Annotated in this window: 60 protein-coding genes (2 of these 60 running past the window's edge); 43 read left to right on the top strand and 17 right to left on the bottom strand. The window is 61.8% G+C overall.

What is annotated here, in order from left to right:
- The 6 genes from rpoC to tuf form a co-directional block, all read left to right on the top strand.
- Positions 1–784, top strand: partial view of a DNA-directed RNA polymerase subunit beta' gene (rpoC, locus tag AC72UB_RS15405; protein ID WP_463291473.1) — the 3' portion only. Its footprint begins 3458 nt before the window's first position; the window shows 784 of its 4242 coding nt (coding positions 3459–4242); its start codon lies off the left edge, out of view; it ends in the stop codon at positions 782–784.
- Positions 785–934: 150 nt separating this feature from the next.
- Positions 935–1870: a DMT family transporter gene (locus AC72UB_RS15400; protein ID WP_505190531.1), complete on the top strand. Its 936-nt coding sequence runs from the start codon at positions 935–937 to the stop codon at positions 1868–1870.
- Positions 1871–2139: 269 nt separating this feature from the next.
- A complete protein-coding gene (gene rpsL, locus AC72UB_RS15395; protein ID WP_430465984.1) occupies positions 2140–2511 on the top strand; it encodes a 30S ribosomal protein S12 in 372 nt (123 codons plus the stop codon).
- Positions 2512–2522: 11 nt separating this feature from the next.
- Positions 2523–2993 (top strand): 30S ribosomal protein S7, encoded by a 471-nt coding sequence (rpsG, locus tag AC72UB_RS15390; RefSeq protein WP_505190530.1) that lies wholly within the window; start codon positions 2523–2525, stop codon positions 2991–2993.
- 9 nt (positions 2994–3002) lie between these two features.
- Complete coding sequence (gene fusA / locus AC72UB_RS15385) at positions 3003–5129, top strand: elongation factor G (RefSeq protein ID WP_505190529.1); 2127 nt, start codon at positions 3003–3005, stop codon at positions 5127–5129.
- 83 nt (positions 5130–5212) lie between these two features.
- Complete coding sequence (gene tuf, locus AC72UB_RS15380; RefSeq protein WP_505190528.1) at positions 5213–6388, top strand: elongation factor Tu; 1176 nt, start codon at positions 5213–5215, stop codon at positions 6386–6388.
- Between the two features lie 112 nt (positions 6389–6500).
- Here the strand turns inward: tuf and AC72UB_RS15375 are convergent, their stop codons facing one another.
- Entirely contained in the window at positions 6501–8054 is a 1554-nt protein-coding gene (locus tag AC72UB_RS15375) for a cryptochrome/photolyase family protein (RefSeq protein WP_505190527.1), read from the bottom strand.
- Positions 8055–8306: 252 nt separating this feature from the next.
- Between AC72UB_RS15375 and rpsJ the strand changes: the two genes are divergently transcribed.
- The 9 genes from rpsJ (at position 8307) to rplP (ending at position 13055) form a co-directional block, all read left to right on the top strand.
- Positions 8307–8615 carry a 30S ribosomal protein S10 gene (gene rpsJ / locus AC72UB_RS15370; RefSeq protein WP_164626364.1) on the top strand — a complete coding sequence of 103 codons (309 nt, stop codon included), beginning with the start codon at positions 8307–8309 and terminating at the stop codon, positions 8613–8615.
- A 13-nt stretch (positions 8616–8628) separates the two neighbouring features.
- Positions 8629–9345 (top strand): 50S ribosomal protein L3, encoded by a 717-nt coding sequence (rplC, locus tag AC72UB_RS15365; RefSeq protein ID WP_505190526.1) that lies wholly within the window; start codon positions 8629–8631, stop codon positions 9343–9345.
- Entirely contained in the window at positions 9342–9962 is a 621-nt protein-coding gene (rplD, locus tag AC72UB_RS15360; protein ID WP_505190525.1) for a 50S ribosomal protein L4, read from the top strand. Before rplC ends, rplD begins: the two co-directional genes overlap by 4 nt.
- Complete coding sequence (locus AC72UB_RS15355; RefSeq protein WP_463289302.1) at positions 9959–10255, top strand: 50S ribosomal protein L23; 297 nt, start codon at positions 9959–9961, stop codon at positions 10253–10255. The genes rplD and AC72UB_RS15355 overlap by 4 nt, the downstream gene beginning before the upstream one ends.
- 152 nt (positions 10256–10407) lie before the next feature.
- Complete coding sequence (gene rplB / locus AC72UB_RS15350; protein WP_463289216.1) at positions 10408–11247, top strand: 50S ribosomal protein L2; 840 nt, start codon at positions 10408–10410, stop codon at positions 11245–11247.
- Between the two features lie 3 nt (positions 11248–11250).
- Positions 11251–11529, top strand: a complete 279-nt coding sequence (rpsS, locus tag AC72UB_RS15345) for a 30S ribosomal protein S19 (RefSeq protein WP_463289217.1) — start codon at positions 11251–11253, stop codon at positions 11527–11529.
- Positions 11530–11532: 3 nt separating this feature from the next.
- Positions 11533–11913, top strand: coding sequence for a 50S ribosomal protein L22 (gene rplV, locus AC72UB_RS15340; RefSeq protein WP_430465996.1), 381 nt, complete (start codon positions 11533–11535; stop codon positions 11911–11913).
- A complete protein-coding gene (gene rpsC / locus AC72UB_RS15335) occupies positions 11913–12629 on the top strand; it encodes a 30S ribosomal protein S3 (protein WP_463289218.1) in 717 nt (238 codons plus the stop codon). The genes rplV and rpsC overlap by 1 nt, the downstream gene beginning before the upstream one ends.
- Before the next feature lie 12 nt (positions 12630–12641).
- Positions 12642–13055: a 50S ribosomal protein L16 gene (gene rplP / locus AC72UB_RS15330; RefSeq protein ID WP_430465998.1), complete on the top strand. Its 414-nt coding sequence runs from the start codon at positions 12642–12644 to the stop codon at positions 13053–13055.
- A gap of 131 nt (positions 13056–13186) precedes the next feature.
- Here the strand turns inward: rplP and AC72UB_RS15325 are convergent, their stop codons facing one another.
- A complete protein-coding gene (locus AC72UB_RS15325) occupies positions 13187–14110 on the bottom strand; it encodes a DMT family transporter (protein WP_505190846.1) in 924 nt (307 codons plus the stop codon).
- A 100-nt stretch (positions 14111–14210) separates the two neighbouring features.
- On the opposite strand from AC72UB_RS15325, the gene ade reads away from it, so the two are divergent.
- A complete protein-coding gene (ade, locus tag AC72UB_RS15320) occupies positions 14211–15923 on the top strand; it encodes an adenine deaminase (RefSeq protein ID WP_505190524.1) in 1713 nt (570 codons plus the stop codon).
- On the opposite strand, the gene AC72UB_RS15315 is transcribed toward ade, so the two are convergent.
- On the bottom strand, positions 15920–16831 hold the full coding sequence (locus AC72UB_RS15315) for a DMT family transporter (RefSeq protein ID WP_505190523.1): 912 nt from the start codon (positions 16829–16831) through the stop codon (positions 15920–15922). The two genes, ade and AC72UB_RS15315, sit on opposite strands and share 4 nt — an antisense overlap.
- 3 nt (positions 16832–16834) lie before the next feature.
- A complete protein-coding gene (locus AC72UB_RS15310) occupies positions 16835–17410 on the bottom strand; it encodes a GNAT family N-acetyltransferase (protein ID WP_505190522.1) in 576 nt (191 codons plus the stop codon).
- A 110-nt stretch (positions 17411–17520) separates the two neighbouring features.
- Here AC72UB_RS15310 and AC72UB_RS15305 point away from each other — a divergent pair, with 110 nt between their 5' ends.
- From AC72UB_RS15305 to AC72UB_RS15280, 6 genes are all read left to right on the top strand, one after another.
- Positions 17521–17874: a cupin domain-containing protein gene (locus tag AC72UB_RS15305; protein ID WP_463289222.1), complete on the top strand. Its 354-nt coding sequence runs from the start codon at positions 17521–17523 to the stop codon at positions 17872–17874.
- A 139-nt stretch (positions 17875–18013) separates the two neighbouring features.
- Positions 18014–19264: a sarcosine oxidase subunit beta family protein gene (locus AC72UB_RS15300; RefSeq protein ID WP_505190521.1), complete on the top strand. Its 1251-nt coding sequence runs from the start codon at positions 18014–18016 to the stop codon at positions 19262–19264.
- A 9-nt stretch (positions 19265–19273) separates the two neighbouring features.
- Positions 19274–19558: a sarcosine oxidase subunit delta gene (locus AC72UB_RS15295; protein WP_505190520.1), complete on the top strand. Its 285-nt coding sequence runs from the start codon at positions 19274–19276 to the stop codon at positions 19556–19558.
- Positions 19555–22503: a sarcosine oxidase subunit alpha family protein gene (locus AC72UB_RS15290; RefSeq protein ID WP_505190519.1), complete on the top strand. Its 2949-nt coding sequence runs from the start codon at positions 19555–19557 to the stop codon at positions 22501–22503. Before AC72UB_RS15295 ends, AC72UB_RS15290 begins: the two co-directional genes overlap by 4 nt.
- Positions 22496–23059 (top strand): sarcosine oxidase subunit gamma, encoded by a 564-nt coding sequence (locus AC72UB_RS15285; RefSeq protein WP_463289226.1) that lies wholly within the window; start codon positions 22496–22498, stop codon positions 23057–23059. Before AC72UB_RS15290 ends, AC72UB_RS15285 begins: the two co-directional genes overlap by 8 nt.
- Before the next feature lie 161 nt (positions 23060–23220).
- The gene (locus AC72UB_RS15280) at positions 23221–23880 is read left to right on the top strand and encodes a helix-turn-helix domain-containing protein (protein WP_463289227.1); all 660 of its coding nucleotides are present in this window, start codon (positions 23221–23223) and stop codon (positions 23878–23880) included.
- Between the two features lie 186 nt (positions 23881–24066).
- On the opposite strand, the gene AC72UB_RS15275 is transcribed toward AC72UB_RS15280, so the two are convergent.
- The 6 genes from AC72UB_RS15275 to AC72UB_RS15250 are packed head-to-tail and all read right to left on the bottom strand — an operon-like array spanning position 24067 to position 27359.
- A complete protein-coding gene (locus tag AC72UB_RS15275) occupies positions 24067–24345 on the bottom strand; it encodes a hypothetical protein (protein ID WP_463289228.1) in 279 nt (92 codons plus the stop codon).
- On the bottom strand, positions 24342–25010 hold the full coding sequence (locus tag AC72UB_RS15270) for a hypothetical protein (protein ID WP_505190518.1): 669 nt from the start codon (positions 25008–25010) through the stop codon (positions 24342–24344). The genes AC72UB_RS15275 and AC72UB_RS15270 overlap by 4 nt, the downstream gene beginning before the upstream one ends.
- A 60-nt stretch (positions 25011–25070) precedes the next feature.
- Positions 25071–26507, bottom strand: a complete 1437-nt coding sequence (locus AC72UB_RS15265) for an APC family permease (RefSeq protein WP_463289230.1) — start codon at positions 26505–26507, stop codon at positions 25071–25073.
- Between the two features lie 7 nt (positions 26508–26514).
- Positions 26515–26685 (bottom strand): hypothetical protein, encoded by a 171-nt coding sequence (locus AC72UB_RS15260; protein ID WP_463289231.1) that lies wholly within the window; start codon positions 26683–26685, stop codon positions 26515–26517.
- A 9-nt stretch (positions 26686–26694) separates the two neighbouring features.
- On the bottom strand, positions 26695–27075 hold the full coding sequence (locus AC72UB_RS15255) for a hypothetical protein (protein WP_505190517.1): 381 nt from the start codon (positions 27073–27075) through the stop codon (positions 26695–26697).
- Positions 27076–27077: 2 nt separating this feature from the next.
- Entirely contained in the window at positions 27078–27359 is a 282-nt protein-coding gene (locus AC72UB_RS15250; protein WP_463289233.1) for a hypothetical protein, read from the bottom strand.
- A gap of 244 nt (positions 27360–27603) precedes the next feature.
- Here AC72UB_RS15250 and AC72UB_RS15245 point away from each other — a divergent pair, with 244 nt between their 5' ends.
- From AC72UB_RS15245 to glnT, 4 genes are read left to right on the top strand one after another with little or no spacing between them, the layout of a single operon-like run.
- Complete coding sequence (locus AC72UB_RS15245; protein WP_463289234.1) at positions 27604–28500, top strand: class II glutamine amidotransferase; 897 nt, start codon at positions 27604–27606, stop codon at positions 28498–28500.
- Between the two features lie 4 nt (positions 28501–28504).
- Positions 28505–29194, top strand: coding sequence for a GltB/FmdC/FwdC-like GXGXG domain-containing protein (locus AC72UB_RS15240; RefSeq protein WP_463289235.1), 690 nt, complete (start codon positions 28505–28507; stop codon positions 29192–29194).
- A gap of 9 nt (positions 29195–29203) precedes the next feature.
- Entirely contained in the window at positions 29204–30532 is a 1329-nt protein-coding gene (locus AC72UB_RS15235) for an FMN-binding glutamate synthase family protein (protein WP_505190516.1), read from the top strand.
- A gap of 45 nt (positions 30533–30577) precedes the next feature.
- Positions 30578–31885 (top strand): type III glutamate--ammonia ligase, encoded by a 1308-nt coding sequence (gene glnT / locus AC72UB_RS15230; protein ID WP_463289237.1) that lies wholly within the window; start codon positions 30578–30580, stop codon positions 31883–31885.
- A 63-nt stretch (positions 31886–31948) separates the two neighbouring features.
- Here glnT and AC72UB_RS15225 read toward each other — a convergent pair whose 3' ends face one another.
- The gene (locus tag AC72UB_RS15225; RefSeq protein WP_505190515.1) at positions 31949–32311 is read right to left on the bottom strand and encodes a cupin domain-containing protein; all 363 of its coding nucleotides are present in this window, start codon (positions 32309–32311) and stop codon (positions 31949–31951) included.
- 120 nt (positions 32312–32431) lie between these two features.
- Here AC72UB_RS15225 and AC72UB_RS15220 point away from each other — a divergent pair, with 120 nt between their 5' ends.
- The 8 genes from AC72UB_RS15220 (at position 32432) to AC72UB_RS15185 (ending at position 41522) form a co-directional block, all read left to right on the top strand.
- The gene (locus AC72UB_RS15220) at positions 32432–32845 is read left to right on the top strand and encodes a universal stress protein (RefSeq protein WP_463289239.1); all 414 of its coding nucleotides are present in this window, start codon (positions 32432–32434) and stop codon (positions 32843–32845) included.
- Positions 32846–33013: 168 nt separating this feature from the next.
- Complete coding sequence (locus AC72UB_RS15215; RefSeq protein ID WP_505190514.1) at positions 33014–34357, top strand: trimethylamine monooxygenase; 1344 nt, start codon at positions 33014–33016, stop codon at positions 34355–34357.
- Positions 34358–34702: 345 nt separating this feature from the next.
- Positions 34703–36466, top strand: a complete 1764-nt coding sequence (locus tag AC72UB_RS15210; RefSeq protein WP_505190513.1) for a trimethylamine N-oxide permease — start codon at positions 34703–34705, stop codon at positions 36464–36466.
- 159 nt (positions 36467–36625) lie between these two features.
- Complete coding sequence (locus tag AC72UB_RS15205) at positions 36626–37765, top strand: aminomethyl transferase family protein (protein WP_505190512.1); 1140 nt, start codon at positions 36626–36628, stop codon at positions 37763–37765.
- Positions 37766–37856: 91 nt separating this feature from the next.
- Positions 37857–38474, top strand: coding sequence for a dimethylamine monooxygenase subunit DmmA family protein (locus tag AC72UB_RS15200; RefSeq protein WP_463289243.1), 618 nt, complete (start codon positions 37857–37859; stop codon positions 38472–38474).
- Positions 38471–39433 (top strand): PDR/VanB family oxidoreductase, encoded by a 963-nt coding sequence (locus AC72UB_RS15195; protein ID WP_505190511.1) that lies wholly within the window; start codon positions 38471–38473, stop codon positions 39431–39433. Before AC72UB_RS15200 ends, AC72UB_RS15195 begins: the two co-directional genes overlap by 4 nt.
- A gap of 9 nt (positions 39434–39442) precedes the next feature.
- Positions 39443–40510 carry a heme-dependent oxidative N-demethylase family protein gene (locus tag AC72UB_RS15190; RefSeq protein WP_505190510.1) on the top strand — a complete coding sequence of 356 codons (1068 nt, stop codon included), beginning with the start codon at positions 39443–39445 and terminating at the stop codon, positions 40508–40510.
- Between the two features lie 49 nt (positions 40511–40559).
- Positions 40560–41522 carry a GlxA family transcriptional regulator gene (locus AC72UB_RS15185; protein WP_505190509.1) on the top strand — a complete coding sequence of 321 codons (963 nt, stop codon included), beginning with the start codon at positions 40560–40562 and terminating at the stop codon, positions 41520–41522.
- A gap of 23 nt (positions 41523–41545) precedes the next feature.
- Here the strand turns inward: AC72UB_RS15185 and AC72UB_RS15180 are convergent, their stop codons facing one another.
- Positions 41546–42403 carry an EamA family transporter gene (locus tag AC72UB_RS15180; protein ID WP_505190508.1) on the bottom strand — a complete coding sequence of 286 codons (858 nt, stop codon included), beginning with the start codon at positions 42401–42403 and terminating at the stop codon, positions 41546–41548.
- Between the two features lie 105 nt (positions 42404–42508).
- Between AC72UB_RS15180 and AC72UB_RS15175 the strand changes: the two genes are divergently transcribed.
- The 4 genes from AC72UB_RS15175 to AC72UB_RS15160 all read left to right on the top strand — a co-directional run bounded on the left by AC72UB_RS15175 (position 42509) and on the right by AC72UB_RS15160 (position 47522).
- Positions 42509–44887, top strand: coding sequence for a trimethylamine N-oxide demethylase (locus AC72UB_RS15175; RefSeq protein WP_505190507.1), 2379 nt, complete (start codon positions 42509–42511; stop codon positions 44885–44887).
- Between the two features lie 121 nt (positions 44888–45008).
- On the top strand, positions 45009–45392 hold the full coding sequence (locus tag AC72UB_RS15170; RefSeq protein ID WP_505190506.1) for a group II truncated hemoglobin: 384 nt from the start codon (positions 45009–45011) through the stop codon (positions 45390–45392).
- A 49-nt stretch (positions 45393–45441) separates the two neighbouring features.
- Complete coding sequence (locus AC72UB_RS15165) at positions 45442–46761, top strand: aspartate aminotransferase family protein (protein ID WP_505190505.1); 1320 nt, start codon at positions 45442–45444, stop codon at positions 46759–46761.
- Positions 46758–47522, top strand: coding sequence for a pyrroline-5-carboxylate reductase dimerization domain-containing protein (locus AC72UB_RS15160; protein ID WP_505190504.1), 765 nt, complete (start codon positions 46758–46760; stop codon positions 47520–47522). Before AC72UB_RS15165 ends, AC72UB_RS15160 begins: the two co-directional genes overlap by 4 nt.
- Here AC72UB_RS15160 and AC72UB_RS15155 read toward each other — a convergent pair.
- Genes AC72UB_RS15155 through AC72UB_RS15145 form a run of 3 tightly spaced genes read right to left on the bottom strand, consistent with a single transcriptional unit; the run spans position 47519 to position 49760 of the window.
- Entirely contained in the window at positions 47519–48832 is a 1314-nt protein-coding gene (locus AC72UB_RS15155) for an MATE family efflux transporter (RefSeq protein ID WP_505190503.1), read from the bottom strand. The two genes, AC72UB_RS15160 and AC72UB_RS15155, sit on opposite strands and share 4 nt — an antisense overlap.
- Complete coding sequence (locus tag AC72UB_RS15150) at positions 48829–49326, bottom strand: PaaI family thioesterase (protein ID WP_505190502.1); 498 nt, start codon at positions 49324–49326, stop codon at positions 48829–48831. The genes AC72UB_RS15155 and AC72UB_RS15150 overlap by 4 nt, the downstream gene beginning before the upstream one ends.
- The gene (locus tag AC72UB_RS15145; RefSeq protein WP_505190501.1) at positions 49323–49760 is read right to left on the bottom strand and encodes a PaaI family thioesterase; all 438 of its coding nucleotides are present in this window, start codon (positions 49758–49760) and stop codon (positions 49323–49325) included. The genes AC72UB_RS15150 and AC72UB_RS15145 overlap by 4 nt, the downstream gene beginning before the upstream one ends.
- 133 nt (positions 49761–49893) lie before the next feature.
- On the opposite strand from AC72UB_RS15145, the gene AC72UB_RS15140 reads away from it, so the two are divergent.
- Positions 49894–50268, top strand: a complete 375-nt coding sequence (locus tag AC72UB_RS15140) for a MerR family transcriptional regulator (protein WP_505190500.1) — start codon at positions 49894–49896, stop codon at positions 50266–50268.
- On the opposite strand, the gene AC72UB_RS15135 is transcribed toward AC72UB_RS15140, so the two are convergent.
- Both AC72UB_RS15135 and AC72UB_RS15130 read right to left on the bottom strand, forming a co-directional pair.
- A complete protein-coding gene (locus AC72UB_RS15135; RefSeq protein ID WP_505190499.1) occupies positions 50265–51683 on the bottom strand; it encodes a sensor histidine kinase in 1419 nt (472 codons plus the stop codon). The two genes, AC72UB_RS15140 and AC72UB_RS15135, sit on opposite strands and share 4 nt — an antisense overlap.
- Positions 51680–52357: a response regulator gene (locus tag AC72UB_RS15130; protein WP_505190498.1), complete on the bottom strand. Its 678-nt coding sequence runs from the start codon at positions 52355–52357 to the stop codon at positions 51680–51682. The genes AC72UB_RS15135 and AC72UB_RS15130 overlap by 4 nt, the downstream gene beginning before the upstream one ends.
- Positions 52358–52436: 79 nt before the next feature.
- On the opposite strand from AC72UB_RS15130, the gene AC72UB_RS15125 reads away from it, so the two are divergent.
- From AC72UB_RS15125 to AC72UB_RS15110, 4 genes are all read left to right on the top strand, one after another.
- Positions 52437–53501, top strand: a complete 1065-nt coding sequence (locus AC72UB_RS15125) for an ABC transporter substrate-binding protein (protein WP_505190497.1) — start codon at positions 52437–52439, stop codon at positions 53499–53501.
- Positions 53502–53624: 123 nt separating this feature from the next.
- Positions 53625–54569 carry a Bug family tripartite tricarboxylate transporter substrate binding protein gene (locus AC72UB_RS15120; protein WP_505190496.1) on the top strand — a complete coding sequence of 315 codons (945 nt, stop codon included), beginning with the start codon at positions 53625–53627 and terminating at the stop codon, positions 54567–54569.
- The gene (locus tag AC72UB_RS15115) at positions 54566–55057 is read left to right on the top strand and encodes a tripartite tricarboxylate transporter TctB family protein (RefSeq protein ID WP_505190495.1); all 492 of its coding nucleotides are present in this window, start codon (positions 54566–54568) and stop codon (positions 55055–55057) included. Before AC72UB_RS15120 ends, AC72UB_RS15115 begins: the two co-directional genes overlap by 4 nt.
- Before the next feature lies 1 nt (position 55058).
- Positions 55059–55200, top strand: the 5' end (the start) of a protein-coding gene (locus AC72UB_RS15110; protein WP_505190494.1) for a tripartite tricarboxylate transporter permease. It continues 1376 nt past the right edge of the window; the window shows 142 of its 1518 coding nt (coding positions 1–142); its start codon is at positions 55059–55061; the stop codon falls past the right edge of the window.

Raw genomic sequence — 55200 nt, 5'->3', positions numbered from 1 at the left:
AGCGGACGGTTACGTGCGCTTTGGCAAGGACTACAAGAACAAGCGCCGCATCACTGTGGAGCCGGTTGATGAAACCTTGCAGCCGCAGGAATACATGATCCCGAAGGGCAAGCACATTCCGGTTCAGGAAGGTGACTTCGTCCAGAAGGGCGATTACATCATGGACGGCAACCCGGCACCGCATGACATCCTGCGTATTTTGGGTGTCGAGGCGCTGGCCAACTACATGATCGACGAAGTGCAGGACGTCTATCGCCTGCAGGGCGTGAAGATCAACGACAAGCACATCGAAGTGATCGTGCGCCAGATGCTGCAGAAGTTCGAGATTCTGGACTCTGGCGAGACGACGCTGTTGAAGGGCGAAAACGTCGACAAGTTTGAACTGGACGAGGCCAACGCCAAAGCCCATGCCCATGGCATGCGCGAAGCGACCGCCGAGCCGATCCTTCTGGGGATCACCAAGGCAAGCTTGCAGACCCGGTCGTTCATCTCGGCGGCGTCGTTCCAAGAAACCACCCGCGTGCTCACCGAAGCTTCGGTTCAGGGCAAGCGCGACAAGCTGGTGGGCCTGAAGGAAAACGTCATCGTTGGCCGTCTGATCCCCGCCGGTACCGGTGGTGCGACAAGCCGCGTCAAGAAGATCGCCGCCGACCGCGACGATCTGGTGATCGAGGCCCGTCGGTCCGAGGCGGAAACCGCCGCGGCGCTTGTGGCACCGATGGATGTGGTGGACACCGAAAGTGACAGCGGTCTGGTCGATACGATTGAAAGCCGCGATCTGTAAGATCGGCTGACAAATGCAAAGGCCCCTCGGGAAACCGGGGGGCCTTTTGCATTGCGCTCGTCGAGCACTCCGTGCACTCCTCGCGGCAAGACAGGCCGCCGCATGCACGGACGTGCTCAAGGAGGCCGCAATAACAAAGGGCGGGGCCAGATGGCGATCTCGGACAATCTGCGCGGCGTGGCCTATATGTGCCTGTCGATGCTGGCCTTCACGGTCAACGACAGCTTTATGAAGGCTGTCACGACTGAGGTGCCGCTCTTTCAGACCGTGTTTTTGCGCGGATTGATCGCGATTGCCGGGCTTGTGGTGATGGGCAGCCTGACCGGTGCCTTTCGTCAAAAGCTGCAAGGGGCCGATTGGCGGCTGATCACCCTGCGCTCGGTGGCCGAGATCTTTGCCACCATCACCTTCCTGACCGCGCTTTTGCATATGCCCTTGGCCAACCTGTCGGCCATCATGCAGGTCTTGCCGTTGGCCGTGACGCTGACGGCGGCGCTGGTCTTTGGCGACCGCATCGGCTGGCGGCGGCTTTTGGCCATTCTTGTCGGGTTCGTGGGCGTGATGATCATCATCCGACCGGGAACCGAGGCTTTTGACATTTGGTCTTTGATGGGCGTGGCGTCGGTTCTATGCGTGGTGGTGCGAGACCTTGCGGTGCGCCGGATGGGCAGCCATGTGCCTTCGATCATTGTGGCGCTGGGGGCGGCGGTCATGGTCGCGGTCATGGGCCTGGGTCTGTCTCTTGTGCCGACCGCTGGGATGGGGGCGAATTTCGACGGGCTGACCGGCTGGATCGCGATGGATATGGCCCAACTGGCGCAGGTTGGCGCGGCAGGGGCCTTTTTGATTGTGGGCTATCTGTGCGCCGTAACCGCGATGCGCTGGGGCGATATCGGGGTGGTGGCCCCCTTCCGCTATACCTCGCTTTTGTGGGCGATTGTCCTTGGCTTCGCCGCCTTTGGCGAGCTGCCCGACGGCTGGACGCTGGTCGGATCGGCCATTGTGGTGGCCTCGGGCATCTACACGCTTTTGCGCGAACGGCAGAAGCGGCGGATGGCCGCTGTGGCCGCCCGCGCCGAAGGTTGACAACCCCAGCGACTCCCCTTATCAGCCGCGCATCCCACCTGCCCGGATTCTCCGGCGGGCGGGTTCTGATTGCTTGATGTGGCCATGATCCGGGCCTAGGCCCCGATCCTCTGAAATTCTCCGCATCGCCCCCTTCAACTGGGGCATATGCGGGTCTTGGTGTTTTGCGGTAGGCGCAAGGCACCCGTCGAGAAGCAGCGCCCCAAGGTTCGGGGCGAGTATTGACACCGCCCCCCGGAGTGACCGGAAGGGCAACACGAGGAAGTTTGATGCCGACAATCCAACAGCTTATCCGGAAGCCCCGGGAAGCCATCGTGCGGAAGTCCAAGTCGCAGCACCTGGAATCCTGCCCGCAAAAGCGTGGGGTTTGCACCCGCGTTTACACCACCACCCCGAAAAAGCCGAACTCCGCTATGCGGAAAGTCGCCAAGGTCCGTCTGACCAATGGCTTCGAGGTGATTTCGTACATCCCCGGTGAAAAGCACAACCTGCAAGAGCACTCGGTTGTTCTGATCCGTGGCGGCCGTGTGAAAGACCTTCCCGGCGTCCGTTACCACATCCTTCGCGGCGTGCTGGATACCCAGGGCGTCAAAGAACGTCGTCAGCGCCGTTCGAAGTATGGCGCTAAGCGTCCGAAGTGAGGAGATAACAGATGTCCCGTCGTCACGCCGCTGAAAAGCGCGATATTCTGCCTGACGCCAAGTATGGCGATAAGGTTCTGACCAAGTTCATGAACAACCTGATGCTGGACGGCAAAAAGTCCGTTGCAGAAACGATTGTTTATGGCGCCCTTGAGCGTGTTCAGTCCAAACTGAAGCGCGCGCCCATCGAAGCCTTCCATGAGGCGCTGGAAAACGTGAAGCCCTCCGTCGAAGTGCGTTCGCGCCGCGTCGGTGGTGCGACCTATCAGGTCCCAGTCGAAGTCCGCACCGAGCGCCGCGAAGCGCTTGCGATCCGCTGGCTGATCACCGCTGCGCGCAAGCGCAACGAAAACACCATGGAAGAGCGTCTGGCTGCCGAGCTGTCGGATGCCGTGAACAACCGTGGCACCGCCGTCAAAAAGCGGGAAGACACCCACAAGATGGCCGACGCAAACAAAGCGTTCAGCCACTACCGCTGGTAAGGGGTCATCATGGCACGCGACTATCCGCTTGAGCGTTACCGTAACTTTGGGATCATTGCGCACATCGACGCAGGGAAAACCACGACCTCGGAGCGTATCCTTTACTACACCGGCAAGTCCCACAAGATCGGCGAAGTCCATGACGGCGCCGCGACGATGGACTGGATGGAACAGGAACAAGAGCGCGGCATCACCATCACTTCGGCTGCCACGACCACGTTCTGGAACCGCCAGGTTGACTCGAATGCAGGTCTTGGTGACAAGGCCACGAAGTTCCGCTTCAACATCATCGACACCCCCGGCCACGTCGACTTCACCATTGAAGTTGAACGTTCGCTGGCTGTGCTTGACGGCGCTGTGGTTCTTCTGGACGGCAACGCTGGTGTGGAACCGCAGACTGAAACCGTTTGGCGTCAGGCTGACCGCTACAAGGTTCCGCGCATCGTGTTCGTCAACAAGATGGACAAGACCGGCGCTGACTTCTTCAAATGCGTTCGCATGATCAAGGACCGTACCGGCGCCAATGCTGTTCCGGTGGCTTTGCCGATCGGCGCAGAAGACAAGCTGGAAGGCATCATCGACCTCGTGACCATGGAAGAATGGGTTTATGAGGGCGAAGATCTGGGCGCATCCTGGGTTCGCCAGCCGATCCGCGCTTCGTTGCAAGACGAAGCCGCTGAGTGGCGCATGAACCTTGTGGAAACCGCTGTCGGCCAAGATGACGCCGCAATGGAAGCCTACCTTGAGGGCAATGAGCCGGACGCAGAGACCCTGCGCACGCTGATCCGCAAGGGCACGCTTGCCATCGACTTCATCCCGGTTTTTGCGGGCTCGGCTTTCAAGAACAAGGGCGTGCAGCCCCTTCTGAACGCCGTGATCGACTATCTGCCCTCGCCTCTCGACGTGCCGCCCTACATGGGCTTTGCGCCGGGCGACGAGTCGGAAACCCGTAACATTGCCCGTTCGGCCGATGACGGTCAGCCCTTCTCGGCGCTGGCATTCAAGATCATGAACGACCCCTTCGTGGGTTCCTTGACCTTCACCCGCATCTATTCGGGCAAGCTGGCCAAGGGCGACGCGATGATGAACGCGACCAAAGAGCGCAAAGAGCGCGTTGGCCGCATGATGATGATGCACGCGATTGAGCGGGAAGAAATTTCCGAAGCTTTCGCAGGCGACATCATCGCGCTGGGCGGTCTGAAAGAGACCACCACCGGCGACACCCTGTGCGACCCGGCCAATCCGGTTGTTCTCGAAACCATGACCTTCCCGGTCCCGGTTATCGAAATCGCCGTGGAGCCGAAGACCAAGGCTGACCAGGAAAAGATGGGCATCGCTTTGGCCCGTCTGGCAGCTGAAGACCCGTCCTTCCGCGTAGAAACTGACCTTGAATCGGGTCAGACCATCATGAAAGGCATGGGCGAACTTCACCTCGACATCCTCGTTGACCGTATGCGTCGCGAGTTCAAGGTCGAGGCGAACATCGGTGCGCCGCAGGTGGCTTATCGTGAAACGATCTCGCGCGAGCATGAAATCGACTACACGCACAAGAAACAGACCGGTGGTACCGGCCAGTTCGCGCGCGTCAAGTTGGTGATCTCGCCGACCGAACCGGGCGAAGGCTATTCGTTCGAGTCGAAGATCGTGGGTGGTGCGGTTCCGAAGGAATACATCCCCGGCGTCGAAAAAGGCATCAAGTCCGTCATGGACTCGGGTCCCTTGGCAGGGTTCCCGGTCATCGACTTCAAGGTTGCGCTGATCGACGGCGCGTTCCACGACGTTGACTCCTCGGTTCTGGCTTTCGAAATTGCCTCGCGCGCTGCAATGCGTGACGGCCTGAAGAAAGCCGGCGCGAAACTGCTGGAACCGATCATGAAAGTCGAAGTCGTCACCCCGGAAGAATACACCGGCGGCGTCATCGGCGACCTGACCTCGCGTCGGGGCATGATCAACGGCCAGGACAGCCGCGGCAACGCGAACGTCATCGCCGCGATGGTGCCTTTGGCCAACATGTTCGGCTACATCAACCAGCTGCGGTCCATGACCTCGGGCCGTGCTGTGTTCTCGATGGAGTTTGACCATTACGACGCAGTTCCGGAAAACCTGAGCCAGGAAATCCAGAAGAAATACGCATAAGCGGGATGGGCGGACAGCCCATCCTACCATCCCGTAGGGTGGGGTTTTCCCCCACCTCCTCAACCGAATAAGGAGTTGCCACCATGGCAAAGGCAAAGTTTGAACGTAACAAGCCGCACGTAAACATTGGCACGATTGGCCACGTTGACCACGGCAAGACCACTCTGACGGCAGCGATCACCAAGTATTTTGGTGAATTCCGCGCCTATGACCAGATCGACGGTGCACCGGAAGAGCGTGCTCGTGGGATCACGATTTCGACCGCACACGTCGAATATGAAACCGCGAACCGTCACTACGCCCACGTCGACTGCCCCGGCCACGCTGACTATGTGAAGAACATGATCACCGGTGCGGCACAGATGGACGGCGCGATCTTGGTGTGCGCGGCCTCGGACGGCCCGATGCCCCAGACCCGCGAGCATATCCTGCTTGGTCGTCAGGTCGGCATTCCGTACATGGTTTGCTACATGAACAAGGTTGACCTTGTGGATGACGAAGAGCTGATCGAACTGGTGGAAATGGAACTGCGCGAGCTGTTCTCGTCCTACGAATACCCCGGCGACGACATTCCGATCGTCAAGGGTTCGGCCCACCAGGCCATGATCGGCGAGCGCCCGGACATCGGCGAGAACTCGATCCGCGCGCTGATGGCGGCTGTTGACAGCTACATCCCGACCCCGGCTCGCGCCGTGGATCAGCCGTTCCTGATGCCGATCGAAGACGTGTTCTCGATCTCGGGCCGTGGCACGGTTGTGACCGGTCGTATCGAGCGCGGCGTGATCAACGTCGGCGACGAAGTTGAAATCGTGGGCATCAAGGACACCAAGAAGTCGGTTTGCACCGGCGTCGAGATGTTCCGCAAGCTGTTGGACCGCGGTGAAGCTGGCGACAACGTCGGCGTGCTGTTGCGCGGTATCGACCGTGAAGGCGTGGAACGTGGCCAGGTGCTGTGCAAGCCGAAGTCGGTGAACCCGCACACCAAGTTCGAAGCCGAAGCCTACATCCTGACCAAGGAAGAAGGCGGCCGTCACACCCCGTTCTTCGCGAACTACCGCCCGCAGTTCTACTTCCGCACGACGGACGTGACCGGCACGGTTGAGCTTCCGGCTGGCACCGAGATGGTGATGCCGGGCGACAACCTGAAGTTCAACGTGACGCTGATCGCCCCGATCGCGATGGAAGAGAAGCTGCGCTTCGCCATCCGTGAAGGCGGCCGCACCGTCGGCGCAGGCGTCGTGTCGAAGATCATCGCGTAATCGACTGGTGGGGGATAACCCTGCCGGACGAAATCAAGAAGGCCGCCCAAACCGGGCGGCCTTTTTCCTTTGTGCGCGCCCGAACCTCGTCGAGCCCTCCGGGCACTCCTCGTTATCCCCGACGAGGCCACGCAGGGCCCGAGGAGGGTAGGCTGTCCAAAAACGCCGTCGCATCGGCCCGAATGGCCTCTCGACGGTTTGTCTCCATCGCGCGCAGGGTTCTGATGGGCATCGCCATACGGGGGTTGCGGGCAAAGCGCGCCTCGTGGCGGTCGATGAAATCCCAGTAGAGATAGTTGAAGGGGCAGGCCTTTGGCCCCAGCTTTTCGGCCACATCATAGGCGCAGCCGGCGCAATAATCCGACATCCGGTTGATATAAGCGCCCGAGGCGGCGTAGGGCTTTGACCCCAGCCGCCCGCCATCGGCGTGCAGCACCATGCCATGGGTGTTGGGCAGTTCAACCCACTCAAAAGCATCGACATAGACCGCCAGATACCACTCCTCCACCGCCGCCGGGGCAAGCCCGGCCAAAAGCGCAAAGTTGCCGGTGACAATCAGGCGCTGGATGTGGTGGGCATAGCCCGTGCGGCGGGTGGTCGAGACCGCCTCGGCCATACAGCGCATGGGGGTGTCGCCCGTCCAATAAAGGTCGGGCAGCAGGCGGTTGGCATTCAGCGCATTGCTTGCCGCATAGCCGGGCATCTCCACCCAGTAGATCCCGCGCACATATTCGCGCCAGCCCAGCACCTGGCGGATAAAGCCCTCGACCGCATTCAAAGGCGCGTGCCCAGCCGTGTAGGCCGCCTCAGCCGCCGCGCAGACCTCTTGCGGCAGCAACAGGCCGCAGTTCAGCGCAGGCGACAACAGGCTGTGATACAGGAAGTCCTCGCCCGCCTTCATGGCATCTTGCACATCGCCAAAGAGGGGCAGGGCGTCAGTGATAAAATGGTCCAGCGCTGCCAGCGCTTCGGCGCGGGTGACGGGCCAGCCAAAAGGCTCCAGATCGCCGAAGTGATCGGCAAACCTTTCCGCGACCATCTCCAGCACCTCGCGGGTGATCGCATCGGGCGCAAAGCGGCGGCGGGCGGGGGGCCGGGTGCCTTTGGGCAGGGGTTTGCGGTTGTCGCTGTCATAGTTCCACTGCCCGCCCACCGGCGCGCCCTGATCCATCAAAATGCCGGTCTTGCGGCGCATGTCGCGGTAGAAGTACTCCATCCGGCTGGTCTTTCCCGCCTTGGCCAAAGCGGCAAACTCCGCCCGTGAGCAAAAGAACCTGTCATCGGGGCGGATCGTCACGGGCAGGTTAAGGGCTCTCTGCCAGCCTTCGATCAACTGCAAAACCCGCCATTCGCCGGGTTCGGTCATGAGGATCTGGTCAGGACCATGGCGCTGCACTGCCCGCGCCACCTCTCCCGAAAAGCTGTGGGTGTTGGCCGGATCGTCGAGCCGCACATAATCCACCGTCACACCGCGGGCCCGCAGATCATCTGCGAAATGCCGCATCGCGGAGAGCAGAAGTGCAATCTTCTGCTTGTGGTGCGGCACATACTGCGCCTCTTCCGCGACCTCGGCCATCAGCACGATATCCGCCTGCGGATCAAGGTCCGCCAGCGCCGAGAGGCTGGAGGAGAGCTGATCGCCAAGGATCAGGATCAGCCTACGCATTGTGGTACAACCCCGGTTTGCCATCTGCCTATAGAACAGGGAAAGATGTGGCAGATCTGGCGTCTGGCAAGCCGGGTCGCCGCCCTGCCGCCGGGCCTCAGAAAGCCTGAGAATTCCCTTGCCGAACCGGGGAGCGCCCTATAGAGGAGCGCAGCGCGACTCCGTTTGGAGATTCGCGCTGATGACTATTCACAAAAGCGAACCTATGGGCCAGGCATCCCGCCTCGTGTCTACGTTCGGAAGGAAGAACTGATGCAAGGTCAAACCATTCGCATTCGGCTCAAGGCCTTCGATTACCGCGTGCTGGACGCCAGCACCCAGGAAATCGTCTCCACGGCCAAGCGCACCGGTGCCACCGTTCGCGGCCCGATCCCGCTGCCGAACAAAATCGAGAAATTCACGGTTCTGCGTGGTCCGCACATCGACAAGAAGTCGCGCGACCAGTGGGAAATCCGTACGCACAAGCGTCTCCTCGATATCGTTGATCCGACCCCCCAGACCGTGGACGCGCTGATGAAGCTCGACCTCGCCGCTGGCGTGGATGTCGAGATCAAAGTGTAAGGGGGCAGACAACATGCGCTCTGGCGTTATCGCAAAGAAGCTGGGCATGACCCGGCTGTTTCTGGAAAACGGCACTCAGGTGCCGGTGACCGTTCTGCAACTCGACAATCTTCAGGTCGTGGCGCAGCGCACCGCTGACAAGGATGGCTACACCGCCGTTCAGCTTGGCGCGGGCTCTGCCAAGGCCAAGAACACCACTGCCGCGCAGCGTGGCCATTTCGCCAAGGCGAACGTGGCTCCGAAGCGCAAGATCGCGGAATTCCGCGTGTCGTCCGAAAACCTGATCGATGTGGGCGCGGAAATCACCGCTGACCATTATCTGGCAGGTCAGTTCGTCGACATCGCCGGCACCTCGATCGGTAAAGGCTTTGCTGGTGCGATGAAGCGTCACAACTTCGGTGGTCTGCGTGCGTCGCACGGTGTGTCGGTCTCGCACCGTTCGCACGGTTCGACCGGCCAGTGCCAGGATCCGGGCAAGGTGTTCAAGGGCAAGAAGATGGCTGGCCATCTTGGTGCCGTTCGCACCACGACCCAGAACCTGCAGGTCGTTCGCACCGATGCTGACCGTGGTCTGATCTTGGTCAAGGGCGCTGTCCCCGGTTCCAAGGGTGGCTGGGTCACCGTCAAGGACGCCGTGAAGAAAGCCGCTCCGGCTGGTCTTCCGCTGCCCGCCGCTGTTCGCTCGGCCGCTGCCGCAGCGCCTGCTGCCGCTGAAGGGGGTGAAGCATGAAACTTGATGTGATCAAGCTGGACGGCGGCAAAGCCGGTTCCGTCGATCTGGACGAAGCGCTGTTCGGGCTGGACCCGCGCGCCGACATCCTGCACCGTGTGGTCCGTTGGCAGCGCGCCCGCGCGCAGGCTGGCACCCACTCGACGCTGACCCGTGGGGAAGTGTCCTACTCGACCAAGAAGATCTATCGCCAAAAAGGCACCGGTGGCGCACGCCACGGTTCCAAGAAAGCCCCGATCTTCCGTCACGGTGGCGTTGTAAAGGGCCCGACCCCGCGGTCGCACGCCCATGATCTGCCCAAGAAGTTCCGCGCACTGGGTCTGCGCCACGCCCTTTCGGCCAAGGCCAAAGCGGGCGAGCTGGTGATCCTGGATGCGGCGACCTTGGCTGATGCCAAAACCGGCCACTTGGCCAAGATGGTGTCGGAGCTGGGCTGGAAGCGCGTTCTCGTGATTGATGGTGCAAGCGTTGACGCGAATTTCGCGCTGGCTGCTCGTAACATCGAAGGCGTCGACGTGCTGCCGACCATTGGCGCAAACGTCTATGATATCCTGAAGCGTGATACTCTCGTCATCACCAAAGCAGGTATCGAAGCTCTGGAGGCTCGTCTGAAATGAGCGCGAAACCCGAACACTACGACCTGATCAAAAAGCCGATCATCACCGAAAAGGCCACCATGGTCTCCGAAGGTGGCGCGGTGGTTTTCCAGGTCGCCATGGATGCAACCAAACCCCAGATCAAAGAAGCTGTTGAGGCAGTTTTCGGCGTCAAGGTGAAGGCGGTCAACACCACCATCACCAAGGGCAAGGCCAAGAAGTTCCGTGGCCGCGCTGGTGAGCGCAGCGACAAGAAGAAAGCCTATGTCATGCTGGAAGCTGGAAACACCATCGACGTTTCCACCGGCCTCTGATACTGGCAGCGAATCTCGCGGCCCCGGTTCATCCGGGGCCGTGGAATTTTATCGAATCGGCCTTTGATTTCGCTTCAAAGCGCCAGAACCGGGGACCTTCGGGGCCCTTAACCCGGGTCGCAAGGCCCGATAGCTAACGGAAGACAGAGAACATGGCACTCAAGTCGTATAAGCCGACGACGCCAGGCCAGCGCGGGCTGGTTCTGATCGACCGTTCGGAGCTGTGGAAAGGCCGTCCGGTCAAAGCCCTTACTGAGGGTTTGACCAAAACGGGTGGCCGGAACAACACCGGACGTATCACGATGTGGCACAAGGGCGGCGGCGCAAAGCGTCTTTACCGCGTTGTGGACTTCAAACGCACCAAATTTGACATGGCAGCCGTGGTTGAGCGGATCGAATACGATCCCAACCGCACCGCCTTTATCGCCCTTGTCCGTTACACGGACGGCGAGCTTGCCTATATCCTTGCTCCGCAGCGTTTGGCTGTTGGCGACAGCGTCATCGCTGGTGCCAAGGTTGACGTGAAGCCGGGCAACGCCATGCCTTTCTCGGGCATGCCGATCGGTGCCATCGTGCACAACGTCGAGCTGAAGCCCGGCAAGGGCGGCCAGTTGGCCCGCGCTGCTGGCACCTACGCTCAGTTCGTTGGTCGCGACGGCTCCTACGCTCAGATCCGCCTGTCGTCGGGCGAACTGCGCATGGTCCGTCAGGAATGCATGGCCACCATCGGTGCCGTGTCGAACCCCGACAACTCGAACCAGAACTTCGGTAAAGCTGGCCGTATGCGTCACAAGGGCGTGCGCCCGACCGTCCGCGGTGTTGCGATGAACCCGATCGATCACCCGCATGGTGGTGGTGAAGGCCGGACCTCGGGTGGTCGTCACCCGGTTACCCCGTGGGGTAAAGGGACCAAGGGCAACAAGACCCGTAAACCGAAGCAGTCGGACACCCTTATTGTCCGCTCGCGTCACGCCAAGAAGAAGGGGCGCTAATCCATGGCACGTTCCATTTGGAAAGGCCCGTTCGTCGATGGCTATGTCTTGAAAAAGGCAGAGAATGCGAAGGCTTCGGGCAAAAGCGAAGTGATCAAGATCTGGTCGCGTCGTTCCACCATCCTGCCGCAGTTCGTTGGCCTGACTTTCGCCGTTTACAACGGCAAAAAGCACATCCCGGTCAACGTGACGGAAGAAATGATCGGCCAGAAGTTCGGTGAATATTCGCCGACCCGGACCTACTACGGTCACGCTGCCGATAAAAAAGCCAAGAGGAAGTAAGCCATGGGTCAGGAAAAGAATCCGCGCCGCTTGGCGGACAACGAAGCACAGGCGATTGCCCGTATGCTGCGTACCTCGCCGCAGAAACTGAACCTTGTTGCGGGCCTGATCCGTGGCAAGAAGGTAGAAAAGGCGCTTGCCGATCTGACCTTCTCCAAGCGCCGCATCGCCGGTGACGTGAAGAAGTGCCTGCAGTCGGCCATCGCCAATGCGGAAAACAACCACAATCTCGACGTTGACAGCCTTGTTGTCGCCGAAGCTTGGGTCGGTAAAAACCTGGTCATGAAGCGCGGCCGTCCGCGGGCTCGTGGCCGTTTCGGCAAGATCATGAAACCGTTCAGCGAGATCACCATCAAGCTGCGTCAAGTCGGGGAGTCTGCATAATGGGTCAGAAGGTAAACCCCATCGGGATGCGTCTGCAGGTCAACCGCACCTGGGACAGCCGTTGGTTTGCTGAGTCGAAAGACTACGGCAACCTCCTGCTCGAAGACCTCAAGATGCGCGAATTCGTGCATGAAGAGTGCAAGGCCGCTGGCATCAGCCGCGTGATCATCGAACGTCCGCACAAAAAGTGCCGTGTGACCATTCACACTGCACGTCCGGGCGTGATCATCGGCAAAAAAGGCGCTGACATTGAGACCCTTCGCAAGAAGCTCAATGCCTTCACCAAGTCGGAACTGCACCTGAACATCGTCGAAGTCCGCAAGCCGGAACTGGACGCTCAGCTGGTCGCGGAATCGATCGCTCAGCAGATGGAACGTCGGGTTTCGTTCCGTCGCGCCATGAAGCGTGGCGTGCAGAACGCGATGCGCATGGGTGCCCTTGGTATCCGTGTGAACGTGGCTGGCCGTCTGGGTGGCGCGGAAATCGCACGGACCGAATGGTACCGCGAAGGCCGTGTGCCGCTGCACACGCTGCGCGCTGACATCGACTATGCGCTGTCCGAAGCCGAGACGCCCTATGGCATCATTGGTGTGAAGGTCTGGATCTTCAAAGGCGAAATCCTTGAGCATGATCCGCAGGCCCATGACCGTCGCCTTGCTGAAGCTGCTGACGGCCCCGCTCCGCGTGGTCCTCGCCGCGACCGCGAACGCGCGTAAGGAGGGAAAGTTATGCTGCAACCAAAGCGTACAAAATTCCGCAAGGCCTTTAAGGGCCGGATCCATGGCGAAGCCAAGGGCGGTTTCCTTCTGAACTTCGGTTCTTTCGCCTTGAAGGCGACCGAGCCGGAGCGTGTGTCGGCACGTCAGATCGAAGCGGCTCGCCGCGCGATCACCCGCCACATGAAGCGTCAGGGCCGTGTTTGGATCCGTATTTTCCCGGATCTGCCGGTCTCGGCCAAGCCCATCGAAGTTCGTATGGGTAAAGGTAAGGGTTCGACCGACCGTTGGGTGTCCAAGGTCAAGCCGGGCCGCATCATGTTCGAAGTGGACGGCGTCGCCGAATCCATCGCACGTGAGGCCCTGCGTCTGGGCGCGATGAAGCTGCCGGTCACCACCCGTATCGTGGCCAAGGAAGACTGGTAAGGTTTCGCGCTAGCGCGAAACCCGTGCGGTGGAGCGCGTTTTTCTAAAACGCGCGGGCCGTCACCCGGTTCAGAATAAAGAAACCCCCGGTGGAAACACCGGGGGTTTTTAATTGTGACATCACCAAACGCTTACCCCTGCGGCGTCATCGCCTTGCGGCCCTTGGCACGCTCTAGCCCCAGTTTCCGTTCGCGCCAGATAATCAGAATTCCCGCTGTGATGACGATGGCCGCGCCCAAGAGCATCGTCCAAGTCGGCACCTCGGCGAAGACGAAATACCCGATCAAAAGCGCAAACAGCATGGACGCATAGTCAAAAGGCGCCACCAGTGAGGCATCCGCCTCGCGGTAGCTTGAGGTCAAAAGAATCTGCCCCACCCCGCCCAAAAGACCCGCGCCGACCAGCGTGGCAGCTTCAATCCCGGTGGGGATGACCCAGCCGAAGGGCAGGGTCGTCAGCGACAAAAGCGTGGCGGTCAGCGAGAACCAGAACACGATGGCGGAGGTGTTTTCAGTCATCACCAGCTTGCGCACAAAAACCTGTGCAAGGGCGGCAAAGACTGCGCCGCCCAAGACCAGCATCGCGCCAAAGGCCTCACGGTGGCCGCTGGCCTCGCCGGACAGGATAGTCAGGCGCGGTGAGAGCACGATAAGAACCCCCGTCAGCCCGAGCGCCACCATGGCCAGCCGGAAAGCGCGTACATTCTCGCCCAAAAACATCGCGGCAAAGACCACCACCAACAGGGGGGCCGCATAGCCAATCGCGGTGACTTCGGGCAGCGGCAGATAGGCCAAACCCGCAAAGCCCATCCCCATCGCCAAGGTGCCCATCAGCCCGCGCCAGATATGCCCAATCGGGTTCTTCGCCCGAAACCCGGTGGTCAGCTCGTGCCGCCATGCCAGCCAGACCACGATCACCGGAATGGCAAAGGCCGAACGGAAAAACACCGTCTGACCGGCTGGCACATGCTGGGCCGTGGTCTTGATCATCGCGGACATCACGATGAACACCAGAACCGAGCCGAGTTTCAGGGCAATGCCGCGCAAGGGTCGCATCGGGGCCTCCTTGGCCTTGGTGTTCCACCCTTCGACGGCGGCTGCAAGGGCTTGCGGCAAGCGCGGCCTTGCTGTTCCTTACGTCAAAGGAGATTTCACCATGCCATTCCCCCCGCCCAAAGCCAGCCTTGCCGACCGGATCGATCAGGGGCGCGGGGTGGTGCCTGCCGATCTGGTGCTGAAGGGGGGCTGGGTGTTTGACCTTGTCACCGGGGACTTGGTGGAAACCGATGTCGCCATCTGTGGTGATACGATCGTGGGGGTCTTTGGACACTATTCCGGACGGCGCGAGGTGGATGTCTCGGGCAAGGTGCTGGTGCCGGGGTTCATCGACACGCATCTGCACATCGAAAGCTCATTGGTGACGCCCTTTGAGTTTGATCGCTGCGTCGCCCCGCGCGGGGTGACGACGGCGATCTGTGACCCGCATGAGATTGCAAATGTCTGCGGGTTGGAGGGGATCCGCTATTTCCTTGAGGCTTCAGCCCTGACGTTGATGGATATTCGGGTGCAGCTGTCATCCTGTGTGCCTTCGACCCATATGGAGACCACAGGTGCCCGGTTGATGGCCGCCGATCTGGTGCCTTTGATGGATCATCCTCGCGTGATCGGGCTGGCCGAGTTCATGAATTACCCCGGTGTTTTGCACAAAGACCCGGGCTGCATGGAGAAGCTGGAGGCCTTCCGCGGTCGCCACATTGACGGGCACGCGCCGCTTTTGCGCGGCAATGACCTGAACGGCTATATCGCCGCCGGCATCCGCACTGAACATGAGGCGACCACCTATGACGAGGGGTTGGAAAAGCTGCGCAAGGGGATGCGGGTGTTGATCCGCGAAGGGTCGGTGTCGAAAGACCTGCATGCTCTGGTGGGGCTGTTGACCGAGCGACACTCACCCTACCTGTGCCTCTGCACCGATGACCGCAACCCCTTGGACATCGCCGAACATGGGCATCTGGATTGGATCATCCGCACCGCCATTTCGCTGGGGGCCGATCCTTTGGCCGTTTACCGCGCCGCGAGCTTGTCTGCGGCCGAGGCGTTCGGGCTAAAGGATCGCGGGCTGATCGCGCCGGGCAAACGGGCGGATATTGCGGTGATCGACAGCCTGACAGGCTGCCATGTGGCAGCGGTCTACGCGGGCGGGATAGAGGTGACCGATGCCGCCTTTGCCGCGCGCCAAACCATCCCCCCGGTGGCCCGCCATTCGGTGAAGGCCCCACGGGTCGAAGCACACCATTTCCGCGCCAGCGGCAACAAGGTGGAAACCCCGGTGATCGGTATCCTGCCGGGCAAGATCATCACCCCGCACCTGACCTTTGATATTGCGCCTCAGGATGGCGACAAGCGCCCCGACCTGTCGCGCGATCTGATCCGGATCGCGGTGATTGAGCGGCACGGGGTGAACGGCAACAAGGCCACAGGCTTTGTGCAGGGCTTTGGCTTGCAGCGCGGCGCGATTGCCTCGACCGTCTGCCATGACCATCACAACATTGCCGTGGTGGGGGTGGATTATGACGATATGGCGCTTGCCGCCAATCGCTTGGGCGAGATTGAGGGCGGTTTCGTGGTCGTGGAAGGCGGTCGCGTGCTGGCTGAACTCTCCCTGCCTGTCGCGGGGTTGATGAGCCTTGAGCCGTTTGAGGATGTGCATCAAAACCTGATCGCGCTTCGCGCCTCGGCGAAATCGCTGGGGGTGGTCTTGGAAGAACCCTTCCTGCAACTGGCGTTCTTGGCGCTGCCGGTGATCCCGCATCTGAAAATCACCGATCACGGCATGGTGGATGTGGATCGCTTCGAAGTGATCCCTTAAGGTCGGCTTGGCCGGATCATCAACACGCCAAGCCCCCCAGCGCTGATCAGCACCATTCCAGCCAATGTCCAAAGGTCCGGCACTTCGCCGAAGAACACATAGCCCCAGAACACGACGAAAATCATATAGCTGTAGTCAAAGGTCGCAATCACCTCGGGGCGGGGGGATTGGTAGGCGCGGGCCAGACCGATGGCGATGCCGATGATCAGCACGCAGAGCACAAGGATCATGCCCCAATCGCTGCGCGCCATGCTGTGCCACGGGCCAAAGATGAAGCCCGCCCATTCGGGTGTCACGATCAACCCCCGAACCGCGCCAATCGCCAGACCGAAGGCCAGACAGGCGATGTTCAGCCACAGCGCCAAGATCAGCGCCGGGGTCTCTGCACATTTCGCCCGCGTCAGGATGGCGGCGATGGCATAGAAAAGTGCTGCCGCGATGGGCATCAGGATCAGGGGCGTGAAGGCCGCCGCAAAGGGCCGGACGATCAGCAAAAGCCCGGCAAAGCCGACGGCGATGGCCAACCAATGCCGCAGAGTTATGCGGTTGCCCAGCACCAGTGCCGACAGACCGACAATGAAGAACGGTGCCGTGTAAAAGGCCGCGCCCGCCAAGGCCATGTCCATCAGCGGCAAGACGGCGTAAAGACAGAGGTATTGCACCACCAATGCCGCGCTGCGCGCGATGATCCAACCCGTGCCGGGTGGCAAGACCCGGCCCTTGGTGGCGACCAGAAGGATCGGCACAACGATGGCCGACCGCAGGATCCAGATTTGCCACAGCGTCATGCCCGAACTGGACAGCTTGATGATCGCGTCGGTCAGCGCCATGGCAAAGACCGTGGCGAGAATGGCCACAACCCCTTGGGGCAGGCCAAAGCGCGGGCTGTCGGTGGGTTGGATCGTCACGCTTTAAGCCAGCGTCTTGATCATCAAGATCCACTCGGACGCATCCACCTGCCAATCCCCCTTCACCACCGGGCGGCGTGCGATTTCGACATAGCCTTTGGCCGCGTAAAGCCGCTGCGCGTCATGGTGGGTGTCGGCGGTGATCAGGCTGATGGTCTTGCGACCATCTGCGCGGGTGATCGCCTCTGCCTCGGCCAAAAGCGCGCTGCCGCAGCCCTTGCCGCGAAAGCTGTCATAGGTGGCAAGGACGTTGAGATACCACGAACCGGGGGCGAGGGCCTCCAACTCCAGCAGAGGCACAAAGACCGGGGGCGTGTCAGGGGCAATAGGGCTGGGGTCATCCTCGGCAGGATAACCCAGAAGGCAGGCGGCGACGGTCCCATCCACCTCGGCTAGCCAAGCGCTGTTGAAGGAAAAGCTGCCCGTCTCGCGCGCCGCGCGCTCCATGCCATAGGCGATGGGGTCGCCCTCAGGCCCCACCGATTTGCGCCAAAAGTGCATCGGCAAATCGTCGGCCGCCATGTTGATGAACCGCACCAGATGCGCTGCGTCTTTGGCCTGTGCCTTGCGGATCAGCATGGTCTTCCCCCTTTGCCCTTGGCGTGACAGAAACCAAAATCTCAGCCCGCTTGCAACCACTGGCGCTGCCGCCTACCACTGGGGCCGAACCAAACCTGATGAGGACCGACATGACCGACATGGTTTTCCGCTTTCCCGCCCCCGGCCCCGAGCCCATGACCACCGACCTTGACGGCTGGACCAAGACCGTGGGCACCCCCACGATGAAAACTTGGGTGCAGCACACCTCGATCGACGGCTCTGTGATCAGCGGCACATGGGAGGCGACGCTGGGCACATGGCATGCGGTCTACAAGTTCTATGAATTCGTGCACCTGATCGAAGGCCAAATCACCATCACCCCCGATGGCGGCGCACCCGTGACCCTGCGCCCCGGAGATGGCTTTGTGGTCGAGCCGGGGTTCAAGGGAACTTGGACGATTGAAAAGCCGGTGAAAAAACACTTCTGCATCAAGCTGAAGTAAGGCCGTAGCGGGTTGGCGGGGGCACGGCTTTGGCATAGCCCCCGCGTCCGATGGCGAAAACCGCCTAAGTCGTGGCGAAAATGGCGCGTGCTTTCGCGGGGGTTCGGCCTAGGTTCCTTCCAAAGCAGGAGGGCCGTTCATGCGCTATTCGGGGTTTCGCGTCATTGCCGAGGCATTGACCGGGCATAAGGGATGGAAGCCTGTCTGGCGCGACCCGGCCCCGCAGGCCGAGTATGATTACATCATCGTCGGCGGCGGCGGGCATGGCTTGGCCACGGCCTACTATCTGGCCAAGGAATTCAAGCAGGCCCGCATCGCGGTTCTGGAAAAGGGCTATCTCGGCGGCGGCAACGTGGGCCGCAACACCACGATCATCCGCTCAAACTACCTGCTGGACGGCAACGAACCCTTCTACGAATTCTCGCTCAAACTCTGGGAAGGGTTGGAGCAGGACTTCAACTATAACGCCATGGTCAGCCAGCGCGGGATTATCAACCTGATCCATACCGACGCGCAGCGCGACGCTTTTACCCGGCGCGGCAATGGCATGATCCTGAACGGCGCGGATGCCGAGCTTTTGAACCGCGATCAGGTGCGGGCGATGTATCCCTTCCTGAATTTCGACAACGCGCGCTTCCCGATCAAAGGGGCCTTGATGCAGCGCCGTGGCGGTACGGTGCGCCATGACGCGGTGGCTTGGGGTTATGCGCGCGGCGCGGATATGCGCGGGGTGGACCTGATCCAGAACTGCGAAGTCACCGGCATGCGGATTGAAAACGGCCGCATCCGGGGCGTGGAAACCTCGCGTGGGTTCATTGGCGCGAAGAAGGTGGGCGTCGCCGTGGCCGGATCCTCGTCGAAGGTGATGGCGCATGCGGGCATGCGCCTGCCCATTGAAAGCCATGTCTTGCAGGCCTTTGTCTCCGAGGGGCTGAAACCCTTTATCGATGGCGTGATGACCTTTGGCGCAGGGCATTTCTATGTGTCGCAGTCCGACAAGGGCGGCTTGGTCTTTGGTGGCGACATCGACGGCTACAACTCCTACGCCCAACGCGGCAACCTGCCGGTCATCGAGGACGTGGCCGAAGGCGGCATGGCGTTGATGCCCGCGATTGGCCGGGCGCGTCTCCTCCGCACGTGGGGCGGGATCATGGACATGTCGATGGACGGCTCACCCATCATCGACAAGACCCATGTCGAAGGGCTCTATTTCAACGGCGGCTGGTGCTATGGCGGGTTCAAGGCGACCCCGGCCTCGGGCTGGTGCTTTGCCCATCTGCTGGCCAAGGACGAGCCGCACAAGACCGCCACGGCCTACCGGTTTGATCGCTTCCTCAAGGGGTTGATGATTGACGAAAAGGGCCAAGGCGCCCAGCCGAACCTGCATTGAGGACCTAAGATGATTATCAATCACCCCATCCTTGGCCCCCGCGATGCGCAGGAATTCGTCTATCTGGGCGATGCCAATCTTATCAATCGCCCCGACGGCATGACCGCCGGGATCGAGGTGTTTCACGACTACCTCTACAACCGCGACAACCCGGCGGGGGAACACCGCGAGCTTTGGTATCATGAGCAGGGCGATCGGTCCTGGCTGGTCGTCACGCGCAACACCGTGACCCATGGAATCACCAAGGTGGAACTGGCCCGCGATGTGGCCAAAGCGCAGGGGCGCAGCAAATGAGCCAGTCCAATCGTATTTCGGGCGGCCAGATCGACCGCAGCAAAACCTTCCGCTTCACCTTTGACGGGCACAGCTATGTCGGCCACCAAGGCGACACGCTTGCCTCGGCGCTGCTCGCCAATGGCGTGCGGCTGATGGGGCGCAGCTTTAAGTATCACCGCCCGCGCGGGCCTTTGTCGGCAGGGTCGGAAGAGCCAAACGCGCTGGTGCATCTGCGCTCGGGCGCGCGGCAGGAACCGAACACGCGGGCGACGGTGGCCGAACTCTTCGATGGGCTGGAGGCGACAAGCCAGAACGCTTGGCCCAGCCTCAAGCTTGACGCGATGGCAATCAACGACAAGCTGAACAGCTTTTTTGCGGCAGGGTTCTACTACAAAACCTTCATGTGGCCGGCGGCGTTTTGGGAAAAGGTCTATGAGCCGATCATCCGCCGCGCGGCGGGCTTGGGCGCGCTGACCAAGGACGAAGACCCCGATGAATATGACAAGGGCTTTGTACATTGCGATGTGCTGATCATCGGGGCCGGGCCTTCCGGGTTGATGGCGGCGCTGACGGCGGGGCGTGCAGGTGCGCGGGTGGCTCTGGCGGATGAAGATTTCCGCATGGGTGGCCGCCTGAATGCCGAGACCTTTGAGGTTGGGGGCAAGCCGGGCGCTGATTGGGCCGCCGGCGTGGTGGCAGAACTGGCCGCGATGCCAAATGTGCGCCTGATGAACCGCACCACGATTGTCGGTGCCTTCGACCACGGCATCTATTCGGCGGTAGAGCGGGTGTCGGATCACCTCGCAGTGCCGATGGCAGGCAAGCCGCGCCAGACCCTGTGGCGCATCTACGCCAAGCGCGCGATTTTGGCGGGCGGCGCGACCGAGCGCCCGATTGCGTTCGAGAACAACGACCGGCCCGGTATCATGCTGGCAGGTGCCTTGCGCGCCTATGCCAACCGCTGGGGCGTGGCGGCGGGCGACCGCGTGGCGGTGTTCACCAACAACGATGACGGGCTTCGCACCGCACGCGACTTGCAGGCCAAGGGCCTGGATGTGGCCGCCGTGATCGACAGCCGCGAAGGCGGCGACCTGTTGCCCGGTCTTCGGCATCTGCAAGGCGCGCAGGTCGTTGATTCATCGGGCGGGCTCGGGCTGAAGTCCGTGACGGTGCGGCTGGCCAATGGTAAGACCGAGACCATCGCCTGCACCGCCTTGGGCGTGTCGGGCGGCTGGAACCCCAACGTCAACATCACCTCGCACCACCGCTCGCGCCCCGAATGGCGTGACGACATCGCGGCCTTTGTGCCGGGCACGGGTGGCCCTGCCGGGTTGACGGCGGCGGGCGCGGCAAATGGCGCGCTCTCGACCCATGGCGCTTTGGCGACCGGTCAGGCGCAGGCGATTGCGGTGTTGGCGGAATTGGGGATGGCAGCCAAGGCAGCCGACCTGCCGCAGGCCGAGGACGCACCGATTGCGATCAGCCCCCTGTGGTATGTGCATGAAGGCAAAGGCCGGGCGTGGATCGACCAGCAGAACGATGTGACGGTCAAGGACGTGAAGCTGGCCCATAAGGAAAACTTCACCGCCGTCGAGCATCTGAAACGCTATACCACGCTGGGCATGGCGACCGATCAGGGCAAGACCGGCAATGTGTTGGGCATCGCCGTGATGGCCGAACTGACCGGCCAGTCGATCCCGGCCACAGGCACCACCATCTACCGCCCGCCCTATACGCCCGTCGCGATGGGGACGCTGGCGGGGCGGTCGCGCGGCAAGGAATTCAAACCCTTCCGCCTGACCCCGTCGCACAAATGGGCCTCGGAACAGGGCGCGATCTTTGTCGAGGTTGGCAACTGGCTGCGGACGCAATGGGTGCCGAAAGCGGGCGAGACGACATGGCGCGAAAGCGTTGACCGCGAGGTTCTGGCGTCCCGGCGCTCGGTCGGGATCTGCGATGTGACCACGCTGGGCAAGATCGACATTCAGGGCACCGATGCCGGGGCCTTCTTGGATAAGGTCTATGCCAACACCTTCAGCACCCTGGCCGTGGGCAAGTGCCGTTATGGTCTGATGCTGCGCGAAGACGGCATGGTGTTTGACGATGGCACCACGGCGCGGATGGGCGAGCATGAGTTCGTGATGACCACCACCACGGCGAACGCAGTGACGGTGTTCCGCCATCTGGAATACTGCCGCCAAGTGCTGTGGCCGGATATGGACGTGCAGATCATCTCGACCACCGAGGCTTGGGCGCAGTTCTCGGTCGCCGGTCCCAATGCGCGGAACCTGCTGCAAAAGATCGTCGATCAGGACATTTCTGACGCCGCCTTCCCCTATATGGGCGCGGGCAATATCACGCTTGGCGGGCTGCGGGGCCGTCTCTTCCGCATCTCCTTCTCGGGGGAACTCGCCTATGAAATCGCCGTTCCAACCCGCTATGGCGATGCGCTGGTCCGTAAGCTGATGGAAGCCGGTGCCGAGTTTGATGCCATTGTCTATGGCACCGAAGCCTTGGGCGTCATGCGGATTGAAAAGGGCCATGTGGCGGGGGGCGAGTTGAACGGCCAGTCCACGGCGCTGAACATGGGCTTGGGCAAGATGGTGTCGAAGAAGAAAGACAGCATCGGCATGGTGCTGAGCCAGCGCGAGGGGATGAACCAGCCGGGCGGCTATCGTCTGGTCGGCGTCAAACCCGTGGACCCCAAGGCCAGCATTTCGGCGGGCAGCCATTTCATGGAAATCGGCGCGCCGGTGGAACTGGCGTCCGATGGCGGCTGGCTGACCTCCAAGGTCTATAGCCCGAATCTGGGCTGTGACATTGCGCTGGGCTATCTCAAGGCGGGCGATCAGAAGATTGGCCGCAAGATGCGCGCGGTGAACTTCCTGACCAAGACCGACACCGAGGTTGAGATCGTCAGCCCGCATTTCTTTGATCCTGAGGGGGAGCGTCTTCGTGGCTAATGCATGGAAAAGCCTGACCGCCTTGGGGCATGATGCGGCAGAGGTGGTGGCCATTGGCTCCTACCGGATCACCGAGCGGTTTGATGTGGCCTTGGCCTCGGTCGCGGTGCGGCGGGGGCAGGACAAGGCCTTTGCGGCGGCGGCCAAGAAGGCAGGCGTGCCTTTGCCGGGCGCCTCATCGTATGAGGCGGGCAAGGCGTTCAGCGCGTTTTGGGTGACGCCGGAGATGTGGTTCGTGGAGGCCGATTTTGCGGCCCATGAGGACATCGTCGCGCATCTGAAGCCCGCCTTTGGCGAGACAGCGTCGATCACCGAACAGACCGATGCCTGGGTGCGGTTTGATGTGGCAGGCGCCGGGCTGGTGGCGCTGTTTGAGCGGCTGTCAAACCTTGATCTGGCGACGCTGCCCGATGGCTTTGCCAGCCGCACGGTGATGGAGCATCTGGGCGTTTACCTCATCAAGCGCTCCGCCAACGAGGTTGTGCTGTATGGCCCGCGCTCCTCGGCCCAAGGATTGTTGCATGCGCTGGAGATCACCGCGAAATCGGTGATCTGACAGCCACCCAGCCCCTCCCCACCAACGGGGAGGGCAGGGGCGGATGCCTGAACATAAGGTCATGCACCCTACGTCGCAGGGGCCGGGCTTGATGAATACGATGTTTCCTTATAGGAAAATTACCCGTATGATTTGAGCCATAAGGTGAATGAGGCCCCGCGATGGACGACCTGCACGATTCTGCCGCCTTGCCGCGCACAAAACCGGCGTTTGACCAAGACCCGCACCGCGTGCGCGAGATCACCGAGCGCAATCTAGAGGCCGCGATTGGCCGCGAGGTGCGGAACTTTCGCCGCCAGCAAGGCATGACGGTGGCGGATCTGGCGGCGGTGACTGGTCTGTCGATCGGGATGCTGTCCAAGATCGAAAACGGCAACACCTCGCCCAGCCTGACCACGTTGCAGGTGCTGTCCCACGCCTTTTCCGTGCCTGTGACCGCGTTCTTCCGCAGCTATGAGGAACGGCGCGAGGCGCAGCATGTGAAGGCAGGCGCGCATCTCGAGATCGAGCGGCGCGGCACGCGGGCTGGGCACCAGTATAACCTCTTGGGTCATATCGGCTCGAACTCCTCGGGCGTGGTGGTGGAGCCCTATCTCATCACCCTGACCACCGAGAGCGACACCTTCCCGGCCTTTCAGCATGAGGGGTTGGAGCTATTGTACATGCTCGAGGGCGAGGTGGATTATCGCCACGGCGACCAAGTCTATGCGCTGAAGCCGGGTGACACGCTGTTTTTCGACGCCGATGCGCCGCATGGACCGGAAGTGTTGGTCAAACTGCCCGCGCGGTATTTGTCGGTGATTTCTTACCCGCAAGGGTGAGGCGGATCAGAAAACAGTCCAGTGGACTCGTCGTCGGGAAAACGCTGCACTGCAGCCTTTTCTGACCCTCCTCCATCCCGGCGAACGCCAGAACACACTTGCGAGGACCGGGCGTGCTCTTCGTCGCACCTTCGTGCGCTCATAGCAGCGCAACGCTCCGAGGAGGGTCGCAGACCCCGAAGAGGGCTACTTCGTGTCCCGCTCCCAAATCGCCCGGCGCAGGCGAGCGGTGCGGTAGGCGTCCATCATCGCCATCGCCCAGACAAACAGCGCCCCGGCGGTCTTGCCGACAAATGACACGTCAGGGGCGGCGGTCTTCAGGGTGAAGGCCCCTAAAAGCACCGCGAAGAAGACAAAGATCAGCCCCCGCATCGGTTGGCGGTTCATCACCTGTCCCATGCCCGGCAGCACGGTGGCGACGGCCAGCACAAGATGGGGGTGGGGCGGGGCTTTGGGGGCGGTCATTCACGGGCCTCGTTCAAAGTGTGGCGCAGCGCAAGCAGTGTCGAGATCAGGGGCGTCAGACGTTCAGCGGGCAGGGGGAATGTGCCCACCTCGGCATCGCGGAAAATCAGGAAGCGGCCGCGTTCGGCCTCATCCGCAAGGATCACAAGGCGCAGGCCCTTGGGCGAGATCACCAGCTCCTTGACCTTGGGATCGGCAAAGACGGCCAAATGCGGCACGATCAGCTCAAGCGGGGGCACGCCGGTCGCGTCGTCGCTGCGAAGGCCGGTGCCCTCGGGCAAGCTCGACGGGCAGGGCAGCGATTGCGGCAGATTGGCGAAATGGGAAAACGGCTCATTCCCGGCGGGGCGGGCAATGATGTCAAGCGTGGCCTTGACCGGCATCGGGGCGGGCAGGGTCAGCATCACCCAAAGGGCGGGCAGCTTGCGAAAGGTTAGGCTGTCGGGGATGGCCTGCAGATCAAAGGCCGTCCCGTCAAAATGCGCCGTCATCCGTGCGAACCCGGTGGGTTCCACGCGGGTCGTGACTTTGGTGAACAGCGGTTCCACAGCACGGAAATAGCTGGCGCGTCCGGTCTTGCGGGCTTTGTGGGCCTGAACCGTGGTCCAAGCGAGCCAAAGCGCGGTGGCGCCAAGGGCTGCGGCAAGAAGGGTGAGAGAGGTCATCGGGGGCTTTCAAGGTGCTGGCCCGCCACAGAATGGCGGGCCAGCGAATGTGATGCAAGATCAGTAGCCCTTGGGTTTCGGCCAAGGCATGGTGAACTGAGCGCCACGGTTCACAAAGCGGTAGCGCCAGAAGTGGAACCACAGCGACACCACGATGTAGAACCCGATCATCGCGACAAGCTGGGTGCCATAGCCAAGGAACACCGCAAAGAAGGTGATCGCGCAGAGGCTCAGCAGCACAATCGCCGGGATCGGGTGGAACGGATGTTCATAGCCGCGCTTGATGGTGCCCATGGGCCACTTCTTGCGGAACATCAGGATGTTCAGCGGCATGAAGGTATAGCCCAAAAGCCCCGACAAGATCGAGAAGGTGATCACCTGATCCAAAGGCGCGCCCAAGGCGAAGATCAGCGCGATCGGCACCAAGAACACGATCGAGCGGTAGGGCGTGCGGTATTGCGGATGCACGGCCCCGAACCAAGCGGGCAGATACTTGTCACGACCCAGCGCGAACCACGCGCGGGAGGCATCGTTGATGCAGCCGTTGGCGCTGGCGAGGGTGGCAAACAGCGTCCCGATGCCCAAGAGCCAGATTAGCGCATTCGACCCCGACAGGCGCGCGGTGTCGAACAGAGGCGCGACCGAGCCGTTCACGCCATCACCCAGAAACTCCCAAGGCAGCACGCCCGAGCAGATGTACCAGGTCAGAGTTGCTGCGATGAGGAGGGTCATGATGCCTGCCAGCGTGCCAAAAGGCAGCGCGCGGGCGGGCGAGCGGACTTCTTCGGCAGCCTGAGTGGTGCCTTCGATGCCCAGATAGAACCACAGGCCAAAGTGCATGGCCGCAACCACGCCGATCCAGCCGTAGGGCATCTCATGCCCTTCGAACAGCGCCGCATGCTGCATGATGCCGCCACCGAGGATACCGCTGGTCGACAGGAACAGCACGATGATGGCGGAAAACGCGATGGCGGTGATGACGAGGTTGAAGGTCAGCGTTGCCAGCACGCCGCGGTAGTTCAGCCAGGCCAGGAACATGATCACAAGGATGATGAACGGGCGCTGATCCAGCTCGCCGGTAAAGCCAGTCATCGTGGCGACGACCGAAATCAGATAGCCGGCAGTAATCGCATTCGCCGCCTCGAGCATCGTATAGGCGAACACAAGGTAAAGCCCGACGTTGAACGCCATCAGCGGGCCGACGATATGCTTGGCTTGGGTGTATTGGCCCCCAGCAGCGGCGACGGTCGATGTCACTTCGGAATCGATCATCGCAACGCAGGAGTACAGGATGCCCGCAAACCAGCAGGCCATAAGCGCGGCATAGGCGCCGCCTTTGCCGACGGCAAAGTTCCAGCCCATGTATTCGCCGACGAGAACGATGCCGACGCCGAGTGCCCACACGTGGGCCGGGCCAAGAACGCGCAGAAGGCCAACCTTGGTGCCATGCGGCCCCATGCCATCGCGCTCAGAAGATGTGATGTCAGTTTGTGCCATGATGCCCTCAGCCCTTGTGGGATTCTTCGGTCATGGCCTCAAGCTCGCCTTCGCGCGAGGAGGTCAGGACATCTTCGGAATAGGTGCTGTCGGTCTTGAACCAGTCCATCACCATGAGAAGGCCGAACAAGGCCGAAAGGCCCCAGGCCGCGTATTCGATATAGTTCCAGGTTTCCATCGCAGCCCCCTATTTCTCGCCAAATTTCTCGGAGATGACCTCGCGGTACTCCGCTTCGGAAAACTTCAGCATCAGGGCGTAATAGGCGACGATCACCAAGATCATGACGATCAGCGCCCCACCGGTGAAGCTGTAGTCAAAGCGCGCAAGGATCAGGTCATGCGCGCTTTCGGGGGTATAGCCGAGGGCCTCGTATTGTGCGGCTTGGGCGGCGTTCTGGCCAAGGGCTTCCCATGTGGGGTTTTCCACCGGGGTGGCGACGGATTTTGCCGCGCCCGCCATGCCCAGCCACAAGGGCACAAAAAGCGCGCCCACGGTCAGCGCGACCAGCACGATCACGTCGATCATCTGGCTGATCTTGCTTTGGATTGGCGGTGTGTAATGTGCCATTTTCAGCGCCCCTTTGCTTCGTCAAGGAACTTGATATCGAGGCCGTACATAAAGTCGCGGTCCTCACGATAGTGGCGCAGCATGGCCAGAATGGCGGCCGTGTTGAACAGAAGAATCACCGCCCCGGCACAAAGCAGCACGGTGCGGGCGGCGCCCGAAGGGGCGAGGCCCCAAGTGGCAAGTGCAACAAAGATCACTGAGAACCACAGTCCGATCACAAACGCCCATGCCACAGTGACATCGCGTTTGTGCATCGCCTCAATCCGTTGATTTAGGTCTGACACGCTTCCCTCCCTTAGGCCCTTTTGCATTGCCGAATTTGGCTGGGCCCCGACACCGTTTCGCTGTCCGGCAAATTTGTTTTCTGAAGGGAAAGCCGCGTGTGACAATCTGTCAAGCAAAACCTGCCCAAACTTTAGGCGATCTGAATAATTTTTCCCGACAAGGAAAAAAAGTTTCTTCACAGTTGATAGGTGGAATCTTCGGTGCTAGCGTCATCGTCAAGCAAATCAAAAAGGAGGCGAATCCATGTGCGGAATCGTTGGGTTGTTCTTAAAGGACCCAAAGCTTGAGCCCCAGTTGGGGGCCATGCTGACAGACATGCTCATCACCATGACCGACCGCGGGCCGGACTCTGCCGGCATCGCGATTTACTCCTCGGCGGGTAAGGGGTTGGGTAAGCTGACCGTGCAGTCGGCGCATCCTGAAAAGGATTTCAAGGATCTCGACGGCGATCTGAAAGAGGCCATTGGCGCGCCGGTGGCGATGCTGGTGAAATCGACCCACGCTGTTCTGGAGATTCCGCTGGGCCAGCTTGAGGCGGCACGGTCTGCCGTCGCGCATCTGCGGCCGGGGATCAAGGTGATGTCCTCAGGCGAGAATATCGAGATTTTCAAAGAGGTTGGCCTGCCCAAGGATGTGGCATCTCGCTTTGAAGTCGCCAAGATGGGCGGCACCCATGGCATCGGGCACACCCGCATGGCGACCGAATCGGCCGTGACCACGATGGGCGCGCACCCGTTCTCGACCGGGTCGGACCAGTGCCTTGTGCACAACGGCAGCCTGTCGAACCACAACGGCGTGCGGCGCGAGCTGAAGCGTCTGGGCATGACGTTTGAAACCGAAAACGACACCGAGGTCGGCGCGGCCTTCATCAGCCACAAGCTGCAAAGCGGCGAGACGCTGGGCAATGCACTTGAGGCGACTCTGACCGATCTGGACGGGTTCTTCACCTTTGTCGTTGGCACCCACAACGGCTTTGGCGTGGTGCGCGATCCCATCGCCTGCAAACCCGCCGTTATGGCCGAAACCGATCAATACGTTGCCTTCGGCAGCGAATACCGCGCGCTGGTCAACCTGCCGGGCATCGAAGACGCCCGCGTTTGGGAGCCCGAGCCCGCCACTGTTTACTTTTGGGAGCGTTGAGAGAATGCAGACTTTCGATCTTGGTAAAGAGGGCCTGCGCGCGCTGAACTCGTCCCTGCACGCGCTGAAAGGCCAGACCAACATGACCTCGTGGGAGGTGATCAACCCCAAGGGCGCGCATGCGATCGCCGCCGGGGTTGATGCGCCGGTGGACATCACCGTGCGCGGCTCCACGGGCTATTACTGCGCGGGCATGAACAAGCAGGCCACGATCCGCATCAAGGGATCGGCCGGGCCGGGTGTTGCGGAAAACATGATGTCGGGCACCGTCATCATTGACGGCAATGCCAGCCAGTATGCCGGGGCCACCGGTCGCGGTGGGCTTTTGGTCGTCAAAGGCAATGCCTCGTCGCGCTGTGGTGTGTCGATGAAGGGCATCGACATCGTCGTGCACGGCTCTATCGGCCACATGTCTGCCTTCATGGCGCAATCGGGCAACCTTGTTGTCTTGGGCGACGCTGGCGAAGCACTGGGCGACAGCCTTTACGAGGCGCGTCTCTTTGTGCGCGGCTCGGTCAAATCGCTGGGCGCGGATTGCATCGAAAAAGAGATGCGTCCCGAACATATCGCCCTTCTGGCCGACCTTCTGAAGCGTGGCGAAGCCGATGGCAAAGCCAAGCCCGAAGAGTTCAAGCGCTATGGCTCTGCCCGCAAACTTTATAACTTCAACATCGACAATGCGTCGGCCTACTGAGGCGAGAGAATGACCGAATTCCCCAAAACACCGCCCCGTTTCTCGGCCACCTTCACCCCGGCGATCAACGCGGAAATCCGCCGGGCTGCGGCCTCGGGCATCTATGACATTCGTGGCGGCGGCACCAAGCGCCACCTGCCGCACTTCGATGACCTGCTGTTCCTTGGCGCGTCGATCTCGCGCTATCCGTTGGAAGGCTACCGCGAGAAATGCGCAACCGACGTCTGGTTGGGCACCCGCTTTGCGAAAAAGCCGATCCATCTGGACATTCCGATCACCATCGCGGGCATGAGCTTTGGCGCCCTGTCGGGCCCGGCGAAAGAAGCGCTGGGCCGTGGGGCCACGGCGGCTGGCACTTCGACCACCACCGGTGACGGCGGCATGACCGAAGAAGAGCGCGGCCATTCCAAAACGCTGGTCTATCAATACCTTCCCAGCCGTTACGGCATGAACCCCGACGACCTGCGCCGTGCAGACGCCATCGAAGTGGTTGTGGGCCAAGGCGCCAAGCCCGGCGGCGGCGGCATGCTGCTTGGTCAGAAAATCTCGGACCGGGTTGCCAATATGCGCAACCTGCCCAAGGGGATTGACCAGCGTTCGGCCTGCCGTCACCCTGACTGGACTGGCCCGGATGATCTGGAAATCAAGATCATGGAAATCCGCGAGATCACCGATTGGGAAAAGCCGATCTACGTCAAAGTAGGTGGCGCGCGTCCCTATTACGACACTGCACTGGCTGTGAAGGCCGGCGCGGATGTGGTAGTTTTGGACGGCATGCAGGGCGGTACCGCCGCCACGCAGGATGTGTTCATTGAACACGTCGGCATGCCCATTCTGGCCTGTATCCCGCAAGCGGTGAAGGCGCTGCAAGACCTTGGTATGCACCGCAAGGTGCAGCTGATCGTCTCGGGCGGTATCCGCACCGGGGCCGATGTGGCCAAGGCCATGGCACTGGGCGCAGATGCGGTTGCCATCGGCACTGCTGCGCTGATCGCGCTGGGCGACAACGATCCGAAGTGGGAAGACGAATACCAAAAGCTCGGCACCACAGCGGACGCCTATGACGACTGGCACGAAGGCCGCGACCCGGCGGGCATCACCACCCAAGACCCCGAACTGTCCAAGCGGTTCGATCCGGTTCTGGGCGGGCGTCGCCTGAAGAACTACCTCAAGGTGATGACGCTGGAAGCGCAGACCATCGCGCGGGCCTGCGGCAAGAACCACCTGCACAATCTGGAACCGGAAGACCTGTGCTCGCTGACCATCGAGGCGGCGGCCATGGCGGGTGTCCCGCTGGCAGGCACCAACTGGATCCCTGGGCGGAATGGCGGCTTCTAAGCCGCCCCCCCTTAACAAAACATAAAGACGACAGGGAGTTTTAACATGGCGAAAGACCTTGCCAAATGGGCCAAGGATAAAGGCGTCAAGTATTTCATGGTGTCCTATACCGATCTGTTCGGTGGTCAGCGTGCGAAACTGGTGCCGGCTCAGGCGATCAATGACATGGCGGTGGACGGGGCTGGCTTTGCCGGTTTTGCAACCTGGCTGGATCTGACCCCGGCGCATCCTGACATGATGGCGGTGCCCGATCCTGAATCGGCCATCCAACTGCCGTGGAAGCGCGAAGTTGCATGGCTGGCTTCCAACTGCGTGATGGAAGAAAAGCCCTTGGCACAGGCCCCGCGCAACGTGTTGCGCCGCCTGATCGATGAGGCGGCCAAGGACGGTCTGCGGGTGAAAACCGGGGTGGAGCCCGAGTTCTTCCTCTTGACCCCCGAAGGCGACAAGGTCGCTGACCCCTACGACAACGCTGAAAAGCCCTGCTACGATCAGCAAGCCATGATGCGTCAGTATGACTGCATCGCCGAGGTCTGCGATTACATGCTGGAACTGGGCTGGGAGGCCTACCAGAACGACCACGAGGACGCGACTGGCCAGTACGAGATGAACTGGAAGTATGACGACGTTCTGCAGACCGCCGACAAGCACAGCTTCTTCAAGTTCATGATGAAGTCGGTCGCTGAAAAGCACGGCCTGCGCGCCACCTTCATGCCCAAGCCCTTCAAGGGCCTCACCGGGTCGGGCTGCCACGCCCATATCTCGGTCTGGTCCTTGGATGGCAAGACCAACGCTTTCGCCGACAAGTCGAAAGAACTGGGCTTGTCCGATCAGGGCCGCCACTTCCTCGGCGGGATTATGAAGCACGCCTCGGCCTTGGCCGCGATCTGCAACCCGACGGTCAACAGCTACAAGCGCATCAACGCACCGCGCACCTCTTCGGGGGCCACTTGGGCGCCGAACACGGTGACTTGGACCGGCAACAACCGCACCCACATGGTGCGCGTCCCCGGTCCGGGACGGTTTGAACTCCGTCTGCCCGATGGTGCAGCGAACCCCTATCTGATGCAGGCGGTCATTCTGGCGGCTGGTCTGGACGGGGTGCGCTCAAAGGCCGATCCGGGGCGTCGCTATGACATCGATATGTACCAGATGGGCCATACGGTGAAGAACGCGCCGAAACTGCCGCTGAACCTTTTGGACGCGCTGCGTGAATACGACAAGGACAAGACGCTCAAATCCATGATGGGCGATGAGTTCTCGTCGGCCTTCCTGAAGCTTAAGCACAAGGAATGGAACAGCTACGCGTCGCATTTCTCCAAGTGGGAAACCGAAAACACGCTAGATATCTAAGCCCAACCCCTGTGGCTTACCGCTGGGCCCCGGATTTATCCGGGGCCTTTTTTATTGCGTGTCTCAGCCGACCGGGAATTCCGGCCCTGCGATGTGCACGGCCAGAAGGCAGCCGTTCGGGGTATAGGAATTGTGTTCCGTGCCATCGCGGTAGAACACCAGATCACCCGCCTTCAGGATGGTGCCATCGCTTTCGTGCAACTCACCGTCCAGGATCAGGAACTGCTCATGCCCGTTGTGGCGGTGCCCCATTGTCGTCATGCCGGCGGGCATGCGGTAGACGTGAAAACCGGTGCCAAGCTCGATCCCGTCATCCAGTTGCAAGATGCTGTCACCCAAAGCGGTGCCGTCCGGATAAACAAAGGGCTTGAAGGCGGCCGAGTGGATATTGGCGATCTTGCGGTCGGCGGGGGCGATGGGTTTCATGGCAGGTTTCCTTGGGAATTTTGGCGATGGAGACGGGATTCTTGACGCAAGTCAAGGCGCGGGGCGACGGGTCATGGTGTGGTGGCTCCCATATGGACCATGATCGAAGGGAATATCGCCATGAGCAAGAAAATTCTCTGCCCTACAGATGGCAGTGACCATGCCGCGGTGGGGTTGGCGCAGGCTATTGAACTGGCCAAGCAATCCGGCGCACCGCTGACGGTTTGCGTGGTGAACATCGCCCATGGCGGCGCGCGGGGTCCGACCATCAACCATTGGGAACCCGCAGATGTGGCCGCGCTGATGGCAGCGGCCGAGGTCACGTGCAAGACCGCCGGTCTGGCCGATGTCGGCACGGTTGAGGTGGTCGCCCGCGAAGCGGCCCCGGCCATCATCGCCTATGCCGAGCAGAACGGCTATGACCATATTGTCATGGGCACTGGCGACAAGCGCGGGGTCAAGCGGCTGGTTCTGGGTTCCGTCGCGGCCGAGGTTTCCGGGCAAGCGCCGTGCACGGTCACCGTGGCACGCTGAAAATTCCGGCGAATGCTGAAAAAAACTGCCCGTGGCCCAGTGCCTTACGGGCGGTTTTGATGTTTCACTGCAGGAATAAGATTTGACACTGGCGCAACTCAGATTCTAGCATGCCGCCCAAGGCAGCGCGCGTAACCATCTGCCAGAATCGAACAGCCGGAGGTGTCCATGAAAAAAAGAGTAGCCGTCATTGGTGCGGGGCCGTCAGGGCTTGCGCAGCTGCGCGCGTTCCAGTCCGCTCAGGCCAAAGGGGCTGAGATTCCCGAGGTTGTCTGCTTTGAAAAGCAGTCCAACTGGGGCGGTCTGTGGAACTATACGTGGCGCACCGGGCTTGATGAGCATGGCGAGCCGGTGCATGGCTCGATGTACCGCTATCTGTGGTCGAACGGCCCGAAAGAGGGCCTCGAATTCGCCGACTATTCCTTTGAGGAGCATTTCGGCAAGCAGATCGCCAGCTATCCGCCGCGTGCGGTGCTGTTCGACTATATCGAAGGCCGGGTGAAGAAGGCCGGGGTTCGCGACTGGATCCGCTTCTCAACCACCATTCGGATGGTCAAGTATAACAAGGAAAAGGGCAATTTCACCGTCACCGTGCATGACCTGAAAAAGGACAGCATGTATGACGAGGAGTTCGACCATGTGGTCGTCGCATCCGGCCATTTCAGCACGCCGAACGTGCCGGAATACCCCGGCTTCGACAAATTCAACGGCCGCGTCCTGCACGCCCACGACTTCCGCGATGCGCGTGAATTCACCGGCAAGAACCTCTTGCTGCTGGGCTCAAGCTACTCGGCCGAGGATATCGGCTCGCAGTGCTGGAAATACGGCGCCAAGTCGATCACCGTGGCTTACCGCAACGCGCCGATGGGCTTTGACTGGCCCGACAACTGGGCCGAAGTGCCCGCGCTCGAGCGGATGGATGAGGACACCGCCTATTTCAAGGACGGCACCTCGAAGAAGATCGACGCGGTCATTCTGTGCACCGGCTACAAGCACCACTTCCCCTACCTGCCCGACGATCTGCGCCTGAAAACCGCAAACCGTTTGGCGGCCGCCGACCTGTATAAGGGCGTCGCTTACGTGCATAACCCCAAGCTCTTCTACATCGGCATGCAGGACCAGTGGTTCACCTTCAACATGTTCGACGCCCAAGCTTGGTGGGTGCGCGATGCGATCATGGGGCGGATTGCGATTCCGGCGGACAAGGCCGTGTTGCAAAAGGACGTGGTTGACCGGGTGGCAGGCGAAGATGCGGGCCAAGATGCCCATGACGCCATCCACTATCAGGGCGACTATGTGAAAGAACTGATCGCGGAAACCGACTACCCATCCTTCGACGTGGACGGTGCCTGTGAGGCCTTCTTTGAATGGAAGGACCACAAGAAAGCGGGCATCATGAACTTCCGCAACCACGCCTATAAGTCGGTCATCACCGGCACCATGGCCCCGGTTCACCACACGCCGTGGAAAGATGCGCTGGAAGATTCGATGGAAAGCTACCTCAAGAACTGATCCGCTTGCAGTCTCGAAACAGGCCCTCGGCGCAACGCCGGGGGCCTTTTTTGTTGCAAATTCAGGCAACTCGCCCGCGGTTGTGGCGGCCTGCCCGAATCACAGGAAACATTTTTTCGCAAAAATGAAATTTTACTCGCCTTAAAGGCGGTCACGTGCTTTTCTTGCGACAACGGGACGCAGGCATGTGAGATGCCCGTGCCCGTCCGACGGAAACGCGGGAACAAGGAGACAAGACTTTCTCGCAGCGCCAAGGCGCGGCTTGAATGCTTGAAAATCAACGTGCGGAGGGGAGGGGCTGAGGCCCCGCCATACATCCGCCGGGTTCAACAGGAGAAAAGGGACATGACGACGGAAACAGGTTCGGGCCAAATGGTCCGGGCGCTAAGCTGGAAGGGCGCCTTTTGGGTTGCGGCAGGTGTGCCGCCCTTGGTGCTGTTCTCAATCGGCGGCATCGCAGGAACCACGGGCAAGCTGGCCTTCGCGGTCTGGATGATCTCGATGGTGATGGGCTTTTTGCAAAGCTTCACCTACGCCGAAATGGCCGGGATGTTCCGCAACAAGTCGGGCGGGACCTCAGTCTACGGCGCAACCGCATGGCTGCGCTATTCCAAGCTGATCGCCCCCCTCTCGGTGTGGTGCAACTGGTTTGCATGGTCGCCCGTGCTGTCGCTCGGCTGCGCCATTGCTGCCGGTTACATTCTGAACGCGCTCTTCCCGATCCCCTTGGCCGAAAGCCAGCAGGTGGTTGACTGGGTCGCGGCGAATATCGCCAGCTACACCGCTGAAACCCAGTCGGTGATCGATTATATGGCCGCCAACGCCGGTGTGGCGGCTGCGGACGCCATCAACGCTGTGGCCGCCGCCGATGGCGTGGCCGCGCTGACCCCGTGGTTCCGCACGTTCGAAGCCTATGCCCTGCCCATCCCGGGCCTTGGCACCTTGCACTTCAACTCGACCTTCCTGATCGGCGTTGTGCTGATGCTGGTCATCATGACCATCCAGCATCGCGGTGTCGCCTCGACCGCCAATACCCAGAAATGGCTGGGGATCATCGTTCTGGTGCCCTTGCTGCTGGTTGGCCTTGTGCCGATCTTTACCGGCGCCATCGACACCATGAACGTCACCAACCTCTTGCCCCCCACCGCCGCCTATTCGGGCGTGGATGGCGAATGGAACATCGGTGGCTGGACGCTGTTCTTGGGCGGCCTTTATATCGCTGCTTGGTCGACCTACGGCTTTGAAACCGCCGTGTGCTACACCGCCGAACTGAAAGACCCCAAGCGCGACACGTTCCGCGCGATCTTCTACTCGGGCCTTCTCTGCGCCGTGTTCTTCTTCCTGATCCCCTTCTCGTTCCAAGGTGTCTTGGGCCAAGAGGGCATGTTGGCCGCTGGCATCGTTGATGGCACCGGCGTGGGCGAAGCCCTTGGCAACATGATCGGTGGCGGGCCGGTGGTCACCCAGATCTTCGTGATCTTGATGATCATGGCGCTGTTCATGGCCATCATGACCGCGCTCGCCGGGTCGTCGCGCACCCTCTATCAGGGTTCGAAAGACGGCTGGCTGCCGAAGTATCTGTCCACCGTCGACGAAAAGGGCGTGCCCTCTAGGGCGATGTGGACCGACTTTGCCTTTAACGTGGTTCTCTTGGCGCTGGCCTCGGACGTGGGTGGCTTCTTCTACGTTCTGGCCATCTCGAACGTCGGCTACATCCTGTTCAACTTCTTGAACCTGAACGCCGGCTGGATCCACCGCATCGATTCGGCGCATATCGAACGTCCTTGGAAGGCACCGACCGTGCTGATCGGCATTAACACGGTGCTGGCCTTCGTGAACGCGCTGATCCTTGGCGCGGGTGCCAAGGTCTGGGGCTATGAGAATGCGCTGTGGTCGGGGCTGATCATGGCATCGTTCATCATCCCAGTGTTCTGGTATCGCCATTACCTGCAAGATGGCGGCAAGTTCCCGAAAGAGACCTATGAGGATCTTGGGCTTGCCGAGGGCGATATGGGGGTCCGTAAGGCCGGAATGCTGCCCTATCTGGCCCTTGTGGCCGGGGCCGCAGTGGTGCTTTGGGCCAACTGGTTCTTCGTGCTGCCCGCCTAAGAGCGCGCATCAGGCATAATCTGGAAAGGGGCTGCGCGAGCGGCCCCTTTTTCTTGAAGAATGTTTTCTCAGAAGAAAATAAATTGCACTTCATTATTGATTTTCGTCGCGAACACTAACAGACTTGGCGAAAATAAACGAACTTCAGGGAGACTGCAGATGACCAATTCATGGCGCTTTTCAACGCTGGGTGACCGCCACCGTGCTCTTGGCTCGAATCTGGAAGACTGGTCGGGCATGGGCACGGCCTGGTCTTATGAAAAGGGTGATCCGGATGCCGAATACATGGCGATCCGCACCAAAGCGGGCCTCATGGATGTCTCTGGCCTGAAAAAGGTGCATATCACCGGCCATGCGGCGGCCCATGTCATTGAACGCGCCACCACGCGGAACATGGACAAGCTGATGCCGGGCCGCGCGGTTTACGCCTGCATGCTGAACGACGCGGGCAAGTTCGTGGATGACTGCGTGATCTACCGCATGGGGCCGGACAGCTTCATGGTCGTCCATGGCTCGGGCCAAGGGCATGAGCAGCTGACCATGGCCGCCACCGGGCGCGATGTGTCGGTGCGCTTTGACGACAACCTGCACGATTTGTCGCTGCAAGGGCCGCTGGCGGTGGACTATCTGGAAAAGCACATTCCGGGCATCCGCAACCTCGCCTATTTCAGCCACATGGGCGCAAGCCTCTTTGGCAAGCCGATCACCATCAGCCGCACCGGATACACTGGTGAGCGCGGCTATGAGATCTTCTGCCGTGGCCAAGACGCACCGATGATCTGGGACCGCATTTTGGAGGAAGGTGCCGCGATGGGCATCATCCCCTGCCGCTTTACCACGCTGGATATGCTGCGCACCGAATCGTATCTCTTGTTCTTCCCCTTCGACAATTCGGAAATGTACCCGTTCGAAAACGAAGGCCCCGGCGACACGCTGTGGGAACTGGGCCTTGATTTCACCGTCTCGCCCGGCAAGGTCGGCTTCCGCGGTGCGGAAGAGCATTACCGTCTGAAAGGCAAAGAGCGGTTCAAGATTTCCGGCATGATGCTGGAAGGCAAGAACGTGCCGGGCAACGGCGCCCCGGTGTTCAAAGGCGGCGCGCAGGTCGGCGTCGTGACCCAGGCGATGTATTCGCCCTTGCATGACTGGACCGTGGCCATCGCCCGCCTGCCGGTGGCCGATGCCAACAACGGCACCGCGCTGGAAGTGCGTTGTGGCACCCATGGCCCGATCAAGGGCAAGTCTGCCTCCTTGCCCTTCTACGACATCGACAAGAAGCGTCGGTCTGTTCAGGGCTAAGACTGAACCACCCCGCCGGGCGCTTGTCCCGGCTTCGGAAGCCTCCGGCGGGGATATTTAGGAACAGATGAATGGGCAAAGTGCGGACGAGATGACAAAGACCGAGTTTCCCCCCTCGATGATAAGCCGCCCGGTTTATGGCGTGCTGGAACCGCGCGCGGGGGCCTTTCACCTGATCGTGGCCGATGGCGAAGGGGCCGAAGCGGTGGCCGAGATGGTCACCAAGGCTGCCGATCCGGCTGCAATGCTGGCCAAAAGCCATATTCTCTATACTGCAGGCCCGAACGGCACCGATCAGTGGGACAAGATCGAGGCTTTGGGCGCCAAGCAGGCCCAAAAGGCCGCCTCGATCCCAACGCTTTTGTTCCGGCTTGCCCGCGTGTTGCAAGACGCCCCGATGGGCGCGCAAGTTTACCTGACCGGGACAGAAGGCCTGATGGGGCAGGCCGAGCGCGATGTGATGGCCTTGGGCTTTCCCCATGTCGACATTCAAAAGGAACATCGCGGATCCACCGTGCGGCGCGTGCAATGCGTGCATTGCAAGGGCATCACCGAGAATGTGAAAACCGATCCGTTCCAATGCAGCCATTGCGGGTTGCACCTCTTTGTGCGCGACCATTATTCGCGCAGGCTTGCGGCCTTTCAGGGCGTGAACATTGATGCGGAAGACAAGGGGCAGATCCCCCCGGCGGTGGAGCGGTTCAAATGAGCGGTGGCGCAAAACTGAATGTCCGCGTGGCCGAGGTGGTCAAGGTTAACGACCTCATCACCCGTTTCCGCTTTGTCGCTCGCGATGGCGGCGAACTGCCCGCCTTTTCGGGCGGCGCGCATACTGTGGTGGAAATGGACGACCACGGCACGCGGCGGCTGAACCCCTATTCGCTGATGTCTGACCCCGAGGATCGGTCGGGCTACGAAATTTCCGTGCGCCGCGATGACGCGGGGCGGGGTGGTTCCTTGTTCATGCACCACCATGTCAAACCCGGCATGGAGATGGTGCTGTCGCACCCGATGAACCTGTTTCCTTTGGACAACCGGGCGCGCAAACATCTGTTCTTTGCAGGTGGCATCGGGATCACGCCATTTCTGGCGATGATGCACCAGCTTTCCCGCTTTGGCGGCAAGTTTGAACTCCACTATGCCGCCCGCAATCCGGCCCTTTGCGCCTATGGCGATGAGCTGAAGGCGGCGCATGGCGACCGCGTGAACCTTTACTTCGACGAAATGGGCCAGCAGATGCCCTTGGCCGATATTCTGGCGCGGCAACCGATTGGCACGCATCTGTACTGCTGTGGGCCAAAAGGGATGCTGAACTGGGTGCGCGCCACGGCGGCTGCGGCGGGCATGCCCGAACATGCCGTGCATTTCGAGGAATTCACCGCGCCCGGCACCGGCGACCGCTTTGAGGTGCAGTTGGCCGCCTCGGGCAAGACCATTTCCGTCGGCCCGACCCAATCGCTCTTGGAGGCGATGGAAGCCGCCGGGGTCGATGCGCCTTATCTCTGCCGTGGCGGGGCCTGTGGCCAGTGCGAAACCAACGTCATCCACTGCGATGGCCACATTGACCACCGCGATCATTGGCTGTCGCCCGACGAAATGGCCAGCAACACCAAAATCATGCCCTGCGTCAGCCGCTTCACCGGCAAGGCGCTGGTGATCGACCGATAGGAGCGACCGATGAGCCTTGATTTCAAATACGGCTTTGATGACTTCTTCCGCGATGAGACCTATTGCGACGACTTCACCTATCGCAACTCGCCCGCTGGAATTCGGCGCTTTCCGTTCCCGTTTGACCGCGACGATTACATGTATTCGGTCAACATGGAGCCGCATGTTCCGGGGCGCAAAGGGTCAGTCTTTGAGCACACCTTCGATGTGGATGAGCATTACCTCAGCGAGATGCGCGACCGTGCGCGGGTGCTGGCCAAGGACCCGCTGCGCTGCCAGTCCTTGCCGCATATGACGCTAGCGGGATGGGATCTTCTGGAACTCATCATGGAAACCAAGGCGCGGGACTATCCGCAGTGGTTTTCGCTGACCAAGGACGGCAACCGCTGGCACTGGATCAACCGCCCCTTGGGCATTGACCAGAAGTTCACCTTCCTCGACGAATCCACCCTGCCTTATGGCCCGATGGAATACATCAGCCGCCAGACCCAAGGTGACTTCACCTTGCAGGACGAACGCGAAGGCACGCTCTGGGTTGATGCGGGCATGGTGACGACACAGGCCGACTGGTCGTTGGATTTCAACATCGGCATGAACTTCCACGAATGGCATGCCCCGGTGCCTTTGGCCCATGAAAAGGGTATCTTTGACCGGGCGTTGAAATTCCTTTTGAAGCTTCAGCACGGGGCACCTGTGCGGCGCTATAACTGGACGATGACGGCCAATCCTTTGCTGGACACCGCACCCGAGACTTATCCTGAATGGGGCTATATGCGCACCCAGCTAAATCAGGAGAACATGGGCCATATGATGCACCTGCGGGTGGAATTGCAGACGCTCTATCGCCTGCCGCGCTCGAACGCGATCTGCTTCGACATCCGCGCCTATCTGGGCAAGTTCGAAGAGCTGGTCACCGTGCCGAAATGGGGCCGCCGCCTGCACCGGGTGGTGCGCGATCTGCACCCGGATCTCGCGGCCTACAAGGGCTTTATCCGCAACCGCGATGCCATGGCTCAGTGGCTGTCGCAGTATGACGATGGCCAGCCCACCTCACCCGGCTGGTGGCCCGAAGACTGACAGGAGACCGGATATGCCAAGCGAAGGCCCCCTGCGTTTGGGATTCCTGATGTTTCCGGGCTTCCCCATGGCCTGCCTGACCGGGGCGATTGAGCCTTTGCGGGCGGCCAATGAGATCATGGGGCGGCGCGAGTTTGAATGGCGGCTGGTGGCCGAAACCCACGCGCCGGTGCGGTCTTCGGCCGAGGTGCGGTTTGAACCTGACGTCACCTTGGCAGATCTGGCGGGCGTGGATCATCTTTATCTGATCTCCCCCCCGACCGCCGAATTCGTCGATCCACGCCAAAGCCCCGCCCGCTTGCGCTGGCTGGAGCGGACAGGACTGACCTTGGGCGCGTTTTCCGGCGGGATTTTCCCGCTGGCGCGCGCGGGGCTGATGGAGGGCCGCGGCTGTTCGGTTCATTGGTGCTATGAGGCCGCCTTCAAGGCCGAATTCCCCGATGTGAAGGCGTCCGAGGCGGTGATCCTGCGCGACAAGCGGCGCATCACGGCCTCGGGCGCGGGCGCGGTGTTTGATCTGATGCTGCGCCTGATCGAGGAACGTCTCGGCCGCCAATGCATGACCGAGGTGGCCTGCTGGTTCCAGCACCCATTTGTCCGGGATGAAGATGCCAGCCAAAAGGTCCCCGTGGCGCGCACCGCCTCCACCGCGGACCGCCTGACGCCACCCATCCGTGAGGCGATCCGGCTCTTTGAAACCCATGTCGAAGACCCCTTGCGCATTCCCGATGTCGCGGCGGCGGTGTCGATGTCGGGGCGGCATTTTGAGCGGCTGTTCAAACGCGAAACCGGGCAAAGCCCCTTGCGCTATTACCGCCATTTGCGGCTGGCCAAGGCGCGGCAGCGGGTGCTCTATTCCAACGATCCCTTGCGTGAGATTGCGGCGGCGGTGGGTTACCTCACACCGGCACCGATGGCGCGGCACTATCAAGAATTGTTCGGCGTCAGCCCCAAGGATGAACGGCGTCTGGCCTCGGGCCTCAGCCGCGCTGTGCCTGTGGCGGCGGAATAGCCGCGCCACGCTTTGACCGCGCCTCAGCCTTGCGAGGACAGCGCCGCAATCCCGGCAAAGACGGTGACAATCCCCAGCCATTGCGCGGGCAGGACGGCTTCCTTCAGGATCTTCCACGCCAGAAGGATCGTCAGCACGCCAAACAGCGATGAGCTGATCGCGGCATATTCCGGGTTGGGCAGACGGCCAGAGATCGTGACAAGGCTGATCGCGATGGCATCTAAGACCCCCATCACCGCCAGACTGCGCCCCGTGCCCTTTGGCGCGCGCCAAGGTGCCCGCGCGGCCAGCACAATCGCAAAGACCGCCGCCAGCGCCACCAGACGCGTCACCGCGATCGAGGCCATTTCATCACCCTGACGCGCGCCTTCCTGCGCCAGCCAGAAGGTTGTGGCAAAGCCCACGGTTCCTGCCACCGACCACAGCATCGCCTCACCCATCCGCGTGCTGTGATCCGCGCCCTCTTCGGCACGTCCGGCCAGCGCCACGATGGCAATCCCGCCGACAATCGCCAGAACCGCCGCCAGTTCGATCCCCGACACTGCCTTGCCCCCGATGGCGGCAAACCCCAGCGAGATCATCGGGAAAGACCCCAGAATCGGCGCGACGATCCGCACCGGGGCCAGACTGAAGGCGCGGTAAAGCCCGCCCATGCCCAGAACATAAGCCAGCCCGGCGGCGGCCGAAAACCCATAAGCAGGCCCTGTCATCATCTGCCATTCGGCGATCAGCGCCGTCGGCAGCACCAAAGCCACCGTTCCTGCCGCCAAAACCGCCAGCATCATCGGCAGGATCGGCGCTTCTTGCCCAATCTTGCGCACCAAAAGGTCATGCACCGCCCAAGCGCAGGCCGCTGTCAGGCCGCAGATCAATGCGAGCATTTTGTGTCCTTCCGCAAAGGTCGTGCTTGTGCCAAGCTTGGCCCGTTGTTATTCTTGTGAATGAACAAGTTTTAACTCCATTAAAACTTACTGCAAGGGACACCGATGCTCGACACCCCCTATCCCAGCATCATTCCGGGGCCGCCGCGCCCCTCGCGCATCCTGACACCGCGCGATCTGGAACGCCACCATGGACGTGAACGCCACCTGATTCCCGGTGGTGGGGCCTTGATGCTCCGCCTTGGGGCAGGGGACCGCCTGACCGTGGTGAATGATGAAGGCGGGCAGATCGCGGAACTGGTCGCCACAACGGTCGAGGGCCGGATTGATGCGGCCATTCTGGGGCAGGCGTCAAATTCGGGGGCCGAGGGGCTGAAGGCGATGCTCGCCTTGGGCGATGCGGCGGGCGAAGGGCTGGCCGCCTTGCGCCGTGGCATCGCGACAAAGGGCATTGATTTGGCCCGCGCCGGGGCCTTGCGCCTTTTCGCGCCGGATACCCAACCGGGCGCGCGGGCTGACCTGACCGCGCTGGATGATGGCTGGCTGATCCTTGCCGCCCCCGGCCTGCCGATGGCACCGGACGCGCAAGACACCGCCACGCCGCTGACCCTGCACCTGCAACGCGCCAAACTTCGCGAGATTGGCAAGTTTGACTTGCCTGATCCTTTGGCCGACCCGGTGCTTGATCTGCGGGTGAAATCCGCGACCGCCGAGTCGTATTTCGTCAAAGCAGGCGACTACATCCAGATCATCGACGTCGAAGGCCGCCAGTGCACCGACTTCCAGTGCTTTGACGCCCGCAAACTCGACAAGGGCATCCAGCACGCGCTGGATGTCACCACCTCGCGCACGCTGATGGGCCATGCTTATTCCATGCCGGGCCTGCACTCGAAATACTACGATCAAGAGTGGGTCCCGCTGGTCGAGGTGGTGCAAGACACCGTTGGCCGCCATGATGCTTTTGCCATGGCCTGCGCATCGAAATACTATGACGACATCGGTTATCCCGGCCACGCCAACTGCTCGGACAACTTCAACGGCGCTTTGGCACCGCACGGGGTCGATGGCCGTCCAGGCTGGATGGCCGTGAACCTCTTTTTCAACACCAACATCGACGCCCATGGCGTGCTGATCTCGGACGAACCGTGGTCGCGCCCGGGTGATTATGTGCTGATGCGGGCGCTGACCGATATCGTCTGCGTCAACTCCGCCTGCCCAGATGACACCTCTCCCGCAAACGGCTGGTATCTGTCGGACATCCATGTCCGCACCTATTCGGGTGCCGAGAAATTCAGCCGTTCCATCGCCTATCGCCCCACGCCGGAGTCAGAGCCGAAGATGACCAAGGAAACCGCCTTCCACGCGCCCATTTCGGCCAAGACCCGCAGCCTTGTGGAATACAGGGGCTATTGGCTGGCCAACCACTTTTCCTCCAACGGCGCGATTGAGGAGTATTGGGCCTGCCGTCAGGCCGCCGTGGTCTTGGACCTGTCGCCCTTGCGCAAGTTTGAAGTGACCGGCCCGGATGCCGAGGCACTGATGCAATGGTGCATGACGCGCGACATGAAGAAACTGTCGGTGGGTCAGGTGGTCTATTCCGCCATGTGCTATGAGCACGGCGGGATGATCGACGACGGCACGGTGTTCCGTCTGGGCAAGGATCAATTCCGCTGGATCGGCGGCGATGACTATTCCGGCGTCTGGCTGCGCGAGCAGGCGGAAAAGCTTGGGCTCAAGGTGATGGTGCGCTCCTCGACCGACCAGATGCACAATCTGGCCGTTCAGGGCCCGAACTCGCGCGAGATCATGAAGCGCATGATCTGGACCGCGCCCCATCAGCCGACCATCGAAGAACTCGGCTGGTTCCGCCTGACCGTGGGCCGCCTTGGTGGCCCAACCGGCGCACCGGTGGTGGTGTCGCGTACGGGCTACACGGGTGAGCTTGGCTTTGAAATCTTCTGCCACCCCAAGGATGGCCACGCGGTCTATGATGCCGTCTGGGCCAATGGCGGCGATCTGGGGTTGAAGCCCATGGGCCTTGCCGCCCTTGATATGGTGCGGATCGAGGCCGGGCTGATCTTTGCGGGCTATGATTTCTCCGACCAGACCGACCCGTTCGAAGCGGGCATCGGGTTCACTGTGCCCTTGAAAACCAAGACCGATGATTTCATCGGGCGCGAGGCCCTGATCCGGCGCAAAGAGAACCCCTTGCACAAGTTCGTGGGTCTGGACATCGACGCCAATGTCGATGTCGGCCACGGCGACTGCCTGCATATCGGCCGCGCGCAGGTGGGGGTGGTGACATCCTCCATGCGCTCGCCGCTTTTGGGCAAGAACATCGCCCTTGCGCGGGTGGATCTGGCGCATTCGGCAGTGGGCACCGCGCTTGAGGTCGGCAAGCTTGACGGTCAGCAAAAGCGGCTTCCGGCGGTGATCGTGCCCTTGTCGCATTACGACCCGAAGAAAACCCGCCCGCAAAGCTGACCCTGCCCGCAGGGCACGGAATTTGCGCAAATTCCGGCTCGGAGCCTGGACAGGCTCCGGTCCGATTTCTGCTAAGAAATCGGGTTCTTGGGGCCGCTGTCGGGATAGAAGGGAGGGTAAGATGGATCCGATGATCGACCGCATGGGCGGCGAAGACACGGTGCACCTCTTGGTGGATCATTTCTATGACCTCATCGAAACCCTGCCGCAGGGCCGCGCGATCATGGAGATGCATCTGAAAGGCCATGGCCTGTCCCATGTCCGCCCGGCGCAGTTCGAATTCCTCTGCGGCTTCTTTGGCGGGCGGCGCTATTACCACGAACGCCACGGCCATATGTCCTTGCGCGAGATCCACGCCCATGTGGAAATCCGAGCCACTGACGCCGAAGATTGGCTGGCCGTGATGGACCGCGCCATGGGCGATGTGGGCGTGGATGCCGCGATCCGCGATCAATTGAACAGCACCTTCCGCCGCGCCGCGTTGATGCTGGTGAATACGCCCTAATTGCCCCTCTGCGGGCTTTCTCCTAGGGTCAGGCCAACGGAGGACAACCATGTCAAACACATCCCAATCCCTGTTCGAACGCGGCATGAAAGTGCTGGTCGAAGGCGTCTCATCCGCCTCACGCGGGCCGGCCACCTTTGGCGGCGCACCGCGTTACATGAGCCATGGCGCAGGGGCGCGGCTTTATGATGTGGACGGGCGCGAATACATTGACTGGATGATGGCCTTTGGCGCGCTGCCCTTGGGCCATGCCCACCCTAAGGTGGTGGAAACCATCACGCGCGAAGTGGCGCGCGGCACCCATTTTGCGACCGCCTTGGAGGTTGAGGTGGAGGTGGCCGAAATGCTGGTCGCCCTTCTGCCCCATGTCGACAAGGTGCGCTTTGCCAACACCGGGACCGAGGCGGCTATGGCCGCTTTCCGCCTTGCGCGCGGCCACACTGGGCGGCGCAAGATCATCAAGTTTGAAGGCCATTATCACGGCTGGTGGGATTCGGTTTTGGTCAACACCAACCCCCTGCCGCCCACCATGCTCGGCCACCCGAATGACCCGATCCGCATCCCCGACAGTTCCGGCATCCCCGAAGAGGCGTGGAAAGACACCATCGTCGTGCGCTGGAACGATGTTGAGGCGCTGGAACGCGCCATGGCGCTGCACGGGCGCGAGGCGGCTTGCGTGGTCACCGAAGGGGTGATGTCGAACATGGGGGTGATCCCGCCAAAGCCGGGATACCTCAACCGCATGCAAGAGCTTTGCCACCAATACGGCGCACTCTTCTACCTTGACGAAACTGTCACGGGCTTCCGCCTTGCCGCCGGAGGCGCGGCTGAAATCTACGGGCTGACCCCCGATATTGTCACCTATGGCAAGGCGCTGGGTGGTGGTCTACCCATGGCGATGATCGGCGGGCGGGCCGAGATCATGGCGGGCCTCGAATGGGGCAAGGTGCTGCACTACGGCACCCACAATGCGGGCCGTCTGTCGCTGCATCTGACCAAGGTCATGCTGGAAACCATGCTGGCCGACAATCAGGCCGGTTTTGCGAAGATCAAGGATCTGGGCCTGAAAATGGCCGCAGAAGTGCGCCGCGTCGCCAAGGCGTCAAACCGCCATGGCATTGTGGTGCAGGGCGTGAATTCGATGTTCCAGATCTTTTTCACGCACCAAGAGGAAATCACCGATTTCCGTGATTTCTGCACCCATGTCGACCGCACCAAGTTCCGCGATTTTGCTCTGCGCTTGATGGACAAGGGAATTTACATGAACCCCTCGGCCACGCTGCATTCCTTATCCTCCATCGTGCATACCGAGGCCGATATTGCCGCCACCGCCCGCGCCATGGCCGAAGTGCTGGAAGAAATGCCATGAAGATCGGTGTTTTGGGCGTCGGCAATCTGGCCGCCTATCTGGTGCAGGGCGCGCAACAGGGCGGGCATCAGTTTGTCTTGTCCCCGCGCGGAGCGTCCAAAGCCGCTGATCTCGCGGCGCGGTTCGGCTGCACCGTCGCGGCCAGCAATCAGGCGCTGGTGGATTCTTGCGACCACATCCTCGTCTGCCTGCCCGCCGCCGACGGGCTGGCCATCCTGCGCGGCCTCAGCTTCCGCGCCGGACAAGAGGTTTGCTCGGCCATGGCCGGGGCGTCTTTGGAGGACATGCGCGCCGCCATTGGCCCTGCCACGGCCACGCTCTCCATGATGCCCGGCTATGCAAATGCCTTTTCGGCGGGGCCAACCTTCCTTTACCCGGCCAATCCGCTTTGGGCCGCCTTCTTTGCCTCTTGCGGCCCGGTGCATCAAATGCCCGATGCCCGCAGCTTTGAAACCGCCGCCGTCTTTGGCGGCATGTCGGGGGCGAGCGTGTTCCTCATGCGCCATCTGGCCGCGTGGTATCAGGCCGAGGGGCTGGATCCCGCCACCGCCCGCCGTCTGGTGGCCGAAACCCTGCGCGGCAATGCCGAGGTCTTGTTGCAATCGGATGAGCCGCTCGATGCCATCTGCAAAGGCGTCACCACGCCGGGCGGCATCACTGAACAGCTTCTCTCTGATCTCGGCCAAGACGGCGCTTTGGACGCATGGCACCGCGCCATGACCCGCGTTTTGCACCGCATGGCCCCCGCGCGAAAGGGCTAACCCGCCTCCGCCCGTGCCAGCACCTTTGGATAGGCCGCACGCATCGTGATCCCACGCGTGATGTTCAGCACCATCAGCGCCGCCCAAAGCCCGTGATTGCCCATCGTCGGGATCAACACCACCAAAGCCACCGCATAGACCGCGACCGAAATCATCATCGCCCGCAGCATCTCGCGGGTTTGCAGCGCCCCAATGAAGATGCCGTCATAAATCCAACTGGCCACACCGATCAGCGGCGCGGCGACCAGCCACCACAGATACCAGCGCGCCTCAATCCGCACATCGGGTGCCGTGGTCATCAGATCAATGATCAGCCCCCCCGTCAGCGCGAAGCACAGCGCCATCACCGCCGCCCCGCCAAAGCCCCATTGCATGCAAATGCGCGAGGCGCGCCGCACCTCGCCCGCCGCCCGCGCGCCCACGGCTTGTCCCACCAGCGTTTCGGCCGAAATGGCAAACCCGTCCAGCGCATAGGCGGTGATTTCCAGAAACTGCAGCAGAACCTGATTGGCGGCCAAAGTCACATCGCCAAAGCGGGCCCCCAGAAAGACAAAGCTGGTAAAAGACAGCTGCAACAAAATTGTGCGGCCCATGATGTCGCGGCTGGCGGTGAACATACGCGCCACGGCCACCTGGTTGCCAAGCCGCGCGACCCCCGCGCGCAGCACCGCAGGCGTCAGCGCATCACGCGCCAGCCACAAGGCCAGCATCAGCCCGGTTACCTCGGCAATCAGGGTGGCAACAGCAACACCCTCAATCCCCCAGCCAAGGCCCAGCACGAACCACAGGTCCAAAACGATGTTCAGCCCGTTTTGCCACAGTTGCAGCACCAAGACACCTTTGGTGCGCTCCACCCCGATCAGCCAGCCTGTCAGCGCGTAAAGCGCAATGGTGGCGGGCGCGCCCCAGATGCGGATGGCGAGATAGGTCCGCGCCAGCCCCTCCACCTCGGCACTCGCCGGGGCGGCGGCAAAGGCGGCCCAGAACAAAAACCCCTGCAACAGGATCAAGCCCAGCCCGGCCACGCCCGCAACCAAAAGCGCGCGCAAAAGAACGGCCGAGCGTTCCGGCAGATCCCCCGCCCCTTCGGCCTGCGCGGCAAGGCCTGATGTGGACATGCGCAAGAACCCAAAGGCCCAGTACAGCGTCGCCAGAATGACCGCGCCCATGCCCACCGCGCCCAAAGGGGCGGCTTGCCCCAACTGTCCGATCACCGCCGTATCCACCGCCCCCAACAGGGGCACGGTGGCATTGGACAACACCACTGGCACCGCAATACGGGCCACGCGGGCATGCGTGATTTCGCTCATCCCTCCGTCTCCGGCATCAGGAAATGCACCACGGCACTGGCAAAGGGTTTGTCGGGGCTTTCCTGCCACGCCTCGGCATGCACCGAGGCATAGCGCCGCCCCGACCGGTTGACACGGGCGCGCGCAAAGCAATCGCGCGCTTGGCCCGCACGCAGGTAATCAACCGTGAAATCAATGGTTTTCGGCAGGGGCGGCAAATGGCCCGCCGCCACAGCCTCAGGGCCAAGCCGACCGGCGGACAAATCCTCCCACAGGCTCGACCAGCCCAGTTCGATGATCGCGGCCACCTCCAGAAAGGCCGCCGTCACCCCGCCATGCAGGGCGGGCAGCATCGGATTGCCGATCAGCATCGGCTGGAACGGCAGATGGGCGGTGATCTGATCGCCCTCACGGTCAAAGCGGATACCCAGAAAGCGGATATAGGGCACCGCGCCCACCAGCCAGTTCAGCGCATGATCGCGGTCGGTGATCTCAGCGTCGCTTGGGCGGTTCATGGTTTTTTCCTTGGCCGGTCCACGGAAAACGCCCCGGTCCCCATGGCGACAGGGCGGCTCTCGTCCTCATCCGTGGCGGTCACGCGGACAAAGGCCACCGACCGGGTCACATGGTGACATTCCGCCCGCGCGGTGATGGCTTGTCCGGGCGTGCCGGGGCGGAAATAGTCGATCCGCAAATCCAGCGTGGCCGTGCTGACCGGCGCCTCCGGGTGGCACATCACCGAGGCCCCACTCGCCGTGTCCATCAGCGCCGAGATCGCCCCCCCATGCAAAACCCCGGTCGCCGGATCGCCCACCAGCCGCGCATCGTAAGGCATGATGATGACGGCCCGGCCATTCATGACTTCTTCCAGCCGCAGGTTCAGCGCGGCGGCATGGGGCAAAGCCTCGATAAAGGCGCGCGCCACCTTCAGCGCCCGATCATCTTGCATCATCTTGCCCTTGCCCAGCCTCTGGCCGACTTAAGCGGCTTGGGCCGGGGGCTGCAACCCCCTACGCGCAGCCCTTCAAATGGGTTGTGATACGCGCGACAGGGCGCTAGCCTTTGGCCAAAGGATCTGTCCCATGACCAGTGAACGGCTTAGCTTCAAAGAGATGTGCGCGCGGTTTGATGTGACCCCGCGCACCTTGCGCTATTACGAATACATCGAACTTCTCGACCCCGAAAAAGAGGGCCGGGCGCGCTTCTATGGCCCGCGCGAAGTGGCGCGGATGAAGCTCATCATGCGTGGCCGCCGCTTTGGCTTTTCGCTTGAGGAAATTCGCCAGTGGCTCTTGATCTACGGCAAGACCGGTGAGCGCGATCAGCTGGTGCTTTTCCAAGAGCTGGCCGATCGCCAATTGGCGGCCCTGCAGGCCCAAAAGGCCGAGTTGGACAGCACGATTGCCGATCTGATGGCCCTGCGCGCCACAGCCGCCGCCGAGATCGCCAAAGGCTAAACGCTGGGCGGCGCAGCAATGCTTCCCGCAGCAGCCGGAAAGCGCACCCGTGCCAATAGCCCCGTCCCGCCGCGCCCCGTGGTTAGATCCAGATCCGCCCCGAATAGGGCCGAGATTTCCGCCGTAATCGCCAGCCCAAGGCCCATCCCGCTGCTTTGGCCTTTGGCAAGGCTGGGCAAGGGGCGTGTCGCCCCGCGCTGCGCTTGCAAGGCGGCGGTCCTTTGGTCGGCGGACAGGCCTGGACCATTGTCCTCGACCTCAAGCACCGCGTGCCCCGCCTCTTCCAGCACCCGCACCGTCACCATTGCCCCCGCCCCGGCATAGCTGATCGCATTGGCCACAAGGTTCTTCAACACCTCGGCCAACAGCACTGCATCGGCCAGAACCACGGCCTCCTCCAGCCCTTCAAACCCCAGATCAATGTCGGCAGGCAGGGCGCTTGGCACCATCTCGGCGGTGACCTCCTTGGCAATCGCGGCCATGTCCACCGGTTGCAGCACCGCCGCGCCCGAACTCGCATCCACCCGCGCCAGCACCAAAAGCTGCGCCAGCACCCGCTCGGCGCGCTCCAGCGCGCTGCGGGCCTTGTCGCTGGCCGTGGCGGTCTGCGCGCGGCTCTCGCTGCGGTCCATCAGCGCCAATTGCGTGCGCACCACGGCCAAGGGGGTGCGCAGTTGGTGGCTCGCATTGCCGGTAAAGTTGCGCAACCCCTCCAGCGCGGTTTGCAGCCGCCCCATGAACGAGTTGATCGCGGCCACCAGCGCCTCCACCTCCTCAGGCGTATTGGCGGTGACCGGGCGCAGATCGCCCGGCGAGCGTTCGGCAATCGCCTCGCCCAGCCGCTCCAACGGACGCAGCGCCAAGGTCACCCCCACCCAGACAATGCCCGCCACGCCCAGCATCAAAAGCCCAAGCCTCAGGGCCGAGCGGAACAGGATCGCCCGCGCCAACGCCGCCCGCGCGCGGGTGCTTTCGGCCACCGTGACGCTAAAGGCGATGGATTTCGCGCCCGTAGAAACCTCGCGCAGCAGGGTCGCGCTGCGGATGCCAACTTGCCCATAAACCCCATCGGCAAAGCCCACGCCCCCGGGGGGCGCGCTGACGACCGCCAGATCGCGGTAGCCGGTCAAGAAACTGCCCACCGGCCCATCCACCCGGTAAAACACCTTGTCCTGCGCGGTCGAGGCCAGCATTTCCAAAGATGAAAACGGAATATCCACCTCCAGCCCGCCCGATTGGTCCACCGTCACCCGCTCGGCAATCGCCAAGGCAGATCCGACCAGCACCCGGTCGGACACGCTTTGCGCCGTGCGCAGCGCCTCCCGCCAAGTGTCCACCAAGGCCACAAGGCCCAAGACCGCCGTGGCCATCAAAAGCCACAGCAACAAACGGCGGCGCAGCGAATAGGGTTTCATGCCGTCTCAGCCGGTTTTTCTAGAAGATAGCCAATGCCGCGCACCGTCCGCAGCGTCAGGCCCAAAGGCGCCAGCCGTCGGCGCAGCCGCGAGATATACTGCTCAATCGCATTGTCCGACAGCATGTCATCCAGCGATGTCAGCGATTGCACGATCGCCTCTTTCGCCACCACCTTGCCCGCCCGCGTGACCAAAAGCTCCAACAGCGCACGTTCACGCGGCGGCAGGTCGATGATCTGGCCAAGGGCCGCGAATTGCCGGGTCGTCAGGTCCAGCGTCAGCGCCCCAAGGCTGACCGTGGCCGACCGCAATCCAGCCTGACGGCGCAGCAAAGACCGCACCCGCGCCTCGAACTCGCGGATGTCAAAGGGCTTGGCCATATAGTCATCGGCCCCCAGATCCAGCCCGCGCACCCGGTCCTCGGCGGTGCCACGCGCGGTCAGGATCATCACGGCGGCGCGGTTGCCACTGGCGCGCATGGCGCGCAGCACGGAAAGACCATCCAGATGCGGCAGGTTCAGATCAAGGATCATCAGATCATACTGCTCGGCCGCCACCAGCGCCCGTGCCGCCTCGCCATCATGCACACAATCCACCGCATAGCCCGAGGAGACCAGAAGCGACACCAGCGCCTCAGCAAGGGGCAAATCATCTTCAACCAATAAAAGACGCATAAACGGACCTTTCTGCCTGACAGGTTAGTCGCAAAACCTGCGGTTGTGAACGGCCAGTTGATCGAGCAAGCTGAGGGGCATGATATTGCGTCTGGTATTCCTTTGCCTTTTGGCCCTTTTGGCCCGCCCCGCTCTGGGCGAAGTGGTGACCCATGCCGCCCCCGATGGCAGCGCCGGGCGGCAGTTGGTGATCTATTCCACGCTGGACAACCGCCTTGCCACGCCGCTGATCGCCGCCTTTCAGGCCAATCACCCCGATGTGTCCGTGCGCTATGAAGACCTTCTGGCCGCCGACATCGCCGCGCGGGTGATCGCCGAAACCGATGCGGGCAGCAGCACGGCAGATTTCCTGTTCTCCTCGGGCATGGATTTGCAACTGAAACTCGCCAACGACGGCTATGCTCAAGCCGCCCCGGTGCCCGCCGCCAAAGGCTGGCCCGCTTGGGCCAAATGGCAAGACACCGCGTTTGCGCTGACGGTGGAACCGGCGGTTCTGGTCTATCATAAGCCGTCCTTCCCGGATGACCCGCCGCAGTCACGGCTGGAGCTGATGACATGGCTGCAAAATGCGCCGGGCACGGCGGCGGGCAAGATCGGCACCTATGACATCGAACAATCCTCGGTCGGTTATCTGTTTCTGGCCCGCGACACCGAACACTTTGCCGATATCTGGTCCTTGCTGCGGGTGATGGCGCGGGCGGGCTTGCAGACCTTTCCAACCAGTCAGGGCATCATCGACCGGGTGGCCGACGGGCGGCTCCTTTTGGGCTATAACATCCTAGGGTCCTACGCCGCCGATCAGGCGCGGATGGAGCCCAACTTGGGGCTTGTACTTTTGCGCGACTATACGGTGGTGCTGTCGCGGGTGGCGCTGGTGCCGCGCGCGGCGGCCTCGCCCGATCTCGGGGCCGAGTTTCTAGAGTTTCTGATGGACGCCGAAGGCCAGACGCTTTTGTCCGAAAAGCTCCGCCTGCCTGCGGTCAGCCTTGAGGTGACAGGTGCCGGCAGCGGCGCGGCCATGCAGGCCGCCTTGGGCGACCAGCTGCGCCCGGTTCCCGTCAGCCCCGGTGTTCTGGTCTATTTGGATCAAGCCAAGCGCAAGCGCCTCTTGCGGCTTTGGAACGAAGCTTTGGCCGAGCGCTAACGCCTGGCCCCGGCTGTCAGCTTCTTGACAGGTTCTTGTGCTGAACTTTCCCCCAAGATGGGCACGAGGAGGTGCCGTCTTGGAAAAAACGCACGAAATTCGTGCATTGGGAGGAGAATCATAATGAAACATACGCTTTTGAGCGCAGCTTTTGCCACGATGCTGGCCATGCCGGCGCTTGCCAATGATTACATGATTATGGCACCCGCCGCCCCCGGCGGTGGCTGGGATGGCACGGCGCGCGCCATGCAAGAGGTGATGCAGGCCGAAGGCATTTCCGCCTCGGTGCAGGTGCAAAACGTCCCCGGCGCGGGCGGCACTGTGGGTCTGGCACAGTTTGCCTCCTCCACCGCAGGCGATGCCAGCCAGCTGATCGTCGGCGGCTATGTGATGGTCGGCGCAATCCTGACCAATGAATCGCCCGTCTCCTTGGCCGATGTCACCCCGATTGCCCGCCTGACCGGCGAGGCCGTGGGCATCGCGGTTCCAGCCGCCTCGCCCCTTCAGACGATTGGCGATCTGGTTGAAATGTTGAAGGCCGATCCCGGATCGGTGTCATGGGCGGGCGGCTCGGCCGGTGGCGTGGACCACATCACCGTCGGCCTCTTGGCCAAGGCGGCGGGGGTTGACCCGACCAAGATCAACTATGTCGCCTTCTCGGGCGGTGGTGAGGCGCTGGCGGCCATCCTCGGCAATCAGGTGACCGTGGGCATTTCCGGCGTCGGTGAATTCCTACCGCAGGTCGAGGCAGGCACCATGCGGATGCTGGCCGTTTCCACTGCCGAAAAATGGCCGGGCACCGATGCACCGACGCTGATGGAATCGGGCTATGACGTGAACGTGCAGAACTGGCGCATGGTCGCCGCCGCGCCGGGCCTTTCGGATGAGCAAAAGGCCACCGTCGCCGCCGACATCGACAAGCTGGTGAATTCGGCAGGCTGGAAGGCCATGCTGGAAACCAAGGGCTGGGCCAACACCTACCTTGCCGGGGCCGATTTTGACGCCCAACTCGCCAAGGAAATCGAGTCCACCACCGCCGTCCTCAAGGACATCGGTCTGGTGAAATGACCGGCTTTGACCGCGCAACTGAACGTCGCCCCGATGGGGCGGCGTTCATCATCGCCGCAATCTTGGCCGCGCTTGGCGCCCTGTTGATCTGGCAAGGCCGCGCCATTCCCGACAAGGGCGGCTATGCCGGAATCGGGTCGGGCGAGGCGCCCTTGTTCGTCGGCCTGTGCCTTTGGGCACTGGCGCTGGCCCATGTCTGGAAGGGCCTGCGCCATGGGGCCATGGGCGTGCCGCGCCAGAACCCGGTGCCGATCCTCTTCATCATCGGCGGGCTCGCACTGCAATTGGCGCTCTTGCACGTCTTGGGCTTTTCCATTGCCTCGGGCCTTCTCTTCGCCTGCACCGCCGCCGCCTTTGGCAAGCGCAACTTTGCCATCAGCCTGCCTGCGGGCATTGGCTTTGCGCTGGCGATTTACGGCGTCTTTGACCAGCTTTTGAAGCTGAACCTTCCCGCCGGGTTTCTGGAAACCCTGATCTTCGGGGGCTAAGATGACAACATTCGATTTCCTGTTGCAGGGCCTTGGCACGGCCCTTGACCCGATGATCCTGCTTTACGCGCTGATCGGCGTGACACTGGGCACCGCCGTCGGCGTCTTGCCCGGCATTGGCCCGGCGCTGACGGTCGCGCTGT

Source organism: Allotabrizicola aquatica (SeqCode) (assembly GCF_965194375.1).
In the GTDB taxonomy this organism is placed as follows: Bacteria; Pseudomonadota; Alphaproteobacteria; order Rhodobacterales; family Rhodobacteraceae; genus Tabrizicola_A; species Tabrizicola_A aquatica.
The sequence above is the reverse complement of the archived record's forward strand: the minus strand, read 5'-3'. Positions and strand labels throughout refer to the sequence as shown.

Bases quoted from the DNA above. Each gene is read 5' to 3' on its own strand.
- AC72UB_RS15140 (WP_505190500.1), top strand. From the start codon at position 49,894: ATGACCAGTGAACGGCTTAGCTTCAAAGAGATGTGCGCGCGGTTTGAT.
- AC72UB_RS15120 (WP_505190496.1), top strand. From the start codon at position 53,625: ATGAAACATACGCTTTTGAGCGCAGCTTTTGCCACGATGCTGGCCATG.
- AC72UB_RS15300 (WP_505190521.1), top strand. From the start codon at position 18,014: ATGCGCTATTCGGGGTTTCGCGTCATTGCCGAGGCATTGACCGGGCAT.
- AC72UB_RS15235 (WP_505190516.1), top strand. From the start codon at position 29,204: ATGACCGAATTCCCCAAAACACCGCCCCGTTTCTCGGCCACCTTCACC.
- AC72UB_RS15190 (WP_505190510.1), top strand. From the start codon at position 39,443: ATGAGCCTTGATTTCAAATACGGCTTTGATGACTTCTTCCGCGATGAG.
- AC72UB_RS15155 (WP_505190503.1), bottom strand. From the start codon at position 48,832: ATGAGCGAAATCACGCATGCCCGCGTGGCCCGTATTGCGGTGCCAGTG.
- AC72UB_RS15295 (WP_505190520.1), top strand. From the start codon at position 19,274: ATGATTATCAATCACCCCATCCTTGGCCCCCGCGATGCGCAGGAATTC.
- AC72UB_RS15125 (WP_505190497.1), top strand. From the start codon at position 52,437: ATGATATTGCGTCTGGTATTCCTTTGCCTTTTGGCCCTTTTGGCCCGC.
- glnT (WP_463289237.1), top strand. From the start codon at position 30,578: ATGGCGAAAGACCTTGCCAAATGGGCCAAGGATAAAGGCGTCAAGTAT.
- AC72UB_RS15150 (WP_505190502.1), bottom strand. From the start codon at position 49,326: ATGAACCGCCCAAGCGACGCTGAGATCACCGACCGCGATCATGCGCTG.
- rplC (WP_505190526.1), top strand. From the start codon at position 8,629: ATGCGCTCTGGCGTTATCGCAAAGAAGCTGGGCATGACCCGGCTGTTT.
- AC72UB_RS15255 (WP_505190517.1), bottom strand. From the start codon at position 27,075: ATGGCACATTACACACCGCCAATCCAAAGCAAGATCAGCCAGATGATC.
- AC72UB_RS15400 (WP_505190531.1), top strand. From the start codon at position 935: ATGGCGATCTCGGACAATCTGCGCGGCGTGGCCTATATGTGCCTGTCG.
- ade (WP_505190524.1), top strand. From the start codon at position 14,211: ATGCCATTCCCCCCGCCCAAAGCCAGCCTTGCCGACCGGATCGATCAG.
- AC72UB_RS15165 (WP_505190505.1), top strand. From the start codon at position 45,442: ATGTCAAACACATCCCAATCCCTGTTCGAACGCGGCATGAAAGTGCTG.
- rplD (WP_505190525.1), top strand. From the start codon at position 9,342: ATGAAACTTGATGTGATCAAGCTGGACGGCGGCAAAGCCGGTTCCGTC.
- AC72UB_RS15310 (WP_505190522.1), bottom strand. From the start codon at position 17,410: ATGCTGATCCGCAAGGCACAGGCCAAAGACGCAGCGCATCTGGTGCGG.
- AC72UB_RS15260 (WP_463289231.1), bottom strand. From the start codon at position 26,685: ATGGAAACCTGGAACTATATCGAATACGCGGCCTGGGGCCTTTCGGCC.
- AC72UB_RS15305 (WP_463289222.1), top strand. From the start codon at position 17,521: ATGACCGACATGGTTTTCCGCTTTCCCGCCCCCGGCCCCGAGCCCATG.
- rpsG (WP_505190530.1), top strand. From the start codon at position 2,523: ATGTCCCGTCGTCACGCCGCTGAAAAGCGCGATATTCTGCCTGACGCC.
- AC72UB_RS15135 (WP_505190499.1), bottom strand. From the start codon at position 51,683: ATGAAACCCTATTCGCTGCGCCGCCGTTTGTTGCTGTGGCTTTTGATG.
- AC72UB_RS15240 (WP_463289235.1), top strand. From the start codon at position 28,505: ATGCAGACTTTCGATCTTGGTAAAGAGGGCCTGCGCGCGCTGAACTCG.
- AC72UB_RS15325 (WP_505190846.1), bottom strand. From the start codon at position 14,110: ATGCGACCCTTGCGCGGCATTGCCCTGAAACTCGGCTCGGTTCTGGTG.
- rpsL (WP_430465984.1), top strand. From the start codon at position 2,140: ATGCCGACAATCCAACAGCTTATCCGGAAGCCCCGGGAAGCCATCGTG.
- rpsC (WP_463289218.1), top strand. From the start codon at position 11,913: ATGGGTCAGAAGGTAAACCCCATCGGGATGCGTCTGCAGGTCAACCGC.
- rplV (WP_430465996.1), top strand. From the start codon at position 11,533: ATGGGTCAGGAAAAGAATCCGCGCCGCTTGGCGGACAACGAAGCACAG.
- AC72UB_RS15375 (WP_505190527.1), bottom strand. From the start codon at position 8,054: ATGCGTAGGCTGATCCTGATCCTTGGCGATCAGCTCTCCTCCAGCCTC.
- rpsJ (WP_164626364.1), top strand. From the start codon at position 8,307: ATGCAAGGTCAAACCATTCGCATTCGGCTCAAGGCCTTCGATTACCGC.
- fusA (WP_505190529.1), top strand. From the start codon at position 3,003: ATGGCACGCGACTATCCGCTTGAGCGTTACCGTAACTTTGGGATCATT.
- rplP (WP_430465998.1), top strand. From the start codon at position 12,642: ATGCTGCAACCAAAGCGTACAAAATTCCGCAAGGCCTTTAAGGGCCGG.
- rpsS (WP_463289217.1), top strand. From the start codon at position 11,251: ATGGCACGTTCCATTTGGAAAGGCCCGTTCGTCGATGGCTATGTCTTG.
- AC72UB_RS15270 (WP_505190518.1), bottom strand. From the start codon at position 25,010: ATGACCTCTCTCACCCTTCTTGCCGCAGCCCTTGGCGCCACCGCGCTT.
- AC72UB_RS15280 (WP_463289227.1), top strand. From the start codon at position 23,221: ATGGACGACCTGCACGATTCTGCCGCCTTGCCGCGCACAAAACCGGCG.
- AC72UB_RS15245 (WP_463289234.1), top strand. From the start codon at position 27,604: ATGTGCGGAATCGTTGGGTTGTTCTTAAAGGACCCAAAGCTTGAGCCC.
- AC72UB_RS15130 (WP_505190498.1), bottom strand. From the start codon at position 52,357: ATGCGTCTTTTATTGGTTGAAGATGATTTGCCCCTTGCTGAGGCGCTG.
- tuf (WP_505190528.1), top strand. From the start codon at position 5,213: ATGGCAAAGGCAAAGTTTGAACGTAACAAGCCGCACGTAAACATTGGC.
- AC72UB_RS15265 (WP_463289230.1), bottom strand. From the start codon at position 26,507: ATGGCACAAACTGACATCACATCTTCTGAGCGCGATGGCATGGGGCCG.
- AC72UB_RS15175 (WP_505190507.1), top strand. From the start codon at position 42,509: ATGCTCGACACCCCCTATCCCAGCATCATTCCGGGGCCGCCGCGCCCC.
- AC72UB_RS15185 (WP_505190509.1), top strand. From the start codon at position 40,560: ATGTTTCCGGGCTTCCCCATGGCCTGCCTGACCGGGGCGATTGAGCCT.
- AC72UB_RS15170 (WP_505190506.1), top strand. From the start codon at position 45,009: ATGGATCCGATGATCGACCGCATGGGCGGCGAAGACACGGTGCACCTC.
- AC72UB_RS15115 (WP_505190495.1), top strand. From the start codon at position 54,566: ATGACCGGCTTTGACCGCGCAACTGAACGTCGCCCCGATGGGGCGGCG.
- AC72UB_RS15215 (WP_505190514.1), top strand. From the start codon at position 33,014: ATGAAAAAAAGAGTAGCCGTCATTGGTGCGGGGCCGTCAGGGCTTGCG.
- AC72UB_RS15225 (WP_505190515.1), bottom strand. From the start codon at position 32,311: ATGAAACCCATCGCCCCCGCCGACCGCAAGATCGCCAATATCCACTCG.
- AC72UB_RS15200 (WP_463289243.1), top strand. From the start codon at position 37,857: ATGACAAAGACCGAGTTTCCCCCCTCGATGATAAGCCGCCCGGTTTAT.
- AC72UB_RS15205 (WP_505190512.1), top strand. From the start codon at position 36,626: ATGACCAATTCATGGCGCTTTTCAACGCTGGGTGACCGCCACCGTGCT.
- AC72UB_RS15210 (WP_505190513.1), top strand. From the start codon at position 34,703: ATGACGACGGAAACAGGTTCGGGCCAAATGGTCCGGGCGCTAAGCTGG.
- AC72UB_RS15355 (WP_463289302.1), top strand. From the start codon at position 9,959: ATGAGCGCGAAACCCGAACACTACGACCTGATCAAAAAGCCGATCATC.
- AC72UB_RS15145 (WP_505190501.1), bottom strand. From the start codon at position 49,760: ATGCAAGATGATCGGGCGCTGAAGGTGGCGCGCGCCTTTATCGAGGCT.
- AC72UB_RS15195 (WP_505190511.1), top strand. From the start codon at position 38,471: ATGAGCGGTGGCGCAAAACTGAATGTCCGCGTGGCCGAGGTGGTCAAG.
- AC72UB_RS15160 (WP_505190504.1), top strand. From the start codon at position 46,758: ATGAAGATCGGTGTTTTGGGCGTCGGCAATCTGGCCGCCTATCTGGTG.
- AC72UB_RS15290 (WP_505190519.1), top strand. From the start codon at position 19,555: ATGAGCCAGTCCAATCGTATTTCGGGCGGCCAGATCGACCGCAGCAAA.
- AC72UB_RS15275 (WP_463289228.1), bottom strand. From the start codon at position 24,345: ATGACCGCCCCCAAAGCCCCGCCCCACCCCCATCTTGTGCTGGCCGTC.
- rplB (WP_463289216.1), top strand. From the start codon at position 10,408: ATGGCACTCAAGTCGTATAAGCCGACGACGCCAGGCCAGCGCGGGCTG.
- AC72UB_RS15180 (WP_505190508.1), bottom strand. From the start codon at position 42,403: ATGCTCGCATTGATCTGCGGCCTGACAGCGGCCTGCGCTTGGGCGGTG.
- AC72UB_RS15220 (WP_463289239.1), top strand. From the start codon at position 32,432: ATGAGCAAGAAAATTCTCTGCCCTACAGATGGCAGTGACCATGCCGCG.